57 protein-coding genes (1 of these 57 only partly in view) are annotated in these 55,476 nt (G+C 70.4%); 39 read left to right on the top strand and 18 right to left on the bottom strand.

Annotated features, from left to right (window positions below):
* The 5 genes from coaD to mutM form a co-directional block, all read left to right on the top strand.
* Positions 1-143, top strand: partial view of a pantetheine-phosphate adenylyltransferase gene (gene coaD, locus D8M34_RS01795; RefSeq protein WP_025103318.1) — the final stretch only. Its footprint begins 355 nt before the window's first position; only the last 143 of its 498 coding nucleotides appear in the window; its start codon lies beyond the left edge, outside the window; it ends in the stop codon at positions 141-143.
* 136 nt (positions 144-279) lie between these two features.
* Positions 280-774: a YceD family protein gene (locus tag D8M34_RS01790; protein ID WP_025103319.1), complete on the top strand. Its 495-nt coding sequence runs from the start codon at positions 280-282 to the stop codon at positions 772-774.
* Between the two features lie 2 nt (positions 775-776).
* A complete protein-coding gene (rpmF, locus tag D8M34_RS01785) occupies positions 777-986 on the top strand; it encodes a 50S ribosomal protein L32 (RefSeq protein WP_013586329.1) in 210 nt (69 codons plus the stop codon).
* Positions 987-996: 10 nt separating this feature from the next.
* Entirely contained in the window at positions 997-1,689 is a 693-nt protein-coding gene (gene rnc, locus D8M34_RS01780; protein ID WP_029989233.1) for a ribonuclease III, read from the top strand.
* Positions 1,682-2,545 carry a bifunctional DNA-formamidopyrimidine glycosylase/DNA-(apurinic or apyrimidinic site) lyase gene (mutM, locus tag D8M34_RS01775; protein WP_025103321.1) on the top strand — a complete coding sequence of 288 codons (864 nt, stop codon included), beginning with the start codon at positions 1,682-1,684 and terminating at the stop codon, positions 2,543-2,545. Before rnc ends, mutM begins: the two co-directional genes overlap by 8 nt.
* 51 nt (positions 2,546-2,596) lie before the next feature.
* On the opposite strand, the gene D8M34_RS01770 is transcribed toward mutM, so the two are convergent.
* The 4 genes from D8M34_RS01770 to D8M34_RS01755 all read right to left on the bottom strand — a co-directional run bounded on the left by D8M34_RS01770 (position 2,597) and on the right by D8M34_RS01755 (position 6,316).
* Positions 2,597-3,916, bottom strand: coding sequence for an FtsX-like permease family protein (locus tag D8M34_RS01770; protein ID WP_126892990.1), 1,320 nt, complete (start codon positions 3,914-3,916; stop codon positions 2,597-2,599).
* Complete coding sequence (locus D8M34_RS01765) at positions 3,913-4,608, bottom strand: ABC transporter ATP-binding protein (protein WP_025103323.1); 696 nt, start codon at positions 4,606-4,608, stop codon at positions 3,913-3,915. Before D8M34_RS01765 ends, D8M34_RS01770 begins: the two co-directional genes overlap by 4 nt.
* A 99-nt stretch (positions 4,609-4,707) precedes the next feature.
* A complete protein-coding gene (locus tag D8M34_RS01760) occupies positions 4,708-5,787 on the bottom strand; it encodes a GNAT family N-acetyltransferase (protein WP_126892989.1) in 1,080 nt (359 codons plus the stop codon).
* Between the two features lie 109 nt (positions 5,788-5,896).
* Positions 5,897-6,316: a hypothetical protein gene (locus D8M34_RS01755; protein ID WP_238695576.1), complete on the bottom strand. Its 420-nt coding sequence runs from the start codon at positions 6,314-6,316 to the stop codon at positions 5,897-5,899.
* Positions 6,317-6,703: 387 nt separating this feature from the next.
* Here D8M34_RS01755 and smc point away from each other — a divergent pair, with 387 nt between their 5' ends.
* Positions 6,704-10,249 (top strand): chromosome segregation protein SMC, encoded by a 3,546-nt coding sequence (gene smc / locus D8M34_RS01750; protein ID WP_085607010.1) that lies wholly within the window; start codon positions 6,704-6,706, stop codon positions 10,247-10,249.
* A gap of 112 nt (positions 10,250-10,361) precedes the next feature.
* On the opposite strand, the gene D8M34_RS01745 is transcribed toward smc, so the two are convergent.
* On the bottom strand, positions 10,362-11,039 hold the full coding sequence (locus D8M34_RS01745; protein WP_025103327.1) for an alpha/beta hydrolase: 678 nt from the start codon (positions 11,037-11,039) through the stop codon (positions 10,362-10,364).
* A 28-nt stretch (positions 11,040-11,067) separates the two neighbouring features.
* Here D8M34_RS01745 and ftsY point away from each other — a divergent pair, with 28 nt between their 5' ends.
* Positions 11,068-11,940 carry a signal recognition particle-docking protein FtsY gene (ftsY, locus tag D8M34_RS01740; protein WP_025103328.1) on the top strand — a complete coding sequence of 291 codons (873 nt, stop codon included), beginning with the start codon at positions 11,068-11,070 and terminating at the stop codon, positions 11,938-11,940.
* Between the two features lie 43 nt (positions 11,941-11,983).
* Positions 11,984-12,484, top strand: a complete 501-nt coding sequence (locus D8M34_RS01735) for a DUF2004 domain-containing protein (RefSeq protein ID WP_025103329.1) — start codon at positions 11,984-11,986, stop codon at positions 12,482-12,484.
* Positions 12,485-12,494: 10 nt separating this feature from the next.
* On the opposite strand, the gene lipA is transcribed toward D8M34_RS01735, so the two are convergent.
* Both lipA and lipB read right to left on the bottom strand, forming a co-directional pair.
* Entirely contained in the window at positions 12,495-13,484 is a 990-nt protein-coding gene (lipA, locus tag D8M34_RS01730; protein WP_025103330.1) for a lipoyl synthase, read from the bottom strand.
* A complete protein-coding gene (gene lipB / locus D8M34_RS01725) occupies positions 13,481-14,131 on the bottom strand; it encodes a lipoyl(octanoyl) transferase LipB (RefSeq protein ID WP_126892988.1) in 651 nt (216 codons plus the stop codon). Before lipB ends, lipA begins: the two co-directional genes overlap by 4 nt.
* Positions 14,132-14,218: 87 nt before the next feature.
* On the opposite strand from lipB, the gene D8M34_RS01720 reads away from it, so the two are divergent.
* A complete protein-coding gene (locus tag D8M34_RS01720; protein WP_126892987.1) occupies positions 14,219-14,806 on the top strand; it encodes a TetR/AcrR family transcriptional regulator in 588 nt (195 codons plus the stop codon).
* A 148-nt stretch (positions 14,807-14,954) separates the two neighbouring features.
* Positions 14,955-16,517, top strand: coding sequence for a signal recognition particle protein (gene ffh, locus D8M34_RS01715; protein ID WP_025103333.1), 1,563 nt, complete (start codon positions 14,955-14,957; stop codon positions 16,515-16,517).
* 12 nt (positions 16,518-16,529) lie between these two features.
* Here ffh and D8M34_RS01710 read toward each other — a convergent pair whose 3' ends face one another.
* On the bottom strand, positions 16,530-17,438 hold the full coding sequence (locus D8M34_RS01710) for an EamA family transporter (protein ID WP_126892986.1): 909 nt from the start codon (positions 17,436-17,438) through the stop codon (positions 16,530-16,532).
* 78 nt (positions 17,439-17,516) lie between these two features.
* On the opposite strand from D8M34_RS01710, the gene D8M34_RS01705 reads away from it, so the two are divergent.
* The gene (locus tag D8M34_RS01705; RefSeq protein WP_126892985.1) at positions 17,517-18,392 is read left to right on the top strand and encodes a LysR family transcriptional regulator; all 876 of its coding nucleotides are present in this window, start codon (positions 17,517-17,519) and stop codon (positions 18,390-18,392) included.
* Positions 18,393-18,553: 161 nt separating this feature from the next.
* On the opposite strand, the gene glpK is transcribed toward D8M34_RS01705, so the two are convergent.
* From glpK to D8M34_RS01690, 3 genes are all read right to left on the bottom strand, one after another.
* Positions 18,554-20,068: a glycerol kinase GlpK gene (gene glpK, locus D8M34_RS01700; protein WP_060922209.1), complete on the bottom strand. Its 1,515-nt coding sequence runs from the start codon at positions 20,066-20,068 to the stop codon at positions 18,554-18,556.
* Positions 20,069-20,104: 36 nt separating this feature from the next.
* Positions 20,105-20,860 (bottom strand): MIP/aquaporin family protein, encoded by a 756-nt coding sequence (locus D8M34_RS01695; protein ID WP_025103336.1) that lies wholly within the window; start codon positions 20,858-20,860, stop codon positions 20,105-20,107.
* 92 nt (positions 20,861-20,952) lie between these two features.
* The gene (locus tag D8M34_RS01690; RefSeq protein ID WP_126892984.1) at positions 20,953-22,662 is read right to left on the bottom strand and encodes a glycerol-3-phosphate dehydrogenase/oxidase; all 1,710 of its coding nucleotides are present in this window, start codon (positions 22,660-22,662) and stop codon (positions 20,953-20,955) included.
* 102 nt (positions 22,663-22,764) lie between these two features.
* On the opposite strand from D8M34_RS01690, the gene D8M34_RS01685 reads away from it, so the two are divergent.
* Complete coding sequence (locus D8M34_RS01685) at positions 22,765-23,736, top strand: sugar-binding transcriptional regulator (protein WP_025103338.1); 972 nt, start codon at positions 22,765-22,767, stop codon at positions 23,734-23,736.
* A 12-nt stretch (positions 23,737-23,748) separates the two neighbouring features.
* On the opposite strand, the gene D8M34_RS01680 is transcribed toward D8M34_RS01685, so the two are convergent.
* The gene (locus D8M34_RS01680) at positions 23,749-24,900 is read right to left on the bottom strand and encodes a glutamate--cysteine ligase (RefSeq protein ID WP_025103339.1); all 1,152 of its coding nucleotides are present in this window, start codon (positions 24,898-24,900) and stop codon (positions 23,749-23,751) included.
* A gap of 208 nt (positions 24,901-25,108) precedes the next feature.
* Here D8M34_RS01680 and rpsP point away from each other — a divergent pair, with 208 nt between their 5' ends.
* From rpsP to D8M34_RS01650, 6 genes are read left to right on the top strand one after another with little or no spacing between them, the layout of a single operon-like run.
* Positions 25,109-25,546 (top strand): 30S ribosomal protein S16, encoded by a 438-nt coding sequence (gene rpsP, locus D8M34_RS01675; protein WP_025103340.1) that lies wholly within the window; start codon positions 25,109-25,111, stop codon positions 25,544-25,546.
* Positions 25,547-25,552: 6 nt separating this feature from the next.
* On the top strand, positions 25,553-25,783 hold the full coding sequence (locus tag D8M34_RS01670) for an RNA-binding protein (protein WP_025103341.1): 231 nt from the start codon (positions 25,553-25,555) through the stop codon (positions 25,781-25,783).
* Position 25,784: 1 nt separating this feature from the next.
* A complete protein-coding gene (rimM, locus tag D8M34_RS01665) occupies positions 25,785-26,381 on the top strand; it encodes a ribosome maturation factor RimM (protein WP_126892983.1) in 597 nt (198 codons plus the stop codon).
* Positions 26,382-26,400: 19 nt separating this feature from the next.
* Positions 26,401-27,105, top strand: coding sequence for a tRNA (guanosine(37)-N1)-methyltransferase TrmD (gene trmD, locus D8M34_RS01660; protein ID WP_126892982.1), 705 nt, complete (start codon positions 26,401-26,403; stop codon positions 27,103-27,105).
* A gap of 40 nt (positions 27,106-27,145) precedes the next feature.
* Complete coding sequence (locus D8M34_RS01655; RefSeq protein WP_126892981.1) at positions 27,146-27,880, top strand: class I SAM-dependent methyltransferase; 735 nt, start codon at positions 27,146-27,148, stop codon at positions 27,878-27,880.
* Positions 27,877-28,359: a pyrimidine dimer DNA glycosylase/endonuclease V gene (locus D8M34_RS01650; RefSeq protein WP_085607026.1), complete on the top strand. Its 483-nt coding sequence runs from the start codon at positions 27,877-27,879 to the stop codon at positions 28,357-28,359. The genes D8M34_RS01655 and D8M34_RS01650 overlap by 4 nt, the downstream gene beginning before the upstream one ends.
* On the opposite strand, the gene map is transcribed toward D8M34_RS01650, so the two are convergent.
* Positions 28,322-29,104, bottom strand: coding sequence for a type I methionyl aminopeptidase (gene map / locus D8M34_RS01645; RefSeq protein WP_025103346.1), 783 nt, complete (start codon positions 29,102-29,104; stop codon positions 28,322-28,324). The two genes, D8M34_RS01650 and map, sit on opposite strands and share 38 nt — an antisense overlap.
* A 108-nt stretch (positions 29,105-29,212) precedes the next feature.
* On the opposite strand from map, the gene D8M34_RS01640 reads away from it, so the two are divergent.
* From D8M34_RS01640 to D8M34_RS01600, 9 genes are all read left to right on the top strand, one after another.
* Positions 29,213-29,701: an MFS transporter permease gene (locus D8M34_RS01640; RefSeq protein WP_126892980.1), complete on the top strand. Its 489-nt coding sequence runs from the start codon at positions 29,213-29,215 to the stop codon at positions 29,699-29,701.
* A 169-nt stretch (positions 29,702-29,870) separates the two neighbouring features.
* Positions 29,871-30,221 carry a 50S ribosomal protein L19 gene (gene rplS / locus D8M34_RS01635; protein ID WP_025103348.1) on the top strand — a complete coding sequence of 117 codons (351 nt, stop codon included), beginning with the start codon at positions 29,871-29,873 and terminating at the stop codon, positions 30,219-30,221.
* A gap of 119 nt (positions 30,222-30,340) precedes the next feature.
* Positions 30,341-31,066: a signal peptidase I gene (lepB, locus tag D8M34_RS01630; protein WP_025103349.1), complete on the top strand. Its 726-nt coding sequence runs from the start codon at positions 30,341-30,343 to the stop codon at positions 31,064-31,066.
* The gene (locus D8M34_RS01625; protein WP_085607030.1) at positions 31,063-31,722 is read left to right on the top strand and encodes a ribonuclease HII; all 660 of its coding nucleotides are present in this window, start codon (positions 31,063-31,065) and stop codon (positions 31,720-31,722) included. The genes lepB and D8M34_RS01625 overlap by 4 nt, the downstream gene beginning before the upstream one ends.
* A gap of 56 nt (positions 31,723-31,778) precedes the next feature.
* Positions 31,779-32,105 carry a DUF2469 family protein gene (locus tag D8M34_RS01620; RefSeq protein WP_017204525.1) on the top strand — a complete coding sequence of 109 codons (327 nt, stop codon included), beginning with the start codon at positions 31,779-31,781 and terminating at the stop codon, positions 32,103-32,105.
* 111 nt (positions 32,106-32,216) lie between these two features.
* Positions 32,217-32,579: a YraN family protein gene (locus D8M34_RS01615; protein WP_126892979.1), complete on the top strand. Its 363-nt coding sequence runs from the start codon at positions 32,217-32,219 to the stop codon at positions 32,577-32,579.
* On the top strand, positions 32,576-34,105 hold the full coding sequence (locus D8M34_RS01610; RefSeq protein ID WP_126892978.1) for a YifB family Mg chelatase-like AAA ATPase: 1,530 nt from the start codon (positions 32,576-32,578) through the stop codon (positions 34,103-34,105). Before D8M34_RS01615 ends, D8M34_RS01610 begins: the two co-directional genes overlap by 4 nt.
* On the top strand, positions 34,102-35,286 hold the full coding sequence (gene dprA / locus D8M34_RS01605) for a DNA-processing protein DprA (RefSeq protein WP_085607036.1): 1,185 nt from the start codon (positions 34,102-34,104) through the stop codon (positions 35,284-35,286). The genes D8M34_RS01610 and dprA overlap by 4 nt, the downstream gene beginning before the upstream one ends.
* Positions 35,287-35,378: 92 nt before the next feature.
* Entirely contained in the window at positions 35,379-36,281 is a 903-nt protein-coding gene (locus D8M34_RS01600; protein WP_126892977.1) for a tyrosine-type recombinase/integrase, read from the top strand.
* A 21-nt stretch (positions 36,282-36,302) separates the two neighbouring features.
* On the opposite strand, the gene D8M34_RS01595 is transcribed toward D8M34_RS01600, so the two are convergent.
* Positions 36,303-36,905, bottom strand: coding sequence for a murein hydrolase activator EnvC family protein (locus D8M34_RS01595; RefSeq protein WP_126892976.1), 603 nt, complete (start codon positions 36,903-36,905; stop codon positions 36,303-36,305).
* Between the two features lie 306 nt (positions 36,906-37,211).
* Here D8M34_RS01595 and rpsB point away from each other — a divergent pair, with 306 nt between their 5' ends.
* The 9 genes from rpsB (at position 37,212) to D8M34_RS01550 (ending at position 43,971) form a co-directional block, all read left to right on the top strand.
* Entirely contained in the window at positions 37,212-38,153 is a 942-nt protein-coding gene (gene rpsB, locus D8M34_RS01590) for a 30S ribosomal protein S2 (RefSeq protein WP_025103356.1), read from the top strand.
* A gap of 41 nt (positions 38,154-38,194) precedes the next feature.
* Entirely contained in the window at positions 38,195-39,022 is an 828-nt protein-coding gene (gene tsf / locus D8M34_RS01585) for a translation elongation factor Ts (RefSeq protein ID WP_025103357.1), read from the top strand.
* A 90-nt stretch (positions 39,023-39,112) separates the two neighbouring features.
* Positions 39,113-39,829 carry a UMP kinase gene (pyrH, locus tag D8M34_RS01580; RefSeq protein WP_025103358.1) on the top strand — a complete coding sequence of 239 codons (717 nt, stop codon included), beginning with the start codon at positions 39,113-39,115 and terminating at the stop codon, positions 39,827-39,829.
* Positions 39,830-39,896: 67 nt separating this feature from the next.
* Positions 39,897-40,451: a ribosome recycling factor gene (gene frr / locus D8M34_RS01575; protein ID WP_062766584.1), complete on the top strand. Its 555-nt coding sequence runs from the start codon at positions 39,897-39,899 to the stop codon at positions 40,449-40,451.
* Between the two features lie 5 nt (positions 40,452-40,456).
* Positions 40,457-41,602, top strand: a complete 1,146-nt coding sequence (locus D8M34_RS01570) for a phosphatidate cytidylyltransferase (protein WP_174235360.1) — start codon at positions 40,457-40,459, stop codon at positions 41,600-41,602.
* Positions 41,602-42,204 (top strand): DivIVA domain-containing protein, encoded by a 603-nt coding sequence (locus D8M34_RS01565; RefSeq protein WP_374459847.1) that lies wholly within the window; start codon positions 41,602-41,604, stop codon positions 42,202-42,204. The genes D8M34_RS01570 and D8M34_RS01565 overlap by 1 nt, the downstream gene beginning before the upstream one ends.
* 67 nt (positions 42,205-42,271) lie before the next feature.
* Positions 42,272-42,955, top strand: a complete 684-nt coding sequence (locus D8M34_RS01560) for an aggregation-promoting factor C-terminal-like domain-containing protein (protein ID WP_025103362.1) — start codon at positions 42,272-42,274, stop codon at positions 42,953-42,955.
* A 9-nt stretch (positions 42,956-42,964) separates the two neighbouring features.
* On the top strand, positions 42,965-43,252 hold the full coding sequence (locus D8M34_RS01555; RefSeq protein WP_025103363.1) for a hypothetical protein: 288 nt from the start codon (positions 42,965-42,967) through the stop codon (positions 43,250-43,252).
* Positions 43,253-43,254: 2 nt separating this feature from the next.
* A complete protein-coding gene (locus tag D8M34_RS01550; RefSeq protein WP_126893054.1) occupies positions 43,255-43,971 on the top strand; it encodes an alpha/beta hydrolase in 717 nt (238 codons plus the stop codon).
* Between the two features lie 18 nt (positions 43,972-43,989).
* Here the strand turns inward: D8M34_RS01550 and D8M34_RS01545 are convergent, their stop codons facing one another.
* On the bottom strand, positions 43,990-45,051 hold the full coding sequence (locus tag D8M34_RS01545) for an AI-2E family transporter (RefSeq protein WP_025103365.1): 1,062 nt from the start codon (positions 45,049-45,051) through the stop codon (positions 43,990-43,992).
* Between the two features lie 178 nt (positions 45,052-45,229).
* Here D8M34_RS01545 and D8M34_RS18735 point away from each other — a divergent pair, with 178 nt between their 5' ends.
* On the top strand, positions 45,230-47,176 hold the full coding sequence (locus tag D8M34_RS18735; RefSeq protein ID WP_153244976.1) for a glycosyl transferase: 1,947 nt from the start codon (positions 45,230-45,232) through the stop codon (positions 47,174-47,176).
* Positions 47,173-48,111, top strand: coding sequence for a tetratricopeptide repeat protein (locus tag D8M34_RS01535; RefSeq protein ID WP_025103367.1), 939 nt, complete (start codon positions 47,173-47,175; stop codon positions 48,109-48,111). Before D8M34_RS18735 ends, D8M34_RS01535 begins: the two co-directional genes overlap by 4 nt.
* Before the next feature lie 38 nt (positions 48,112-48,149).
* On the opposite strand, the gene glgB is transcribed toward D8M34_RS01535, so the two are convergent.
* From glgB to glgX, 3 genes are all read right to left on the bottom strand, one after another.
* On the bottom strand, positions 48,150-50,351 hold the full coding sequence (gene glgB, locus D8M34_RS01530) for a 1,4-alpha-glucan branching protein GlgB (RefSeq protein ID WP_126892975.1): 2,202 nt from the start codon (positions 50,349-50,351) through the stop codon (positions 48,150-48,152).
* Entirely contained in the window at positions 50,348-52,417 is a 2,070-nt protein-coding gene (locus D8M34_RS01525; RefSeq protein WP_126892974.1) for an alpha-1,4-glucan--maltose-1-phosphate maltosyltransferase, read from the bottom strand. The genes glgB and D8M34_RS01525 overlap by 4 nt, the downstream gene beginning before the upstream one ends.
* 64 nt (positions 52,418-52,481) lie before the next feature.
* The gene (gene glgX / locus D8M34_RS01520) at positions 52,482-54,554 is read right to left on the bottom strand and encodes a glycogen debranching protein GlgX (protein WP_126892973.1); all 2,073 of its coding nucleotides are present in this window, start codon (positions 54,552-54,554) and stop codon (positions 52,482-52,484) included.
* A 101-nt stretch (positions 54,555-54,655) separates the two neighbouring features.
* Between glgX and D8M34_RS01515 the strand changes: the two genes are divergently transcribed.
* On the top strand, positions 54,656-55,476 hold an 821-nt coding region (locus D8M34_RS01515), incomplete at its 3' end, for an aminotransferase class V-fold PLP-dependent enzyme (RefSeq protein WP_126892972.1).

Here is a 55,476-nt window from a genome sequence, read left to right as displayed (position 1 = left end):
CCGTCTTCCTGCTGCCCGACCCCGCGCATGCGATGGTCTCGAGCTCGCTGGTGCGTCAGGTCGCCGGTCTCGGGGGCGACGTCTCGCCGTTCGTCCCGCCGGCTGTCGCCTCGTTCCTGGACACCGGCGCGCGCGGGATCTGATCGGGGATCGCGGTCCCGTTCCCGGCGGTCTCCCGGCCCTCCTCACCGGTGACCCGGGTAGCATGGCGGGGTGCGTTCCCGACTCAACAGCCCTTTCGTCCTCCCCGTCCGTGACATCGTCCGGCGCCCGGGGGAGATGCGCGAGCACTCCTTCTCGGTGCCCCTGACGGAGCAGTGGGGGGAGGGCATCGTCTCCTTCGAGGCGGGCTCGGAACTCGATCTCGACGTGCGGCTGGAGTCCGTCCACGAGGGCATCCTCGTCACCGGAGAGGCGGAGGGCGAGTACGTCGGTGTGTGCGGTCGATGCCTCACCGACATCGCTCGGCCCGTCGAAGTCGAGTTCCAGGAGCTTTTCGCGTATCCTGGTGAGGAAGAAACTGACTTCGAGGTTCAAGACGACCACGTGGATCTTGAAACTCTCGTCAGGGATGCGGCCGTACTGGCCCTTCCTTTTCAGCCGGTGTGTCAGCCGGATTGCCTCGGGCTCGACCCGGTCACAGGCGAGAGGCTGACCGAGAGCACCGGAACGGAGCAGGCCGCTCCCATCGATCCTCGGTGGAGCGCGCTCCAGCAGATCACAGACCAGGACGGCACGGCAGAACGCGGTGCCGCCGAGAAAGAAGAGAGCTAGTCATGGCTGGTAACCCCCCGAAGCGCAAGGTCTCCCGTTCGAACACCCGCTCGCGCCGTGCGCAGTGGAAGGCCGAGGCCCCCGCGCTCGTCAAGACCATCGAGAACGGCAAGGTCGTCTACAGCCGTCCGCACCAGGCGAAGGTCGTCACCGACTCGCAGGGCACCGAGCTCTTCCTCGAGTACAAGGGCCGCAAGGTCGCCGACGTCTGAGTCGCGAACCGTGACGGAGGTCCCCGGGGGGACGAGGCCTCTCCCAGATAAGCTCCGCGTCGAGATCGACGCGGAGCTTCTGGAGTTGGCCCTCACCCACCGCTCCTACGCGTACGAGCACGGCGGCATCCCGCACAACGAGCGTCTCGAGTTCCTCGGCGACTCGGTGCTGGGTCAGGCCGTGACCGTCATGCTGTTCACGCGGCACCCCGAGCTCGACGAGGGGGAGCTGGCGAAGCGCCGGGCGAGCGTCGTGTCGACGGTCGCGCTGGCGGAGGTCGCTCGCGGCATCGATCTCGGCAGCCACCTGCTGCTCGGGCGCGGTGAGGAGCAGACCGGTGGGCGTGACAAAGACTCGATCCTCGCGGACACCATGGAGGCCGTCATCGGCGCCACCTATCTGTCCGCCGGGCCCGAGGCCGCGACGGCGCTCGTCCTGCGTCTGACCGAGCCGCTGCTCGCCGACCCCGAGCGGTACGGCGCGGCGATGGACCCGAAGACGAGCCTGCAGGAGCTCGCGGCCCGCCTCGGCGCCACGCCTCCGCAGTACTCGGTCGAGGCCAGCGGCCCCGACCACGACCGGCGCTTCACGGCGACCGTCGCCGTCGGCGACGTGCGGATGACGGGCGCCGGCAGCAGCAAGAAGACGGCGGAGATGGCCGCGGCCCTCAGCGCCTGGCGCACGCTCAGCGAGCGTGCCTGAGCTCCCCGAGGTCGAGGTCGTCCGCTCCGGCCTCGCCCCTGCCGCGGTCGACGCGGTCATCACAGGCGTCAGCGTCTTCGACGAACGCGCCCTCACCCGGCATACCGCCGGAGCTGCGGACTTCGTCCAGCGTCTGGAGGGTCGCCGCTTCACCGCGGCCGCGCGGAGGGGCAAGTTCCTCTGGCTCCCCGTGGACGATGGCGACTCCGCTCTGATCGCGCATCTGGGCATGAGCGGCCAGATGCTGCTCCGCGCGCCGGACGCGCCGACCGAGCGCCACGAGCGTGTCCGCCTCGGGATCGAGCATCCCCGACACGGCGAGCTCGCGATCGTGTTCGCGGATCAGCGGACGTTCGGCTCCCTCGCCGTCGACGCTCTCATCGCCGACGGCCCCTCCCGCATCCCGACACAGGTCGCGCACATCGCTCGCGACCCGCTCGACCCGTTCTTCGACGACCGGGTCTTCCGGGCCGCTCTCGCCCGGCGGCACAGCGCGATCAAGCGGGTGCTGCTGGACCAGGGCGTGGTGAGCGGCATCGGCAACATCTACGCCGACGAGTCGCTGTGGGCGGCCCGCATCCATCCGGAGACACCGGCCGACGCTCTGCCGACCCGAGCCGTGAATCGCCTGCTCGCGGAAGTGCGGTCGGTCCTGCAGAAGGCTCTCGCCGAGGGCGGCACGAGCTTCGACGCCCAGTACGTCAACGTCAACGGGCAGGCCGGTTACTTCGCGCACTCCCTGAACGCCTACGGTCGCGGAGGGAAGCCCTGTCCGCGCTGCGGCACGCCGATCACCCGTGCCGCGTTCATGAACCGCTCCTCGCACTTCTGCCCACGCTGCCAGCGGAGGCGCTGACCGGGGCCGAGTCGCGCGTGGCGGGCCGGATGCACCCGGCCCGCCACCGTCTCACGCCGGGGCGAACGCGCGATCCAGCAGCGGGCGGGTCGCCCAGGTGCTCGCCCACACGACGCCGATGCCGACGGCGACGACGGTCGCGATCGTCATCAGCGAGAGGGGCGCGACGATCAGCGCGATGCCCACCAGCGGGAACACGAGCACCGCAGCGCACAGCGCGGATCCGACCGCCGTGACCAGCAGTGGCGACATGATCGCGCGACGGCGCGCGCGGTCCACGGTCTCGACGGGCATGCCCAGGTGGTGCAGGCTCTCGTGCAGGTCGCTCTTGTCGAGCACGTCCGAGGCCTGATTCACGCCGACGGAGGCGGCCACCATGAGGAACGACCCGATGAGGGTGATGATGAGCCCGGTGCGGATGTCCTCCGCGAGCGCGATGCTGGAGGGATCGTCGCTCGCCCCGATCGTGTCGAGGAGCGCGACGCCGGTGCCCGCGAAGACGGCCATGAAGCTCGCCATCGCGATGCCGCCGACCTGACGCCAGGCTGCCTTCGGAGAGTCGAGAACGAGGCGAGCGGCGAGCAGCCGCTCCGGGCGCTCCGCCCGCCGGAGCTGGCGTCCCGCCGAGACCTTCAGCACCCACGGACCGAGCAGATTGAGGACGCTCAGCGCGAGGGCGAACATCGCGGCGAGCACAGCGATCGTCGCCACGACCCCGCCGATCATCGGGAAGACTTTGATGAGCACGAACGCGGTGGCGATGCCCGCGACCGCGATGACGGCGCGGATCCAGTGCACGCTCGTCAGCGCTGTGCGCGTGCGGACCCCGAGCGGCGAGATCACGACCCGACGCAGCCCCACCACGGCGCTTCCCGCGGCGAGCAGCAGGACGCCGCCCACGACGGCGGCGATCATCACCGGGGAGAGAACGACCGCAGCCAGCCCGAGAGGCTCGCCGCGGAACGGTATCAGACCGATGAGCGGGCTCAGGGCCAGGTGACCCCCGATACCGATGACGGCGCCGGCGGCAGCGACGAGGACGGATTCGACGACGGTTGCCGTCGTCACCCCGCCGGGCGTCACGCCGAGCAGACGAAGAGTCGAGAGGCGCTCGTCGCGGCGCCGTGCCGAGAGCCGGGCGGCGGCGCCGCCGAGCGAGGTCAGCGGCACGACAAGCAGGACGAGAGCGATGGCGGCGAGGCCCTGATAGAGAACAGCCTCGTCGTCGGTCCACGTCCAGAAGGCCTGGGCCCCGCCGACGACGGTGAGGACCAGGGTCGTGACCACCGCGAAGGCGACGATCGGGAGCGCGAGGACGCTGCGCTGTCCGGGAGCCGGGCGCAGGAGCAGGCCGAGGACGGAGAGATTCATGCGTTCACCGCCGAGCCGAGGATGCGGCCGTCCCGGACGGCGACGGTGCGCGTGCAGCGTGCGGCGACGTCGGCGTCGTGCGTGACGACGATGAGGGTGCGGCCCTGCCCGGTCGTGGACCAGAGGAGAGCGTCCATGACCTCGGCGGAGGTGTGCGAATCCAGAGCGCCGGTCGGCTCGTCGGCGAAGACGAGGTCCGCACCCGTCGCCTGGGCTCTGGCGATGGCCACGCGCTGCGCCTGTCCTCCGGAGAGCTCGCCGATGCGTCGTTCCTCCATACCGCCGAGACCCAGCGCCGCGAGCCACGACGCCGCGTGGGGGAGGGCGTCCTTCTTGGCGACGCCGTTGATCATCGAGGCGAGGGCGACGTTCTCCACCGCCGTCAGCTCGGGGATCAGCAGTCCCTGCTGGAAGACGAACCCGAAGCGCTCGCGACGCAGCCGGGAGCGCGCCGCCTCACCCAGCGCGGTCACGTCGATGGCCGTGCCCGTCGAGGGCTGGAAGACCACGCGGCCGCTGTCCGGTGCGGTGATTCCCGCCAGCACATGCAGGAGCGTCGTCTTCCCCGAGCCCGACGCGCCCATGATGGCGACGGACTCGCCACGGTGCACCGCGAGGTCGACACCGGCGAGGGCGTGGGTGACGCCGTAGGTCTTGACGAGGGCGTGGGCTTCGATCACGGGTGTGTTCATGTTCCCAGCCTCGCCGTGGGGCCGTGCCGGTGTCGTCGGCCCGGCGGATGAAGCTGAGCGGTGGCCGTCATCCGGGAGGATGACGACCACCGCTCGTCGTCAGATCTTCTTCTGCCACGCCCCTGCGTACGACACGGGCACGAAGCCGATCGCCTCGTTGATGTCGAGCATCGGCCGGTTCTCCTCCGCATTGAACGTCGAGACGACGGTCGACCCGGGGACGAGCTCCCGCCAGCGCAGGAGGTTGGCGCATTTGACGATCGTGCCGAGGCGGTGACCGCGGTGATCCTTCGCGACCAGCGTCCCGAACTGGTGGGTGGTCCCGGTCTTCTCCGCGCCGATCAGCAGCTCGTTGTACGCGACGAGCGTGCCGGACGGGACATGCTCCACCGCCACGACGGAGACGGTCTGACCAGCGCCCGTGAGACGCGCATCCCGGCGGATCACCCGCTCCGCGTCGTACACCTCGGCGACGAAATCCATATCGCCACTGGGCGCATCGGTCGACAGCCGGGCGAGGACAGCGGCATACCCGTCGCGGAGCTCCGGCGGGGTGGGCAGCTCCCACTCGACCACGCGGTAGTCCGGCCCCGCGGCCGCGAGGGCCGCATCCAACGCGCGGCGCAGGGGCTCCGGATCGGCGCGCAGATCGAGTTCGCTGTTGCGCTCGACCTGCTCCAGGGTGAAGCCGTGGGCCTCGACGACATCGCTCAGCGGTGTCGCCGGGATCCGTCCCCAGCCGGTCCGGGGCTGGAGCATGCGATCGGCCTCCTCGGGCCGGTGCAGGGTCCAGATCTGCAGGACGCTCCGGCCGCGCTCCCTGGCCTCGGCCTCGGCGCGGTCGAGCAGCGCGTCCTCGACACCGCGTCCGGCGTGGGCGGCCGGGACGAGGAGATCGAGCTCGGCGGCGCGCGCGTCCTCCTCCTGCGGGAAGGACACCGTCACCATACCGATGATCTCGTCCCCCTCCCTGGCGACGAATCCGAGGTCCAGCGCATCGGAGTCGTCCTGCCAGTTGGGCAGCATCTGCGCGGCGTCCGGGGCGAGCTCGGGGAGACCGACCTGCTCGTCGCAGATCTGTCGGTTCAGGGTGCCGTACGCGCGGAAGTCCGCGGCGTTCGCATCGTCGAGGGTGGCCGGGACGATCAGCGGCGTGATCGTCAGTGCGGCGGTCGTCATGTCAGGTCCTTCGTGTCGGAGGGAGGAGGAGGTGCCGGGTGTCCCGGCGCCCGTCCGCGGGTAAACGGACGGACGCCGGGTCGGCGTCGATGCGGTCGTCATCGCCCGGTCAGCGCATCCCGCGCTGCATGTCGTACATGAGGAGGGCGTGCGACTCCGCGGCCGAACGGTGACGCTGCTCTCCGACGAGGAACAGGTCGCCGGGATCGACGGTCCACGACCGGCGCGGACGACGGGGCCGCTGCGCCCGCTGGAACAGCCAGAGGCCGATCCGGAGCGAGAGGCGGTCCGCGATGCCGAGCTCGCGGAGCTCGTGGTCGCGGGGGATCTGGAGGACCTCGCGGTCCTCGGTATCGGGCGGATGGGTGGTGCTGCGTGACAGCGTGATGTTCACGATGGTTCCTTCGAAAGGGATGGATGGGGTGCGGAAGCACCACGTCAGGACCGAGTCGTCGGCCGCGGCGGGTGCGGACGAGAGCAGCGCCTGCGGGGCCGCGGAATGCGGAGGCCGGAGGCGGCGGGGATCCATGATCCGAGGGGATCAGAGGGTGGGACGCGATAGAACAGGCGGGAGAAGACCCGGATCGGGCCTGCGTTCCCAGGCTGCGGTTCTAGCCGAGCGAGCCGTGACGGACGCCGGCGGTCACCGATGCCGCGTGGCGCGGCGCAAAGTGCGCGGGCGCGGCGAGGCCAAAGACCTCTGCGGTGTGCTGAGTGATCATCATCGGTAACCTCCTTTCGTGTGGCGATCCGGAGGCCACCGTAGCGAAACTCTCAGGAGATCGTCAAGCATTTCGTGGTGGCACCGGCGTGTCGCGGTGCAGGCGGGGTCCGCGACGACCGCGCGGGATACCGGCCGTTCCGCGGGATTCCGGTAGCGTAGCGGCGTGAATCTCCCCGGACGAGCGGTCGCCCCATGCACCTGAAGAGCCTGACGCTCAAGGGGTTCAAGTCGTTCGCGCAGCCCACGACCTTCGTGTTCGAGCCCGGCGTCACGTGCATCGTCGGACCGAACGGCTCCGGCAAGTCCAATGTCGTCGACGCCCTCGCGTGGGTGATGGGGGAGCAGGGGGCGAAGACGCTCCGCGGCGGGAAGATGGAAGACGTCATCTTCGCCGGCACCTCGACCCGTGGTCCCCTCGGGCGCGCCGAGGTGCAGCTCACGATCGACAATGCCGACGGCGCGCTGCCGATCGAATACGCCGAGGTCACCATCAGCCGCACGCTCTTCCGCAACGGCTCCAGCGAGTACGCCATCAACGGCGAGAGCTGCCGTCTGCTCGATGTGCAGGAGCTGCTCAGCGACTCCGGCCTGGGTAGGGAGATGCACGTCATCGTGGGTCAGGGTCGGCTCGACACCGTGCTCCAGGCCTCGCCGGAGGATCGACGCGGCTTCATCGAGGAGGCGGCCGGCATCCTCAAGCACCGTCGTCGCAAGGAGAAGACGCTGCGCAAGCTCGACGCGATGGAGGCCAACCTCACGCGTCTGAGCGACCTCGCCGGGGAGATCCGCCGACAGCTCAAGCCTCTCGGGCGCCAGGCGGAGATCGCGCGCGAGGCGCAGACCATCGCCGCCGTCGTGCGCGATGCCAAGGCCCGCCTGTTCGCCGACGACGTCGTGGCGCTGCGCACAGCCCTCGCGGACCACACCCGGACCGAGCAGGAGCGGCACACCGAGCGTCTCGTGCTGTCCGACCAGGCCGAGACGGTGCGCGCCGGGATCGCTCGGCTGGAGAAGAACCAGAACTCGATCGCGGTCGACGAGGCACGCAGCGTCGCGTTCGGACTCGAACAGGTGCAGGAGCGGATGCGCGGGCTGTACACGCTCGCCAACCAGCGCCTCGCGCTCCTCGGGTCCGAGGAGGACGACGCGGCCGTGACCGCGGTGACCGTCACGCAGGCGACCATCGACGAGGCGAAGGAGGACATCGAGACGATCTCCTCCGGCCTCGGCGACGCCCAGGACGCCGCGGCCGCCGCCAGCCGCGAGGTCGTGAACGCCCGTGCCGAGCTGGACACTCTCGACGTCGACATCGCGGAGCAGAGCGCGCTCGTCTCCGAGTACGACATGCGGCTCTCCTCGCTCCGCGGGAATGCCGATGCGGCCGCGTCCGCATTGGCCGCCGTCCGTGGTGCGGTGCTCCGTCAGGAGAACGCCCTCGAAGCAGCGCACGCCCGGCGGCGCGAGGCTGAAGAGGCCCTGGAGGCGATCGACGACGCGGAAGCTCCCGAGGGCACGGCCGTCGAGTATGCCGCCGCTTACGAGAGCGCTCAGCGTGCGGCGACGGCGGCGGAGGCGGAACGGGAGAGCCTTCGCGAGCGCCTGCACGCCGCGGAGCGCGAGGTCGACGCCCTCACGGCGAAGGCCGCCGCGTTGAGCAGTGCGCTGTCGCTCTCGGGAGGTGCTGCCGAGATCGTCGCGGAGGGTGGCCCCGGAATCCGCGGTCTCGTCGGCGATGCCGTGCAGGTGCGGGCGGGATACGAAGCCGCGATCGCGGCCGTGCTCGGTCCGCTGGCCGAGGGTGTGCTGGTCGGTTCCGCGGAGGACGCGTTCATCCTGGCGGCGGAGGCCGCGGAGCGCCGCCGTGGGGTGGTCGACTTCGTGGTCGCCGAGGCCCCGAGGGAGCGGGCGCCGCACCCGGCCGTCGACGGCGTGATCGCCGCGACCGAGACGGTGACCGCGCCGGACGGCGTCCTCGGGATCCTGGCGCACGTGCTCATCGCCGACGACCTCGATGCGGCGCGGGCCGCACGGCGCGCCCTGGACGCGGCAGGTGACATCGCGACCACGATCGTGACGACCGGGGGCGACGTCATCACCGCCCAGACGCTGCGGACCGGCTCCGGAGGGGAGCGCTCTCGCCTCGAACTCGCGGCCGAGCGCGATGCCGCGACCGAGCGGCTCACCGAGATCCAGATCGTCGTCGACTCCCTGCGCGAGGCGCGCATCGACGCCGACGAGGCCGTGGAGGAGACGCGGCGGCAAGCGAAGGACGCGCTGCGCGCGCTCCGCGAGCACGACGCCGCCCTCGCGACGCACGCGGAGCAGGTCAACAAGGTGACCGTGCGCCATGAGGCCGCTGTCGCCGAATGCGACCGTCTCGAGACCGGCCTCGCCCAGGCGCAGGCCGCCGTGGCGGACGCGGAGGCGAAGGCGGAGACCGCGAAGGCGGAGCTCGACGCTGCCGTCGCGGCGCCGCGTCCGGTGCTCGACGCGTCGGCGCGGGATGGACTGCTCGAGGCGCTGGAGCGCGCCCGCGAGGGCGAGGTCCGCGCCCGCCTGGAGGTCGAGACCCTGCGTGAGCGTGTCCGTGCCGCGCAGTCCCGGGTGACCGCGTTGGAGCGGCAGCGCGAGCAGGAGCGGGACGCCGCCGCGGAGGCCGCCCGCCGCGCTGTCATCCGCCGGGCGCAGCGCGAGGCGGCGTCCGGAGTCGTGGACGAGCTGCCGCGCATCCTCGACTCCCTCGACCGCTCGGTCACCGAGGCCCGTGTCGCGCTGGCGGAGGCGGAAGCCGCGCGGTCGGCGCAGAACGAGGAACTGGTCGCTCTGCGCGCCCAGGAGTCGTCGCTGCGGGAGCGTCTGGCCGGGCTCACGGAGAGCGTGCACGGCCTGGAGCTGCAGATCCACGAGAAGAAGCTCCACCTGAACAGCCTCTTGGAGCGCGTGTCCTCGGAGCTCTCGCTGGACGAGGACGTGCTCGTCGCCGAGTACGGTCCTGATCAGCTCGTACCGCGGGATCCCGGGGCGGAGCCGGCCGACGGCGAACTGCTCGACGACACCGCGATCCCGTTCGACCGGCGCATCCAGCAGCGGCGCCTCGCGGACGCGGAGCGGAAGCTCGCCCAGCTCGGGCGGGTCAACCCGCTCGCGCTGGAGGAGTTCGCCGCCCTGGAGCAGCGCCACGCTTTCCTCACCACGCAGCTCGCGGACCTGACGCAGACCCGGCAGGACCTCTTGACGATCATCGCCGACCTCGACGAGCGCATGCAGACGATCTTCGCCAGCGCGTTCGAGGACACCAAGGAGGCGTTCGGTCAGGTCTTCCCGCTGCTGTTCCCCGGCGGCACGGGCAGCATCTCGCTGACCGATCCGGAGAACATGCTGACGACGGGGATCGAGGTCTCGGTCCGTCCCGTCGGGAAGAAGATCGAGCGGCTGTCGCTGCTGTCCGGCGGCGAGCGGTCGTTGGCCGCGGTGGCGCTCCTGGTGGCGATCTTCAAGGCGCGCCCCAGCCCGTTCTACATCCTCGACGAGGTCGAGGCCGCCCTGGACGACGCGAACCTCGGCCGGCTCCTCACGGTGTTCGAGCAGCTGCGCGAGAGCTCCCAGCTCCTCGTCATCACGCACCAGAAGCGGACGATGGAGATCGCCGACGCGCTCTACGGCGTGTCGATGCGTCAGGACGGGGTCTCCGCGGTGGTCGGGCAGCGCGTCGGCGACCGCGCCGCCGCCGCCGTCTGACTCACCCCGGGCACGACTGCGGAGATCGTGGCCCCCACCTGGCGTGTCGACGGTCGGATCCGGCGTGTCGCCCGCGGTCTCCGAAGCTGTGCTCGGACGGACCCGGGGCGGGTCACATCGTGAGGGACTGTTCGAATGCGGTCACGGCGGCGGGGAACCCGGGGTGGTCCTGGGGGCGGTGAGCGAAACCGGAGAGGACGATGTGCTCGGCCCCGATATCGACGAGCCGTCGGGCGATGAGCTCGTACTCCTCGTTCCAGCCGCCGGTGACCACGAGGGTCGGCACCCCGGCGAGAGAATGCTCCCGGATGCCGTGTCCCCAAGGGAGATTCGCGGTTGCCCAGTGCTCCGCGACCGCGCGTTCGTCCGGCCAGGACTCGCGGTCCAGCGGGCCGCTGAACATGAGCGGGCGCAGGATCGACCAGAAGCCGTAGAGGTCGTCCTCGGCCGCGCGTGATCGCGCCTCCGTGACCACGGCGATATGCCGCTCGATCGGTGCGTCACCGCGAGCGATGTCGTACAGGGCGGGCTCGACGAGGACGAGGCCCGACACCCGCAGACCGTCGGCGAGGGCGCGGACGGCGGTCACCGCGCCGATGGAGTGGGCGAACAGGAGCGGCGTCCGGTCACGTTCTTCCTCGACGAGAGCGCCCGCCTGCGCTTCGACGGACGACTCCGGCGGGAAGCTGAGGAAGGTCCCCGACTCCGGACCCTGCGAGGGCCATGCGGCGGTGCCGAGCCTCCCGGCGCCATGGAGGAACACCCGGTGCGGGAGCGGCGCGCGGTGCATCCCTGGATGCTACCCGTAGGCTGGACGCATGGCAGAGAAGTCCTGGTCTCTCGGTCGCGCGCTGCGCGGCATGTTCGTGAAGCCCACCATCGACGAGACGACGTGGGAAGACCTGGAGACGGCGCTGATCACGGCGGACTTCGGCCCCGACATCAGCGAGCGCATCGTCGAAGAGCTGCGCGACAAGGTCGCGAAGTACCGCACCACCGACCCCAAGGACCTCCAGCGCATGCTGCGGGAGACCCTGGAGGAGCACTTCGCGAAGTTCGACACCACGCTCAAGCTCACCGAGCGCCCGGCCGTGGTCCTCGTCGTCGGGGTGAACGGCGTGGGCAAGACGACCACGATCGGGAAGTTCACGAAGTTCCTCCGCGGGTACCAGCGGAGCGTGGTCGTCGGCGCCGCCGACACCTTCCGTGCCGCCGCCGTCGACCAGCTCGCCACCTGGGCCCAGCGCGGGGGAGCGGCGATCGTCCGCCCGCAGCAGGAAGGCCAGGACCCGGCTTCCGTCGCCTTCCAGACCGTCGAGTACGCGAAGCGCGAGGGGATGGAGATCGCGATCATCGACACGGCGGGACGTCTGCACACCAAGGGCGGACTCATGGACGAACTGGGCAAGATCCGCCGTGTCGTGGAGAAGCAGGCTCCCATCAGCGAGGTGCTTCTGGTCCTCGATGCGACGACGGGGCAGAACGGCGTCATGCAGGCGGAGACCTTCCTGCAGCACGCCGGCGTCACAGGTCTCGTGCTCACCAAGCTCGACGGCTCGGCCAAGGGCGGCTTCGTGCTCGCGGTGCAGGAGCGCACGGGCATCCCGGTGAAGCTCCTCGGCCAGGGCGAGGGCATCGACGATCTGACCGGTTTCACGCCGCACGTCTTCGTGCAGGCGCTGGTCGGCTGACACAGGGCTTCCGCCCCGAGCACCAGGCTGGTTTCATAGCGTTATGGCGATCGAACACGACTACTTCGGACTGCTGTCGTCGGGCCCCGACGGCTCGATCTTCTGGTCGGAGACGGTCGAGCTCGGCGACCAGAGCGTCACGGTGGACCTGACGGCCCCGGACCAGGACGACGTCTCCGCCGACGCCCTCGACATCGCCGCCGGGCTCATCGCCGGCCTGGAGAACGTGGACGCGACCGCACGGCGCGGGATGCTCGCCGAGGTGGACGACCGCACGAGCGAGGTGACCGAGTACATCCTGCAGCAGCAGGAGGCGTTCGGCGACGACCTCCCCGACGTCCTCATCGACGTGTCCGGGGACGCGGCCGTGGACATTATCCGATCGCTGCGCCTGATGAGCATGACGATCCTCGCGGACGAGCACGGCGGCTCCGAGCCGTTCGCGGTGCTGGAGTACGCGCTCGACGACAGCGCCACCGACGACGTGCTGCTCGTGAACCTGGGCTCCGACGGCAGCGTGCAGTCGGTCATGAGCGCCGACTGACCGCCGCTGGTCAGACCGCCTGCGCGAAGCCGAGGTCGGCGCTCTCCGCGATGTGCGCGAGGTGCGCGGGGATCTCCCGTCCCTTCGAGGTCATCGACTGCGCCCAGAGCCGTCCGGCCCGGTACGAGGAGCGCACCAGCGGCCCGGCGAGCACACCGAGGAAGCCGATCCGCTCCGCCTCCTCCTTGAACTCGACGAACTCGGCCGGCTTCACCCACCGCGACACCGGGAGATGACGCGGCGTCGGGCGGAGGTACTGGGTGATGGTGATGATGTCGCAGCCGGCGTCGTGGAGGTCCTGCAGCGCCTGGACGACCTCCTCCGGCTCCTCGCCCATGCCGAGGATGAGGTTCGACTTCGTGATGAGTCCGGCGTCGCGGGCCTGCGTGAGCACGTTCAGCGACCGCTCGTAGCGGAACGCGGGGCGGATGCGCTTGAAGATGCGAGGCACCGTCTCCACGTTGTGCGCGAAGACCTCGGGGCGTGCGTCGAAGATCTGGCCGAGGAACGCCGGGTCGGCGTTGTGCTCGTTGGCCAGCAGTTCCACGCCGGTGTTCGGGTTCAGCTCGTGGATCTTGCGCACCGTCTCGGCGTTCAGCCAGGCACCGGTGTCGGGGAGGTCGTCGCGGGCCACGCTCGTGACGGTCGCGTAGCGGAGGTTCATCCGCTGCACGCTCTCGGCGACGCGTCGCGGCTCGTCGGTGTCGTAGTCGGCGGGCTTGCCGGTGTCGATCTGGCAGAAGTCGCAGCGACGCGTGCACTGCGACCCCCCGATGAGGAACGTCGCCTCGCGGTCCTCCCAGCACTCGTAGATGTTCGGGCAGCCGGCCTCCTGGCACACCGTGTGCAGATCCTCGCTCTTCACGAGCGAATGTAGCGCCGAGTACTCCGGCCCCATCTTGGCTTTCGTCTTGATCCACTCGGGCTTGCGCTCGATCGGGGTCTCGGCGTTGCGGATCTCGAGGCGGAGGAGCTTGCGCCCCTCGGGTGCGGCGGTCATGCCGGGACTCCTGTCAGGTCGGGTGCGTGCGCGGTGCGGAAGGCGTCCTGCACGGCGTCGACGAGGTCGAGCGGGCCGACCACGCGGCCGGACACCTCGCTCACCGTGGTCACGCCGGCGTCGGTGATGCCGCAGGGGATGATGTCGCGGAAGGGGGCGAGACTGTTGTCGCAGTTGATGGCGAAGCCGTGCATGGTCACGCCCTGCTGCACCCGCACGCCGATCGCGGCTACCTTGTCCTCCGAGAGCGGTCGGCGCACCCACACACCGCTGCGCCCCTCGACCTGGTGCCCGTCGACCCCGAACGGACGCAGCACCTCGATGAGGATCCGCTCCAGACGCCGGACGTGTGCGACCACGTCCATCGGCTCCGGCAGCCGGAAGATCGGATAGCCGACGAGCTGCCCCGGCCCGTGCCAGGTGATCCTCCCGCCGCGGTCGACGTCGATGACCGGGGTCCCGTCCTGGGGGCGCTCGTGGTCCTCCGTGCGCTTGCCCGCGGTGTAGACGGCCGCGTGCTCGAGCAGGATGAGCGTGTCAGGGCGGGCACCGGACACGACGTCCGCGTGCACGCGGCGCTGCAGGGCCCAGCCGTCAGGATAGGGGACAGGGGTCGGCATGAAGCCGGGGGTGAGGATGTCGAGCATGCGTCGTCGCTTCCCTCTAATACATGGATTGCGTCCAACAATACATCCTCGTCCGGGGTGCGGCGCGGCGCGCGGTACCGTGAAGTCATGAACCGGACTGGTCGCGCCGGCCGCCCGAAGGCCTCCTCGCGCGAGACCCTCGCCGAGGCCGCCTGCGAGCTCTTCCTGGAGCGCGGGTACGAGGCCACGTCCATCGCGGACATCACGCAGCGGGCGGGGGTCAGCCGGTCGAGCTTCTTCAACTACTTCACGTCTAAGAGCGACGTGCTGTGGTCGGGTATCGATGAGCGCATCGGCGTCGCCACCACCGCGCTGGACGACCTCGGCCGCGAGGCCACGGGGGAGCGGGTGCGGCTGATCCTCCACGGCATCGTGCAGGACTTCGCGCCGGATCCTCTGGCGCTGGCCCTGCGGAACGCGGCGGCCATGGCCCTCGAGGAGGAGCTGGTGCGGGAGACGGGCGTCCGTCTGGCCCGCCTCTCCGCCGCCGTCTCCCGGGCGGCGTGCGCGGCCGGGATCGACGTCATGCGCGCCGACGTGCTCGGGGCCGCGCAGGCGGCCGCTGTCATGTCGGCGCTCCGGGTGTGGGCGGAGGAGGGCGCCGGCCGCGGCACTCCGGAGTCCGTGCTGCACGAGGCCCTCGCCCGCGTGCACGATCTCCCCTGGCGGGACTGACCGCGGTCGCGAGACCCCGGTTTCGCGCCGAGGCCCCGGCGTGCTCACGCATGCCGGGCGGGGTCTCGACAGCGAGGCGGGGTTTCGGCGAGCCGCCTCCGTGCCGCGCTGAGCGTGGAGGCTCCGCTCGCGTAGAATCGTAGGCACCATGGCTACCTTTGGCACGCTCTCCGATCGGCTCACCGACACCTTCCGCAACCTGCGCACGAAGGGAAAGCTCACCGCCGCCGACGTCGACGGCACGGTGCGCGAGATCCGTCGCGCTCTGCTCGATGCCGACGTCGCGCTCGCGGTCGTCAAGGACTTCACCGCCAAGGTGCGCGAGCGCGCTCTCGGCGACGAGGTCAACAAGGCGCTGAACCCCGCGCAGCAGGTGGTGCAGATCGTCAACGAGGAACTCGTCCAGATCCTCGGCGGTGAGCAGCGGCGCCTGCAGTTCGCCAAGACGGCGCCGACCGTGATCATGCTCGCCGGCCTCCAGGGCTCGGGAAAGACGACGTTCGCCGGCAAGCTCGCCAAGCAGCTCGAGAGCGAGGGCCACACGCCGCTCCTCGTGGCGGCCGATCTCCAGCGTCCGAACGCCGTGAACCAGCTCCAGGTGGTCGCAGAGCAGGCCGGAGCCACCGTGTACGCGCCCGAGCCCGGCAACGGCGTCGGCGATCCCGTGAAGGTTTCGCGCGACGGTGTCGAGCACGCCCGCCGGCAGCAGCACGACGTGGTCATCATCGACACCGCCGGCCGCCTCGGTGTCGACGCCGAGCTCATGAAGCAGGCCGCCGACATCCGCAAGGCGGTCAACCCGGACGAGGTGCTCTTCGTCATCGACGCGATGATCGGTCAGGACGCCGTCAACACCGCCAAGGCCTTCCAGGAGGGCGTGGACTTCACCGGCGTCGTGCTCTCCAAGCTCGACGGCGACGCGCGAGGCGGAGCGGCGCTGTCGGTCGCCTCGGTCACGGGTCGCCCGATCATCTTCGCCTCCACGGGCGAGCGGCTGGAAGACCTCGAGCCGTTCCACCCCGACCGGATGGCGAGCCGCATCCTCGACCTCGGCGACATCCTCACCCTCATCGAGCAGGCCCAGCAGGCCTTCGACGAGGAGGAGGCACGCAAGGTCGCGGAGAAGCTCGCGAACGAGGCCTTCACCCTGGAGGACTTCCTCGAGCAGCTCCAGCAGATGAAGAAGATGGGCTCGATGAAGAAGATGCTCGGGATGCTCCCGGGCATGGGCCAGATGAAGCAGCAGCTCGAGGACTTCGACGAGCGCGAGATCGACCGCACCGAAGCCATCATCCGGTCCATGACGCCGGTCGAGCGTCGCAACCCCAAGATCCTCAACGGCTCGCGCCGTCTGCGCATCGCGCGCGGTTCCGGCATGACCGTCACGGACGTCAATCAGCTTGTCCAGCGCTTCGAGCAGGCCGCGAAGATGATGAAGACGGTCGCCCGTGGCGGCACGCCGAACATCCCCGGCATGGGCCCGGTGCCCGGCATGGGCAAGCCCGGCGCCTCGTCGAAGCGCGGCAAGAAGGGCAAGGGTGGCGGCGGCAACCGCTCCCGCTCCGGCAACCCCGCGAAGCGCGCGGCGGAGAACGCCGGCCTCGCGGCCTCGTCGGCACCGACCGGCTCGGGCTTCGGCCTCGGCGGGGGAGGCGCGGCCCCCTCGGAGGCGGACCTCGCTGAGATCCAGAAGCTGTTCGGCAAGGGCTGAGCGGCCGGGACCTCAGCGCACGGCGACCGGCGCGGCCGAAGGATCGACCGTGGTCGCGGGCGTGCCTCGCGGCCGTGCCGCGAACTGCCCGCCGACGAGGGCGGCGAGCGTGATCACGATGCCCGCCACCTGGACCGGGGTGAAGCTCTCGCCGACCACGAGCACGCCGAGCAGCGTCGCGACGATCGGTGAGAGCAGCGCGAGGAGCCCGGGCACGATCACGGGCAGGCGCTGGATCCCGCGGAACCACAGTGTGTACGCGACGATCCCTCCCGCCGTCGCGAGCCAGAGATAGCCGAGGAGCGCATCGGCGTCGAGGGCAGGAGGCGGGCCCTCGACCGCGAAGGTGAGGGGGAGCAGCAGCAGTCCTCCCGCGGTGAGCTGCCAGCCCGCGTAGGCCACGGGACCGACACCGGCGGGGCGTCCCCAGCGCTTGGTGAGGATCATCCCGAGGCCGGTCGCGGTCACCCCGCCGAGAGCCGCGACGAGGCCCCAGAGGTCCAGCGCGGCGGCAGGGCCGAGGACGACGAGGGCGACCCCCGCCGCTCCGGCGACGGCGGCTGCCGCGGAGACCGGTCGGACACGTTCCCCGAGCACGAGCGCCCCGAGTCCCAGGACGATGAGCGGCTGCGCACCGGCGACGGCGGCGGCGACCCCACCGGGCAGGCGCTCGGCCGCGAGGAACAGCAGCGGGAAGAACGCGCCGATGTTGAGGGCGCCGAGCACGAGGACCTTGCCCCACCAGGCGCCGTGCGGCAGACGCCGGGCCAGCAGCACCGCGAGGAGACCCGCAGGAAGCGAGCGGAGGAGGCCGGCGAGGAGCGGATGCCCGGCGGGGAGCAGCTCCGTCGTCACCAGGTAGGTCGTACCCCACGCCGCGGGCGCGAGGGCCGTGACGAGGGTGAGCGTGAGGCGGTTCATGCTCCCAGCCTGCGCGCCGCATTCAGATGAGTCCAACGCATTGTTGTCACGCTATCCATGACGAGCGATCATGGAGCTATGGAACTCCAGCAGCTGCGATATGTCGTCGCCGTGGCGGACACCGGCTCGTTCACCCGCGCGGCGGAGCGCTGTCACGTCACGCAGTCGGCGCTCAGCCATCAGGTCGCCGCACTCGAACGCGAGCTGGGCGTGCGGCTGTTCGCGCGCACCAGTCGCAGCGTCCGTGCGACCGAGTCCGGAGAGGCGTTCCTCCGCTCCGCGCGTCCCGCGGTGCGCGCCGCGGATCAGGCGCGGGAGGATGCCGCGGCCGCTGCGGGCGAAGTCGTCGGAACGCTCCGGCTCGGGATCATCCCCACGGTGACCGCCGTCGACGTCCCCGCGCTCCTCGTGGCCTATCGCACCGCGCATCCGGCCGCCCGCGTGGAGCTCCGCGAGGGGAACAGTGACGGCCTCATGGCCGCGATCCGTCAGGGCGCCCTCGATGTCGCCTTCCTCGGACTTCGGGAGGGCGTGGAGCCCCAGGGTGTGGCGTCCCGACCCCTGTCCCACGAGCCGCTGGTAGCGGTGCTGCCTCGCGGGCACCACCTTGCCGCGAAGCGGAGGGTGCGCCTGAGCGACCTCGCGGACTCCGCTTTCGCCGACTTCCCCGCCGGAACCTCGGGACGCGCGCAGAGTGACGCGGCATTCCTGTCCGCGCGGCTCGAGCGGGACGTGGCCTTCGAATCCGACACGGCTGCGAGTCTGATCGGCCTGGTCGCTGCGGGCCTCGCCGTCACGCTGCTCGCGCCCGGGGTGGTGCGGGGCTATCGAGACGTCGTCGACACGGTGGCCATCCAGGACGGCCCCGTTCGTGTCGAGCACCTGGCCTGGGACGCCGCCGCACCGCGCAGCGCCGCCCGCGCCTTCCTCGACATCGTCGCCACGGCCTCCTGAGCCGATGTTCCGGCTGCACGACCCGCGAACGGATGCACGACGGAATCCCCGGAACGGGCGGGCCACCGTATCCGGATCGTGCAGGCGACTCCGCAGAACGTTGAGCCGGAGACGACGAGGCGGGCCCGGGAAGAACCCGGACCCGCCTCATCGTGTGGTGATCAGCGCACGTCGTCGTCGACCCAGTCCATCGACTTGGTGACGGCCTTGCGCCACAGGCGCAGCTGGCGGTCGCGCTCGGCCTCGTCGAGCGAGGGCTCCCAGCGGCGGTCCTCCTGCCAGTTGGCGGACAGGTCGTCGAGGCCGCTCCAGAAGCCGACCGCGAGGCCCGCGGCGTAGGCCGCACCGAGCGCGGTGGTCTCCGCCACGACCGGACGCACGACCGGGACGCCGAGGATGTCGGCCTGGAACTGCATGAGCGCGTCGTTGGCGACCATGCCGCCGTCGACCTTGAGCTCGCTGAGATCCACTCCGGCGTCCGCGTTGACCGCGTCGAGCACGTCGCGGGTCTGGAAGGCCACAGCCTCCAGCGCAGCGCGCGCGATGTGGTTCTTGTTCGCGTAGCGGGTGAGGCCGACGATCGCGCCACGGGCGTCCGGACGCCAGTACGGTGCGAACAGACCCGAGAACGCCGGGACGATGTACACGCCGCCGTTGTCCTCGACCTTCTCGGCCAGCTCCTCGACCTCAGGGGCGGAGGAGATGATGCCGAGCTGGTCGCGCAGCCACTGGATGAGCGAGCCGGTGACCGCGATCGATCCCTCCAGCGCGTAGTGCGTGGGCTGGTCGCCGAGCTTGTAGCCGACGGTGGTGAGCAGGCCGTTCTTCGAGCGGACGATCTCCTCGCCCGTGTTGAAGATGAGGAAGCAGCCCGTGCCGTAGGTGTTCTTGCTCTCGCCCTTCTGGAACGCGGCCTGCCCGAACGTCGCCGCCTGCTGGTCGCCCAGGATGCCGGCGATCGGCGTCTCGCGCAGCAGCGACGAGCTCTCGGCGGCACCGTAGACCTCGGAGGAGGAGCGGATCTCCGGCATCATCGAGCGCGGTACACCGAACGCCTCGAGGATGTCGTCGCGCCATTCCAGCGTCTCGAGGTCCATGAACATCGTGCGCGAGGCGTTCGTCACGTCGGTCGCGTGCACGCCGCCGTCGATGCCGCCGGTCAGGTTCCACAGGACCCAGGTGTCGGTCGTGCCGAAGAGCAGGTCTCCAGCCTCGGCCTTCTCGCGGGCCCCCTCGACGTTCTCCAGGATCCAGGTGATCTTGGTGCCGGAGAAGTAGGTCGCCAGCGGGAGGCCGACGATCGACTTGAACCGGTCGACGCCCTCGTCGCCCGCGAGGCGGTTGACGATCTCCTGCGTGCGGGTGTCCTGCCAGACGATGGCGTTGTAGACCGGCTTGCCCGTGGTCTTGTCCCACACGACGGCCGTCTCGCGCTGGTTCGTGATGCCCACGGCGGCGATGTCGTGGCGGGTCAGATCGGCGCGCCCGAGGGCCAGACCGATCACCTCCTGGACGTTGCGCCAGATCTCGGCGGCGTCGTGCTCCACCCAGCCGGCCTTGGGAAGGATCTGCTCGTGCTCCTTCTGGCCGGTGGCGACGATGCTGCCCTTCTTGTCGAAGATGATCGCGCGGCTCGACGTCGTTCCCTGGTCGATCGCGATGATGTAGTCAGCCATGTGTTCTCCTTTGAATTCCCGAGCGGTTGAGGGGGATCAGCCGGCGAGGCTGAGCAGGCCGGGGGCGGCGAGGGCGGCGATGACACCACCGATGAGCGGACCGACGACGGGAACCCACGAGTAGGACCAGTCGCTGGAACCCTTGCCCTGGATCGGGAGGATCGCGTGGGCGATGCGCGGACCGAGGTCACGCGCCGGGTTGATCGCGTAGCCGGTGGGACCACCGAGCGATGCACCGATCGCGACCACCAGCAGGGCCACCGGGAGAGCCGTGAGCGGGCCGAGGCCACCGGGCGTGCCGACCTCGATGTCGCCGTAGTCCGCGAACGCGAAGATGACGAAGACGAGGACGAAGGTGCCGATGATCTCGGTGACGAGGTTCCAGCCGTAGGAGCGGATGGCGGGGCCGGTGGAGAAGACGCCGAGCTTGTTGGCGGCCTCCGGCTCCTCGTCGAAGTGCTGCTTGTAGGCGAGCCAGACGACGATCGCGCCGATGATCGCGCCGAGGAGCTCCGCGGCGGTCGCGGTGAGGAACATCGCGAAGGTGATCTTGCCGGCGACCAGCAGGCCGATGCCGACGGCCGGGTTCAGGATGGCACCGGAGTACGCCGAGACGAGCACACCCGCGAACACCGCGAGACCCCATCCCCAGTTGACCATCAGGAAGCCGCCGCCGAAGCCCTTGTTCTTCGCCAGGGCGACGTTCGCGACCACACCGCAACCGAGCAGGACCAGCATCGCGGTGCCGACGAGCTCGGAGAGGAAGTAGAGACCGAGATTGACGTCAGTCATGTCTTCGTTGACCTTTCTTGCGGGTCGGGGCCCCTCTGCCCCGACCCCTTATGGGGTAGCACCGCGAGGAGGGCGCGGTGGTCGGAGCCCCGTCAGCCGCGGGCGCGGGACGGGATGTGGAGTCCGTGTCGCTCGTTCAGCAGCACACGCGTCTGCTCCACCTCGGCGTCGTGACGCTCGCGGTCCCATCCGAGGAGGGGAGCCAGGGCGTCGGCGATCTCGTCGAGCACCTCTGCCCGCGCGCCGCCGGTGAAGGCGATGCTGGTGCGGCGGAGGATGACGTCCTCGAGACGGGTGACCATCTCCTCGTTCACCATCCACTCCAGCTCGCGCGTCGACAGGTCGCCGCCGGCGAGGGGCGCGTCGTCCCCCTGCTCGACGAAGGCCCACACGGCCGCTGCCCGGGTGCCGTAGCGCGCGAGGAGCTGCTCGGCGCGAGCGCCGGCGCCGGGAAGGTTCTCCTGGATCCAGATCCGCTTCGCCTTCTCGGTGCGCGGGAACTCGCGTCCGCCGCCGATCGCGCGACCCGCCGTGGACACGGTGCGCGCGCGGCCGAGGAGGCCGAGCACCGTGTCGGAGAGGGACTCGCCCAGGGCGCGGAACGTGGTCCACTTGCCGCCGACCAGGCTCACCAGCGGGACGGCGCCCTGGCGGTCGACCTCGACGCGGTAGTCGCGCGAGACGAAGCCGGGAGCGGTGTCCTCGTGGCGGGGGAGCGGGCGGATGCCGGAGAAGTTGTAGACGATCTGCTCACGCGTCACCGCGATGGACGGGAACACGTGGTGGACGAGGTCGAAGAAGTAGTCGATCTCCTCCTCGGTGCACACCGGCACCTCGCGCGGGTCGGCATCGATGTCGGTGGTGCCGACGAGGACGCGGCCCTTGAGCGGGTAGATCAGCACGATGCGGCCGTCGGAGTGCTCGAAGAAGATCTCACGACCCCGCGTCGCCGCCAGCAGCTCGGGGTTGTCGAGCACGATGTGCGATCCCTTGGTGCCGCCCATGAAGTGCGTGTCGGTGCCGAGGGCGTCGTTCGTGAGGTCGGTCCAGGGGCCGGAGGCGTTCACGACGACATCGGCGGTCACGGTGAACTCGATGCCGCTCTCGCGGTCCCGGAGCGTGATCTGCTCGCCGTCGCGGCCGATCGCCTCGACGTAGTTCAGCGCCACGGCACCGGGGTGCGCGGCGCGGCCGTCCTGCAGCACATCGAGCGCGAGGCGCTCGGGGTCGTGCATCGACGCGTCGTAGTACGTGGCCGTGTACTTGATCTTCGGATCCATCGACGGCAGCTCGGCGAGGGACTTCTTGCGGCCGAGGAAGCGGTGCCGGGGCACGGTGCCGCCGTCGCGGGAGAACGTGTCGTAGATCGTGAGGCCGACCTTGATGAGGAAGGCGCCGCGCTCCTTCGGCTTCCCGCTCTTGTGCGTGAGGAAGCGGAGCGGAGCGGAGAGGATCCCGGAGAACGTGGAGTAGATCGGGATCGTCGTCTGCAGCGGCTTGACGTAGTGCGGAGCGATCTTGAGCAGACCGTTGCGCTCCTCCACCGACTCGCGCACGAGGCGGAACTCGCCGTTCTCCAGGTAGCGGATGCCGCCGTGGATCATGTGGCTCGACGCCGCGGAGGCACCGGAGGCGAAGTCACCGCGCTCGACGAGGACGACGTCGACGCCCTGCAGGGCCAGGTCGCGGAACGTGGAGATGCCGTTGATGCCGCCGCCGATGACGAGGACACTGGTGCGCCCGGATTCGCGGAGCGCGCGGACCGCGTCCCGCTCCGGGGACGTGTGGGTGGAATCGATCATCGTCGACCCTCTCTTCCTTGCTTGCCACCAGCATCGACCTCCGTGACGCCGCGCGCAAGCTCGCTGCACATATGTGCAAGGATCGAGGGAGAGGAGGTCATCATGGCGGGATCCGGAGCGCCATCGCGCGACGGCAAGCTGGTCGCCGCGCTCACCGCTGCGCAGCTCTACTACATGCAGGACAAGACCATGGAGGTCATCGCGCAGGAGCTCGGCACCTCGCGATCGTCCGTGTCGCGGCTGCTCAGCTTCGCGCGGGAGAGCGGCCTCGTCGACATCCGCATCAATTCGCCGCTGGAGCGCCTCGGGATGCTCGAGCAGCGCATCAGGGACCGGCACCGGGTGGTGGCGCACGTGGTGCCGATGGCCGAGATCGTCAGCGAGGTCGAACGTCTGGAGCGCGTCGCTCTGACCGCGGGACGACTCCTGTCGCAGTTCGTGGACTCGAACATGATCGTCGGCGTCGCGTGGGGATCGACGATCAGCGCGGTCAGCCGCGGTCTCACCCAGAAGGAGACGCACAACACGACGTTCGTGCAGCTCAACGGCGCCGGGAACACCCAGACGAGCGGTGTGGAGTACTCCAGCGACATCCTGCAGCGCTTCGGGAGCGCGTTCGGGGCGCAGGTGCAGCAGTTCCCGGTCCCCGCGTTCTTCGACGACCCCGCCACTCGCGAGGCGATGTGGCGCGAGCGCAGCACCCGGCGCGTCCTCGACCTGCAGGCGAAGATGGACATCGCCGTGTTCAGCCTCGGGTCCCCGGCCGCGGAGGTGCCCAGCCGGGTGTACGTCGGCGGCTACCTCGGTCGGGAGGACTACCGCAGTCTGCGCGAGGACCACGCGATCGGCGACGTGGCGACGGTCTTCTTCCGCGCCGACGGCTCCTGGCGCGACATCCGGCTCAATGCGCGGGCGACGGGGCCGGGCCTCGATCGGCTGCGGCGCGTGCCGAGGCGGGTCTGCGTCGTCTCCGGCGTGCCCAAGCTCGCGAGCCTGCGCGCGGCTATCGCGGCCGAGCTCATCACCGACGTGGTCCTGGACGAGGGGCTCGCGCGCCGGCTCGTCGAGGACTGAGGGGCGTTCGCGTCACTCGCCTTCGATCGAGGACTGCGGTCCGGTCCGGAACTCCCGGATGAGGTGCTGGACCACGGCGCGGAGGTCGCCGTCCGTGGCGTCGGCGACCGCGAGCTGACGGGCGTAGCTCGCTCCGCCGTCGAGGATCGTCGCGATGCTGCCGAACTCGCGCACGCACCCGAGCTCGACGGCGACCGGGGCCAGTTCCTCGATCTTCTCGGTCAGGTGCTCGCGCACGGGGCGCTGCGTGCCGATCGTGTCGACGATGACCCGGGCGTCCAGGCCGTATCGGGCCGCGCGCCACTTGTTCTCGCGGTGGAACCACGCGGGGAGGTCGGGCAGGGCGGCCCCTTCATCCAGGAGCCGGGAGAAGTGCTCGACGAGGACCTGCACGAGCGCGGCCACCGCGGCCATCTCGGAGAGCGTGGATAGGCCGTCGCACGCGCGGACCTCGATCGTGCCCCAGCGCGGGGCGGGACGGATGTCCCAGCGCACTTCCGTGGCATCGGCCATGACACCGGTGCGGACCATGTCGTCCAGGTAGCGCTCGAACTCCGACCAGTCGCGCAGCGGCCAGGGAAGGCCCGCCGTGGGCAGCTGCTGGAAGACGAGAGCGCGATTGGAGGCGTACCCCGTGCGTTCCCCGGCCCAGAACGGGCTGGACGCCGACAGCGCCTGCAGGTGGGGGAGGTAGGCCGACAGTGCGTTGATGATGGGGAAGACCTTGCGCTGCTCGTCGACGCCCACGTGCACGTGGATGCCCCAGATCATCATGTTGCGCCCCCACCACTGGGTGCGCTCGATGAGGGTGTGGTACCGGGTCTTGTCGGTCACCGACTGGTCGTACCACTGGGCGAACGGGTGGCTTCCGGCGGAGAGCAGCTCGATCCCTGCCGGATCGGTGGCCGACCGCACGGCCGCGATCGCGTTCGCGATGTCGTCGACGGCGTGGGCCACGGAGTCGCCGATCCCGCTGGTCACCTCGATGGTGTTGGTGAGGAGCTCGCCGGTGACGGTGTGGCGTTCGTCCTCGCTCTCCGCCTCCAGCGCGGCGAGGAGCTCCGGCGCGCGACCGACGAGATCACCGGTCTCGGGATCGGCGAGCATGATCTCCCACTCGAGACCGACGGTGGAGCGGGCCGAAGCGGCGAAGTCGAGCTGCACGGGGACAGTCTGACACGGGGCTGGGCCTGCTCCGCAACGCCGTGTCGCCGGGTTTCGCACCCGGCGCACGCATCTGGCAGAATAGAGGGTCGGACGACGTGCTCGACCCTCTATCCAGCGCTCGTCCTCCTCATTTGAGCTTCCGCCGGGTGTGCACCCCACGCTCCAGGCGACCGGTTCGTTTCCTTCCACACCATTCAGGAGAATCGTGGCTGTCAAGATTCGTCTCAAGCGCATGGGCAAGATCCGCGCGCCGTACTACCGCATCGTCGTCGCCGACTCGCGCACCAAGCGCGACGGTCGCGTGATCGAGGAGATCGGCAAGTACCACCCCACCGAGGAGCCCTCGTTCATCGAGGTCGACTCCGAGCGTGCGCAGTACTGGCTCTCCGTCGGCGCGCAGCCGACCGAGCAGGTCACCGCCATCCTCAAGATCACCGGCGACTGGGGCACCTTCAAGGGCGACAAGGACGCGAAGTCCACCCTCAAGGTCGCCGGCGAGAAGGCCGCGTTCGAGGCCGACGCCTCGAAGAAGTCGGTCATCAAGCCCAAGGCGGAGAAGAAGGAGGAGGCCCCCGCTGCGGAGGCCCCCGCCGCTGACGCCGACGCGGAGGCCGCTGAGGCTCCCGCCGCCGACGCCGAGTAATCCATCGTGCTCGCCGCCGCGCTCGAACACATCGTCAAGGGGATCGTCGATCACCCCGAAGATGTGCGCATCCACGAATCCTCGTCGCCCCGTGGCGACCTGCTCGAGGTGCGTGTGCACCCCGACGACCGTGGACGCGTGATCGGGCGCGGCGGCCGCACGGCCAAGGCCCTGCGCACTCTCGTGAGCGCCCTCGCCGACGGGCGCCGCGTCCGCGTCGACGTCGCGGACGACTGACGTGGTGTCGCAGGACCGCATCCAGGGCCGTAACCAGCTGCGCGTCGGACGCCTGGTCAAGGCTCACGGGCTCAAGGGCGCCCTGAAGCTCGAGCTCTACACCGACAACCCGGAGCGGCGATTCGTCCCCGGGGCCGCGTTCACGTTGCAGGTGCCCGAGGCATCTCCGTGGCATGGCAAGGAGATCGTCGTCCGCGAATACCGCGTGATGAACGGCAACCCCGTCGTCTTCTTCGAGGACGTGGACGATCGCAACGCGGCCGAGAGCCTCGTCCGCGCCATCCTCTGGATGGACCAGGACGAGGACGAGACCGAGGACAACGCCTGGTTCGACCATCAGCTCGTCGGTCTGGACGTGGTCCGCGACGAGACCGTCGTCGGCCGCGTGGTCCGCGTCGAGCACCTGCCGGCGCAGGACCTCCTGATCGTGAAGCCGTCGACCGGCGGCACGGACGAGGTGATGGTCCCTTTCGTCGAGGCCATCGTCCCCACCGTCGACGTGGCGGCCGGCCGCGTCATCGTGACCCCGCCGGCCGGGCTCTTCGAGGAGCTTCCCGAGTCGGAGGACGGGACCGCCGCCTCCGACGGCGCCGAGTGACCGCTGATACGGTTCCCCCGTGCGCATCGACGTCGTCTCCATCTTCCCCTCGTACTTCGACGGACTGACGCTTTCCCTGCTCGGCAAGGCGCGAGGCTCAGGTCTGCTCGACCTGCAGGTGCACGATCTGCGCGACTGGACGCACGACCGGCATCGCACCGTCGACGACACCCCGTACGGCGGGGGAGCCGGCATGGTCATGAAGCCGGAGCCCTGGGGCCTCGCCCTCGATGAGCTCACGGCGGACGCCACCCCCGCGCCGACCATCATCTTCCCGTCGCCGGCCGGGGAGGTCTTCACCCAGGCGACCGCGCGGGAGCTCGCGGGACGCGAGCACCTCGTGTTCGGCTGCGGGCGCTACGAGGGCATCGACGAGCGCGTCTTCGAGTACGCCGCTGAGCGTGGCGAGGTGCGGCTGCTGAGCCTCGGCGACTACGTGCTCAACGGCGGCGAGGTGGCGACGATGGCGATGATCGAGGCCATCGGTCGGCTGATCCCGGGTGTCGTCGGCAATCCGGAGAGCCTGGTGGAGGAGTCGCACGAGGACGGCCTCCTCGAGTACCCGTCCTACACGAAGCCGTCGGTCTGGCGGGAGCGCGCCGTCCCCGACGTGCTCCTCAGCGGCAACCACGGCGCGATCGCGGCATGGCGGCGTGAGCAGCAGCTCGTCCGCACCCGCCTGCGACGCCCCGATCTGCTGCCGGACGCGCCGACCGACGGCTGACCCTGCCATCCGTCGCGACGAGTGCTGTTAGCGTCGAGGCATGGTGGATGTGACACGCGCGCGATCGTTCGAGAGCATCGGCGAGGAGTACGACCGCTACCGGCCGGGGTTCCCGGAGCGCGCGGCCGACATCATCGTTCCGGACCGCGTGGCGACGGCGCTCGACCTCGGCGCCGGCACCGGGAAGTTCACGGGCCTGCTCGTCGCGCGGGCGACGCAGGTGATCGCGATCGAGCCGTCCGCGCCGATGCTCGCCGTGCTCGCGCGCACGCTCCCGACGGTCGACGCGCGGCCGGGGACCGCGGAGAGCATCCCCGTTCCGGACGGCTCCGTCGATGCCGTCAGCGTCGCGCAGGCGTTCCACTGGTTCGATCGGGACGCGGCGGCGGCTGAGATCGCCCGCACGCTCGTCCCTCACGGAACGCTCGGGCTGCTGTGGAATCGCGCCGACCCCGCCTGTGCCTGGGATCTCGCGTGCCACCGGGTGGCGCATCCCGCGGTCGGCGCGGACGACGACACCTCCGCGTCGGCGACAGACCTTCCCGGTTTCGTCCTGGAGATCCACGAGGAGGTGCGCTGGACCGAGCGGATCACCCGCGAGGACTACCTCCGACGGTGGGGCACGGTGAGCAGCTTCCTCGTGGCGGACGAGGCACAGCGCACGGCGATGGTGGCGGCCCTGGAAGCGGTGCTGGACGGCACGGATGAGACGCGGGGGAAGGCGGAGTTCGATCTGCCGCACCTCACCGACGTGTTCCGTTACCGCCGCGCATGAGGATCTGGTCGCTGCATCCGGAGTACCTCGACCGTCAGGGGCTCGTCGCCTGCTGGCGGGAGACCCTCCTCGCTCAGGCGGTGCTCGCCGACGCCACGAAGGGGTATCAGCGACACCCGCAGCTCGAGCGCTTCCGGGCGACGGCCGATCCCGTGGCCACGGTGGGTGCGTACCTGGTGGGCGTCGCCGATGAGGCGGACGAGCGCGGCTACCGTTTCGACCGCACGCGTATCCGGCGCGCGGAGTCGGCGGTGCCGTCGATCCCGGTCACCACGGGTCAGCTGGCAAGCGAGTGGGCGCATCTGCGGGCGAAGCTCGCCGAGCGCAGCCCGGACGTGCTCCGTCGGCACGGGTCTGTGGAGCTACCGAAGGCGCACCCGCTGTTCGTCGTCGTGCCCGGGCCGGTCGCGCCCTGGGAGCGCGCCGACCCCGCGACCGGAGTCAGTCGACGCCGAGGAACGAGCGATCCGTCAGGATGATCGGTCCGTCCTCGGTGATGGCGATGGTGTGCTCGGAGTGCGCGCCGCGGGAGCCGTCCGCGCTCCGCAGCGTCCAGCCGTCGGGGTCGGTGATCAGCTCGTCCGTCGTCGCGAGGAACCAGGGCTCCAGGGCGAGCACGAGGCCGGCGCGGAGCGGGAAACCGCGTCCTGCGCGGCCGTCGTTCGCCACATGAGGGTCGCCGTGCATCGTGCGGCCGACGCCATGGCCCCCGAAGTCGGTGTTGATGGAGTAGCCCTCGCCGTGCGCGACGTCGGCGATCGCGGCGGAGATGTCGCCGATGCGCTTGCCGACCACCGAGGTCTCGATCGCGGCGGCCAGCGCGCGTTCCGTGGTGTCGATGAGACGGAGGTCCTCGTCCCGCGGCGTACCCACGACGAAGGAGACCGCGGAGTCGGCGACCCAGCCGTCGACCGAGACGGCGAAGTCCAGGGTGACGAGGTCGCCGTCCCGGAGCGCGTAGTCATACGGGAGGCCGTGCAGCACGGCGTCGTTCACCGAGGTGCAGATGACCTTGCCGAAGGGGCTCGCCCCGAAGGACGGGTGGTAGTCGATGTAGCAGGACTCGGCGCCGGCCTTGCGGATCATGTCATGGGCCCGGCGGTCGATCGCCAGGAGGTTGGTGCCGACCTTCGTCTCGTCGCGCAGGGTCGCCAGCGTCTCGGCGACGAACCGGCCTGCCGCGCGCATCTCATCGATCTCGGCAGGGGTGCGCAGTTCGATCATCAGTGTCCTCTCGTCGTCTCCATTCTCCCTGATCGGACGGGTGCCCGGCGCCTGCCGCTCTCAGCGAACACCCGTGACGCGCAGGCGCGGTCGCCGTAGCATCGGAGCATGTGGATCCGACAGGCCTTCTTCCGCTGGCTGCTGCCGTCGGCGTTCCTCCTGCCGCTGTGGCTGCTCATCGGCTGGGCCGTCTTCCAGGGCGGCTGGTCGATCCTCTGGGTGCTGCTCATCGCGATGCCCTCGGTGTTCCTGGGACAGCTCCTGCTCACGCTGCTGACGCGCTCCCGCCCGTCGGTCCGCGCCGAGCGCGCCGTCTCGTGGTGGGACGTCGCCGGGTTCGGTCTCTGGCACGCGCTCACGATCGCGGTCGGCTTCTTCATCGACGGGGCCTTCGGCTGGCTCCTCGCGGCCGCCATCGTCGCGGGCATCGCCCTGGTCTGGCTGCAGCTGTGGCAGCTCTGGAACGAGGCGCGGGGGAGTGGGACGCGCATCCGCGAGACCATCTCCTGGTCGACGATGACGCCGCCGCGCACCGACAGCCCGCAGACGAGCGTGCACGAGGTGATCGTGGTGCGGGAGACCGACGACAGGCTCTGACCCGCCGTTTTGGCCGGACCTGTCATCCGTGGCAGAATGGTTCTTTGTGCCGTGACCGGCTCTGCCCCAGGGGAGCCCGCGGACGCGTCAGCGCCGTTCGGCACACTCCCATTCTTGTTCCTTCCTAATCCGTGCATCCGACCTGAGGCGAGTGCAGAGAGAGACGATCATGCAGATCCTCGACGCCGTCGACGCGGCTTCGCTCCGTTCCGACATCCCCGAGTTCTTCCCCGGTGACACCGTCAAGGTGCACGTCAACATCACCGAGGGCAACCGCTCCCGTATCCAGGTCTTCCAGGGCGTCGTCATCGGCCGCCAGGGTGACAGCGTCCGCGAGACCTTCACCGTCCGGAAGATCAGCTTCCAGGTGGGTGTCGAGCGTACCTTCCCCGTGCACTCCCCGGTGATCGACCACATCGAGGTCGTCACCCGCGGTGACGTGCGTCGCGCCAAGCTCTACTACCTGCGCGAGCTCCGCGGCAAGAAGGCGAAGATCAAGGAGAAGCGCGTCAACAACTGACGCGAAGCTTCTTCACAGCACCCCGGGACACGATGTCCCGGGGTGCTTTCGTTCTGTCCCCGGTGTGCGAACCTTGTTACTGCCGTGCGCTCACGGTGCACTCTTCGAGAAGGAACCAGATGACTGACTCTCCGTCCGCACGCCCGACACGACGGCGGCGCGGGTTCCTGGTCTTCCTCCGAGACGTGCTGGTCATCGTCGTCATCGCCGCGCTGGTGTCCTTCGTCATCAAGACGTTCGTCGTGCGCTCGTTCTACATCCCCTCGGCCTCCATGGAGCGGACGCTGCTGATCGACGACCGCATCCTCGTCGACGAGCTCACGCCGCGGTGGACCGGCTACGAGCGCGGCGACATCGTCGTCTTCAAGGATCCGGGCGGGTGGCTCGACCCGATGCCGCAGGCGCCGGCACAGCCGCCGCTGGTCAAGGCCGTCGATTGGGTTCTCACCTTCGTGGGCATCTCGGCGACCGACACCCAGGACCACCTCGTCAAGCGCGTGATCGGGGTCGAGGGCGACCACGTGGTGTGCTGCAACGCGCTGGGGCAGATCACGATCAACGGCGCCCCGATCGACGAGCTGAGCTACCTGAACCTCCCCGAGGGGGACACCGCGGCCTCCAACGAGCCGTTCGACGTCGTCGTGCCGGAGGACTCCGTATGGCTCCTCGGCGACAACCGGGACCGCTCCCGCGACGCCCGCGCACACCAGGAGCTGCCCAGCGGCGGTTTCGTCCCCGTCTCCAACATCGTGGGCAAGGCGTTCCTGACGACCTGGCCGCTCGACCGATTCGGACCGATCGACGGCCACCACGACATCTTCACGGGAGTGCCGGACCCCGAATGACCGTCATCACGCCTCGACTGACCCTGGAGCGGAAGCTCCTGGGGGAGTGCGACCTCATCATCGCTCTCGATGAGGTCGGTCGCGGCGCACTGGCGGGACCGGTGGCCGTCGGAGCAGCCGTGATGGACGCCACAGGCGCCCGCCGTCGGGTTCCGGAGGGCCTGCGCGACTCGAAGCTGGTCCCCGAGCGCCGGCGACCCGACGTCGCCGCCCGGGCGGCCTCCTGGGTGCAGGCCTCGGCCGTTGGCTGGGCGACCGCGGCGGAGGTCGACGAGGTCGGGATCATGCGGGCGCTGGGGCTCGCCGCCTCGCGGGCCGTGGAGGGGGTGGTGGCGCTGGGCGCGACGGTCGAGAACGCCCTGGTTCTCCTCGACGGCAACCACGACTACGTCTCGCGAGTGCATCCCGTGCCCCTGCGTGTGCGGCCCGTCATCAAGGCGGATCGCGACTGCGCCTCGGTGTCCGCGGCGTCGGTGATCGCGAAGGTCGCGAGAGACGGTCACATGGCGGAGCTGCACGAGGGTCACCGTGACTACCAGTGGGATCGCAACAAGGGGTACGCGAGCCCGGAGCACCGGGAGGCCATCCGCTCGTTCGGGCTCTCCCCGTTCCACCGGTCGTCGTGGGCGATCGCCGACGCGCCGACGCTGTTCTGAGAGGCCGCGCCCGGGATGCCGCGACCGGCGCCGGACGACCATAGGATGGACTCATCATGGATGAGGAAGCCTTCGACGACTACGACCGCGAGCTGGAGCTCGCGCTGTTCCGCGAGTACCGCGACGTCGTCTCTCAGTTCCAGTACGTCGTGGAGACCGAGCGTCGCTTCTACCTGGCCAACGAGGTCAACGTCGTGCGGCGGGACACCGAGCACGACTTCTACTTCGAGATCTCCATGAGCGACGTGTGGGTGTGGGACATCTACCGGGCCGACCGCTTCGTGAAGGCCGTCCGGGTGCTCACGTTCAAGGACGTGAACGTCGAGGAGCTCCAGCGTCGCGAGTTCGAACTGCCGCAGGAGCTCTCCCTCGACGGAGAGTGACGCGGCGCGCCGTTCCTGCACAGCGGTGACATTCTTCGCCGTTTCCACAGCCTCTGGACTGGTCGCGCGGGACCACGGCGGTGACGGGGTGCTGACGTCCATCCTTTCGGGATGGCAGCGAAAGACGACCTCGGACGAGCCGGGGAGCAGCAGGCAGCGGACTATCTGACGAAGCGCGGGTATCGGATCGTCGACCGCAACTGGCGGTGTCCCCAGGGCGAACTGGATCTCGTGGCGATCGTCGGGGCTCACCTGTCCGTCATCGAGGTCAAGACGCGGCGGTCGACGGCGTTCGGGCACCCGTTCGACGCCATCGATGACCGGAAGCGTCGGCGGCTGTGGCGGCTCGCTCATGCGTGGCGGGCGGAGCATCTCGATCTGGCGCGCGGACGGGTCCTCCGGGTGGAAGCGATAGGTATCACCGGTGCGTCCCCGGGGACAGCCACCGTCGAGCACCTCGAGGACATCGCATGAGCACCGCACGCACGTGGTCCGTGGCGCTCACGGGAGCGGACGGGCACGTGGTGGAGGTCGAGGCCGACCTCTCCCCGCAGACGCCGGAGTTCCGCATCATCGGGCTCCCGGACAAATCCCTCGGGGAGGCGGTGCAGCGCGTGCACAACGCCTGCGTGAACTCCAGCCTCCCGCTTCCGCGGCGGCGCCTGACGGTGAACCTCTCACCGGCGAGTCTGCCCAAGCACGGGGCCGCCTTTGACCTCGCGATCGCGGTGGCCTGCCTGGCCGCGAGCGATGTGATCGCTCGGCGCGCCGTCCGGCAGACCGTGCACCTGGGGGAGCTCGGGCTGGACGGGCGGCTGCGTCCCGTGCCGGGCGTGCTTCCCGCCGTCTTCGCCGCCGCGCGCGCGGGGTTCGAGCGTGTGATCGTGCCCCACGGCAACGCGACCGAGGCGGGTCTCGTCGCCGGCGTGGAGGTGCGCGCCGCCGCCTCGCTCGCGGAGGTCGCCGCCTGGCACGGCGCGGACGTGGACGTGCCCGACGTCGAGCCGGTCCCGGGGCCACAACCGCCGGAGGACGACCCCGATGAGCGCGATCTGAGCGATGTCCTCGGACAGGAGGAAGCCGTCGAGGCGCTCATCGTCGCGGCCGCCGGTGGCCACAACATGCTCCTGAGCGGTCCGCCGGGAGCAGGGAAGACGATGCTCGCAGGGCGCCTGCCCGGGATCATGCCGCCGCTGACCGAGCAGGAGGCCATCGAGGTGGCCTCGGTGCGCTCCCTCTGCGGTGAGGCCGTGACCGGGCTCGACCATCAGCCCCCGCTGGTCGCGCCGCACCACAGCGCCTCTGTGGCGGCGATGGTGGGAGGCGGATCGCGGACGGCGCGACCCGGAGCGGTGGCCCGTGCGCACCGGGGCGTCCTCTTCCTCGACGAGGCGGCGGAGTTCCCGCGGGTGGCCCTGGACGCGCTCCGTCAGCCGCTCGAGACCGGCTTCGTGGACGTGCATCGGTCCGGCTTCGTGGTGCGGTTCCCGGCGCGTTTCCAGCTGCTTCTGGCGATGAACCCGTGTCCCTGCGGCAACCGGGGCGTGCGTGATGGCGACTGCATCTGTCCGCCGCAGGCGCTGCGGCGTTACGCCACTCGGCTCTCCGGTCCGTTGCGCGACCGGCTCGACATCGATCTCCCGGTCACGCGCGTCGCGGCGTCGCGCTCGCTGGCGGGGGAGCGGTCGGGTGTCACGACCGTCGAGGCGCGGAACCGCGTCGGAGCGGCGCGCGCACGGGCCGAGCGGCGTTGGCGCGGTACGCCGTGGCGTCGGAACGCGGAGATCCCCGGCACCGTGCTTCGCCACGGCGGCTACCGTCTCCCGTCGGACGTGCGGGCGGGGCTCGATCGGGCGTTGGAACGCGGCGCGTTGACGCTCCGCGGCTACGACCGCGTCCTCCGGGTCGCCTGGACCATGGCCGATCTCTCCGGGCGGGACAGTCCCGGTTCGGACGAGGTCGGGCGGGCGCTCCTCCTGCGGACGGGGGCGGCACGATGATCGACGGACTCCTCTCCCAGAAGGATGCGCTCGACGCCGCGCGGGGCGTGCGCGGGACAGAGGAGGTGACGGAGGCGCTGGCGCGGGTCGCGTGGTCCGTCATCGCCGACCCGGGGGACGCCGTCGCCGCGACCCTCGTGCGCGAGTTCGGACCGGCCGACGGGCTGCGCTTCGCGTTGGACGGGGCAGGGCGGTCCTGGCCGGTGGTCCGCGCCCTCGGCGCCCGGCGGGCTCTCGACGAGGCGCGCGCACGGTGGCGGCAGCGCGCCGACCCGGTGGCTGTGGTCGCGGCCCTCCGCGGCGCGCAGAAAGCTGGTGCGCGGCTGCTGCTCCCCGGAGACCCCGACTGGCCGACGGCTGTCGACGATCTCGATGCGGAGGCGCCGATGGTGCTGTGGGTGCGCGGGCGCAGCGACCTCCTGACGAGCGCCGCGCGTGTCGCCATTGTTGGTGCCAGAGCGGCCACCGCTTATGGCGAGCGGGTCGCCGCCGACATGGCCGGAGATCTGGCCCTGGGCGACACGGCTGTCGTGTCCGGCGGAGCTTATGGCATCGACGGAGCGGCACACCGCGCCGCGTTGACCGTCGGCGGGGGAACGATCGCGGTCCTCGCCGGGGGAGTCGACCGCCCGTACCCCGCAGGTCACCGTAACCTCCTGGCCCGGATCGCGGTCGACGGGGTCGTCGTCAGCGAGGTGCCGTGTGGCACGGCGCCGACGCGGTGGCGCTTCCTCGCGCGCAATCGACTGATCGCGGCCCTGGGGCAGGCCACGGTGGTCGTCGAGGCGGGCTGGCGCAGCGGCTCCCTCAATACGGCGGGGCATGCGGCGACGCTGGGCAGGCCGCTCGGCGCGGTACCCGGTCCGGTGACGTCTGCGTCCTCGGCCGGCTGTCACCGGCTGCTGCGCGAATACGACGCGGTGTGCGTCACCTCCGCGGCGGAGGTCGCCGAGATGCTCCCTGTCGGTGCCCGGTCGCCCCGGGGACGTGAAGCGACGGACGAGGGGCGGGTGGGGCTCCTCCGCGCGCTGAGCACGCGGACCGCTCGGACGGAGGCGGAGCTCGCGCAGCGCGCGGGTCTCACCGTCGAGCGGACGAGGGCCCTGCTCGGTCTGCTCGACCTCGACGGGCTCGCTCGCCGCGACGGGGACGGCTGGCGCGGAAGGGGCGCGGCGCCCTAGGGGTACGCGCTGACGGGGTGCGGAGCGCTCGTCGTCGGTCGCGCCCGGCGGGGCGCGTCGCTCTGAAGGCGGGGGAGCGGCAGGCTGGGGATATGGACTTCGCGGTCGCCGTCGAGGCGTTCGCCGACCACCTCGAGAAGGTACGTCGGCTCTCTCCGGCGACCGTGAAGGCGTACCGCTCCGATCTGCGAGACCTCGGGGCGAGCGTCGGGGGCGGCCCGGTCGACCGGATCGACCTGGAGATGCTGCGCGAATGGCTCTGGCAGGCGACCCAGCGTGGTGACGCCCGGGCGACGCTGGCCCGACGCGCAGCCACCGCGCGGGCGTTCTTCGGCTGGGCGCGCGAGCAGGACATCGTCCCCCTCGACCCCAGCCTGCGGCTCGTGGCGCCGAAGCGCGCGAAGACGCTGCCGACGGTGGCATCGAAGGACGCGATGACGGAGCTGTTGGAGCGACACCGGCAGGCGGCGTCCTCGAGCGATCCCACCGCCCTCCGCGACCATGCGGTGCTGGAGCTCCTCTACGGCGCCGCGGTCCGCGTCTCCGAGCTCTGCGGCCTCGACATCGACGACCTGGATCTCGATCGGGGCACGGCCCTCGTGCGGGGCAAGGGCGACAAGGAGCGCGTCGTCCCGTTCGGCGCGCCGGCGCGGGATGCGCTCACCGCCTACCTGCGCCGCGCTCGACCGGCTCTGCTCGCGCGGTCCGGCGCCGCGTCGCCCGCCGTCTTCCTCGGCAGTCGCGGGGGACGTATCGGTCCGCGGACGGTCTACGAGGTGGTCGCCCGTGCGCTCGCGCCCGTCGTCGGCGCCGAGACCGTCGGTCCGCACGCCCTCCGCCATACGGCGGCGACCCACCTGCTGGACGGTGGTGCGGATCTCCGCGCGGTGCAGGAGATCCTGGGGCACGCGAGCCTGGGCACCACCCAGATCTACACGCATGTCTCGGCGGAGCGGCTGACGGCGACGTATCGTCTGGCGCACCCTCGGGCCTGAGCGCGAAGCCCGCGCGTCGGGTCATCCGTCGCAGCAGGGCAGGAGGCGCGCCCGCAGGAGACCGCCGAACAGCACCATCGGGTTGAGGTACTCGCCGTCGCGTCGTACCCCGATGTGCAGCGCGTCCGGGGGAGTGTGACCGCCCGTGGCGACACGGCCGATGTCCTGGCCCCGGCGGACCGGGTCTCCCGCGCGCAGGGGCGACTCCACCGGCTCGAACGTGCTCACGAGACCGTCGGCGTGTCGGATCGTGAGCAGCGGGCGATCGACGACGACGCCCTGGTACGCGACCACCCCCTCCGCCGGGGCGAGGACGGCGTCGCCCGCGCTCGCGACGATATCCATACCGCGGTGCCCGGGACCGTAGGCGTGCGCCGGCGCGCGGTAGGCGACGCTCACGCGCCGAGTCCCCTCGACGGGCCACCGCCAGGGAACGTCGGAGACGAACTCGTCGGGCACGGGCGTGAGGCTGTGCGGTGCCGACAACGCTCGCGCGGCGGGAGGAGACGGGAACGGAGCACCGCCGCACAGGAGCACGACAGCGGCGAGCACGGTGGCGATCAGCACCCGGAGCAGCGAGGGGTGCGGGAAAGAGCGAGGGCGAGGAGTGGATGGAGGAGTCATCACGCGAGTGTGCGTGGCCGGTGCGGGCCGGTGGAGCGGGTTCTCTCCGCCGGGGCCGGAGGCAGGGGAGAAGACCAGGAATTGCGCTGCTGGGGAGGACGAGCTGTGGGCGCATGATCCTGTATGCTGGACGAGCACCTCGATCTCGGGGTGACTACGCGTGCCCAGAGCGACTCCGTCGTGGCATCCACTCCCGCAGGTCCCGTCTCCGAACGGGTGGGCGTGAGCCGGGCACCAGGATGTCCGACCGTCCGGTCGGCATGACAACCTCAACGGCGCGTCCCGCGCCAGAATCAGGAGACGACCATGGCTGTGGTCACCATCCGTCAGCTGCTCGACAGCGGCGTGCACTTCGGACACCAGACCCGTCGGTGGAACCCGAAGGTGAAGCGCTTCATCCTCACGGAGCGCAGCGGCATCCACATCATCGACCTCCAGCAGTCGCTCGGCTACATCGACAAGGCGTACGACTTCGTCAAGGAGACCGTGGCGCACGGCGGCACGATCCTCTTCGTCGGCACCAAGAAGCAGGCGCAGGAGATCCTCGCGGAGCAGGCCACGCGCGTCGGCCAGCCCTACGTGAACCAGCGCTGGCTCGGCGGCCTCCTCACCAACTTCTCCACCATCGCGAAGCGTCTCGCCCGCATGAAGGAGCTCGAGGAGCTCGACTACGAGAACCCCTCCGCCTCCGGCTTTACGAAGAAGGAGCTGCTGCTCAAGAAGCGCGAGCTGGACAAGCTGCACAAGTCGCTGGGCGGTATCCGCAACCTCACCAAGACGCCGTCCGCCCTCTGGGTCGTCGACGCCAAGCGTGAGCACCTCGCCATCGACGAGGCCAAGAAGCTCGGCATCCCGGTGATCGGCATCCTCGACACCAACGCCGACCCGGACGACTTCCAGTACCCGATCCCCGGCAACGACGACGCCATCCGTTCGGTGTCGCTGCTGACGCGCATCATCGCCGACGCCGCCGCCGAGGGCCTGCAGCAGAAGCACAACCCGGAGTCGGGCGACGCCGAGCCGCTGGCCGAGTGGGAGAAGGAGCTTCTCGAGGCTCCAGTGCAGGAGTCCGCTGACGCCGCCGAGGTCGTGACCGCGGATGACGAGGCCGCCGTCGTCGAGACCCCGGCCGCCGACGCCACCGCCGCCGACGAGGCCGGTGCCCAGGCGCACGACGAGGCGATCGCCGCCGCTTCCGGTGAGGAGACCGCCGAGGTCGCCGCCGCCGAGGCCGCTGACGCCAAGTAATCCCTCGTACACCCACACAACGAAGCAAGGAGCCACCACACATGGCCAACTTCACCATCGCCGACCTCAAGGCGCTGCGTGAGCAGCTCGGCACGGGAATGGTCGACACCAAGAAGGCGCTCGAGGAGGCTGACGGCGACGTCGAGAAGGCCACCGAGATCCTGCGCCTGAAGGGTGCGAAGGGCAACGCCAAGCGCGCCGACCGTTCGACCAGCGAGGGCCTCGTCGTCGCTCGCGAGCAGGACGGCGCCGTGACGCTCGTCGAGCTCGCCTGCGAGACCGACTTCGTCGCGAAGAACGAGCGCTTCATCGCGCTGGCCGACAAGGTCGCCGACGCCGTCGCCGCCGTGAAGGCCGACTCGGTCGAGGCCGCCCTGGCCGCTCCGGCGGGCGACAAGACCGTCGAGCAGCTCATCTCGGAAGAGGCCGCCATCATCGGCGAGAAGGTCGAGCTCCGTCGCGTGCGCACCGTCACCGGTGACAGCGTCGAGGTCTACCTGCACCGCACGAGCAAGGACCTGCCGCCGCAGATCGGCGTCGTCGTCGCCTACACGGGTGACGACGCCGCGACCGCGCGCAGCATCGCCCAGCACATCTCGTTCGCCAACCCGTCGTACCTGTCCCGCGAGGACGTCCCGGCGGACGCGGTCGAGAAGGAGCGCGAGATCGTCACCGAGATCTCCCGCAACGAGGGCAAGCCCGAGGCCGCCCTGCCGAAGATCGTCGAGGGCCGTGTCGCCGCGTTCATCAAGCAGGTCGCCCTGCTCGAGCAGGACTACGCGAAGGACAACAAGCTCTCCGTCGCCCAGGTGGCGAAGGACGCCGGTATCACCGTGACGGACTTCGCGCGCTTCAAGGTCGGCGCGTAGCACTGTCGAAGGGGTTCGGATCACTCGATCCGAACCCCTTCTTCATGCCTACCAGGCACTATCTTGAATCGGGACGAGAGGACATCCCCCATGACTGAACGCACCGGACGCCGCCGCGTCCTCCTGAAGCTCTCCGGAGAGGCGTTCGGCGCCGGTCAGCTCGGCGTGAACCCTGACGTGGTCAGCCAGATGGCGCGGGAGATCGCCGCCGCGGTCGACCGCGTCGAGGTGGCCGTCGTCGTCGGCGGGGGCAACTTCTTCCGCGGCGCGGAGCTCAGCCAGCGGGGAATGGACCGCGGACGAGCGGACTACATGGGCATGCTCGGCACCGTCATGAACGCGCTCGCGCTGCAGGACTTCCTGGAGCAGGCGGGCGCCGCCACCCGCGTGCAGTCCGCGATCTCGATGACCCAGGTCGCCGAGCCCTACATCCCGCGTCGCGCAGAGCGCCACATGGAGAAGGGCCGCGTCGTGATCTTCGGCGCCGGCGCAGGCCTGCCGTACTTCTCCACCGACACCGTGGCCGCACAGCGCGCCCTGGAGATCGGCGCACAGGAGGTGCTCGTCGCCAAGAACGGCGTCGACGCCATCTACACCGCCGACCCGAACAAGCACGCCGACGCGGAGCGCATCGAGCGCGTGACCTACCGCGACGCGCTGCAGCAGGGACTCAAGGTCGTCGACTCCACGGCGTTCAGCCTGTGCATGGACAACAACATGGACATGCGCGTCTTCGGGATGGAGCCGGCGGGCAACGTGACCCGCGCGCTCCTGGGCGAGCCCATCGGCACGCTCGTCACGGCCTGAGCGCCTGCACGGGACGGGAGCCCGCTCCCGATAGAATTTCCAGAACACCCCGACGATAGGAGCCACCGTGATCGCGGACGTCCTCGCTGAAACCACCACCCGCATGTCCCGGGCCGTCGAGGCTGCCAAGGAGGACTTCTCCACGGTGCGCACGGGTCGTGCGAACCCCCAGCTCTTCCAGAAGGTGCTGGTCGACTACTACGGCACGCCGACGCCGCTGGCGCAGCTCGCCTCCCTCGCCAACCAGGAAGCGCGCACGCTCATCATCACGCCGTACGACAAGTCGGCGCTCAAGGCGATCGAGCAGGCGATCCGCGACATGCCGAACCTCGGGGCGAACCCCACGAACGACGGCAACCTCGTGCGGGTCACGATGCCCGAGCTCACCGCCGAGCGGCGCAAGGAGTACGTGAAGCTCGTGAAGTCGAAGGCCGAGGACGCCAAGGTCCACGTCCGCGGCATCCGCCGGAAGGCGAAGGACGAGCTGGACGCTCTGAAGAGCGAGCTCGGCGAGGACGAGATCGCCCGCGGCGAGAAGGAGCTGGACGCGCTGACCCGTCAGCACGTCGACCTCATCGACGACGCGCTCAAGCGCAAAGAGGCCGAACTCCTCGAGGTGTAGCTCGTATGTCCGATGAATCGCGCGGCGCCGAGGAGGGCACTCCGGTGACCCGCCGGGAGGCACAGCCGGACCGGGTCTCCGATGGGGGTGCCCCGCTCGGCGATGCGTCGTTCCCGGGATTCGACGCCGGGAGCGTGCCGCCGCGTCCACCTCTCCCCGTCACGCCTCCCGCTCCTTCCGTCACGGCGGAGCGGCTGGACACCGCGGATCACAACGCGATCCGCGAGCAGTGGCGCCAGGCGCGGGATGAGTTCGGGACGCACGTGTCGCACGCCCGCGACCAGCTCGATCAGGCCAACGAACGCATCAAACAGCGCACCGGCCGCGACCTCGTGCTCGCGATCGTGATCGGGCTCGCTTTCGGCGCCGCCCTCCTCGGATCGCTGCTGTTCATCAAGGCGCTGTTCGTCCCGTTCGCGCTGGCCGCCGCCCTCCTCGGCGTCTACGAGCTGTCCCGGGCGCTGCGGGCGGCCGGGCGCCGCGTGGATGTGATCCCGCAGCTGGTCGCGGCCACCTTCCTGGTGCTGTCCGCGTACTTCGCCGAGCCGTGGCTGAGCTGGGTCATGCTGTTCGTCGCCGTGGCCTTCGTCATCGTGTGGCGGCTGCTCGCCCAGATGGTCGCGAAGGACGGTCGCACCTACGGTGACGTGCTCACCGACGCCGTGATCGGCGGTTTCATCCAGGTGTACGTGCCGTTCCTCGCCGGCGTGGCCCTCATCCTGCTCGAGCAGGAGGGCGGCCAGTGGTGGGTGCTGAGCTTCATCGCGATCGCGGTGGCGGCCGACACCGGGGCGTACGCCGCGGGTCTGGCGTTCGGCCGGCATCCGATGGCGCCCCGGATCAGCCCGAAGAAGACCTGGGAGGGCTTCGGCGGCGCCGTGGTCGCCTCCTTGGCGGCGGGCGTGCTCCTGGCCCTGTTCCTCCTCGATCTGCCCTGGTGGGGCGGCGTGATCTTCGGGGCGGCGATCCTGCTGTCCGCGACGCTCGGCGACCTCGGCGAGTCCATGCTGAAGCGCGACCTGGGCATCAAGGACATGAGCTCCTGGCTCCCCGGCCACGGCGGTCTCCTGGATCGCCTGGACAGCATCCTGCTGTCGACCATCCCCGCCCTGTGCATGTACTTCCTCCTCTCTCCCTGGTTGGTGCTCTGATGAACGACAGCGGTGCTGTGATCAACGACGACGGGGTCGACACCTCTGCGCGCAGCATGGCGAAGCCTGCGTTCGCGCTCACGAGCGGTCGCACCAAGGGCTACCACCGTGCGGCCGTCGACACCTTCCTCGCCTCGGCGCGTCAGGCCTTCGAGGGCGGAGGAGACGATCTCACCGCCGAGGACGTGCGCACCGCCTCGTTCCCCCTCGTGAAGGAGGGGTATGCGGTGGCGGAGGTCGATGCCGCGCTCGGCCGGGTCGAGGATGCTTTCGCGGCCCGAGAGCGCGAGCGCGCCGTGCGCGCCCGCGGAGCGGGAGCCTGGGTGGAACAGGCCAGGGCCGATGCACAGGTGATCCTCGACCATCTCGCGCGTCCGCGGCGTCATCGGTTCGCCCGCACCGGAATCCTCACCTTCGGGTACCGCGTCGACGAGGTCGATCACGTCACCTCCCGCATCGTCCGGTACCTCCGCGACGGCGACGCGCTGACCGCCGAACAGCTGCGGTCCGCGGCGTTCCGCATGCAGCGCGGCGGCTACCGCGAGGAGCAGGTCGATGCGCTGCTCGACGCCACGATCGACGTCATCCTGGCGGTCCGCTGAGCCTGCCTGATGGCCTGTTCAGGCAGGTATGCGTAGACTGTCCACCATCGTGAACTCCCGAAACGACATGATTCCCGAACGAAGCGACGCCGCGCTGGTACCCGCAGCGACGGCAACGTCCGCCTCCCGAGGCACGCGACGCTGGTCGCGTCGCCGGGGTGTCGCCGGTGTCTTCAGCTCTCTCGCGGTCGTCGGATTCGCCGCCGCGATGGTCGCTCCGACCGGCGTCGCCCTCGCGCAGCCGGTCGCCACGGAAGCTCCGGACTCCGTGTACGCGGCGGCTCTCGCGGACACGCAGAACCTCACCGTCACCGTGGAAGGCGCAGCGATCACCCCCGTCGAGCGCGGGTCCTTCGAGGTGTACGTCAAGCCGAAGCCCAAGCCCAAGCCGAAGCCGGCGGCTCCCGCGAGCACGCCGTCGTCCGGTTCGCAGGGCGGGTCCTCCGGCGGGGGTCTCCCGCCGTACAGCGGCGGCGGTGCGCCGGCGGAGTGGATGGCCGCGGCCGGCATCGCTCAGGGCGACTGGCAGTACGTCGACTACATCGTGTCGCGGGAGAGCGGGTGGAACCCGAACGCCACCAACTCCTCCTCCGGTGCCTGCGGGCTCGTCCAGGCTCTGCCCTGCAGCAAGGTGCCCGGCAACGGCTACAACCCGGTGGACAACCTCCGCTGGGCCACCGGCTACGCCACCGGTCGGTACGGCAGCTGGGCCGGCGCGTACAACTTCTGGGTCACCAACCACTGGTGGTGAGCCGGCACCATGCCCCGCTCACGTCGTCGTCCTTCCGCGCGCCCTGAGGGCGAGGATTCGTTCGATCGCCTCCTCGCCGGGTGGAAGCGCACCGAGGTGCGTCGTGGCGTGGAGTGGACGGTCCAGCCGGTCTCCGCCGTCCAGGCGCAGAAAGCCTACGTCTGCCCAGGCTGCGGCCGGTCCGTCGACCCCGGGACCGCGCATCTCGTCGCCTGGCGGGCGGATGGCATCCTCGGCGAGGCGGCGGCGCTGGCCGACCGCAGACACTGGCACACCCCCTGTTGGAGGATCGCATGACCATGGAGATCCGCGGACCGCTCGAGCTCCCCGCGACGCGTGAGGACATCGAGCTGCACACCGCAGACGGGCTCACGCTGGTGGGCGAGCTGGCGGTGCCCGAGACGGCCGCCCCGGTGGCCACGCTGGTGACGCTGCATCCGCTGCCGACGGCGGGCGGCTTCATGGACTCGCACATCATCCGCAAGGCGTCCGCACGCCTGCCTGCCCTGGCCGATCTCGCCGTCCTGCGGTTCAACACGCGCGGCACGACGTCGCCGCGCGGCACGAGCGAGGGCGCGTTCGACGGTGGGGCTGCGGAGCAGTTCGACGTCGCCGCCGCCATGGACTTCGTGCGTGACCGCGGACTGCCTCGCCCCTGGATCGTCGGCTGGTCGTTCGGAACGGAGCTCGCGCTGAAGTACGGCGCCGACCACGACATCGAGGGCATCATCCTGCTCTCGCCGCCACTGCACCGCGCGACGGCGGAGGAGGTCGCCGCTTGGGGGACGACCGACCACCGCGTCGTCATCCTCGTCCCCGAGCTGGACGACTACCTGCGCCCCGCCGAGGCCCGGGAGCGGTTCGCGAGCATCCCGCACGCGCAGCTGATCGCCGTCGACGGCGGGAAGCACCTGTGGGTGGGGGAGACGCAGACGAGGCGCGTGCTCACCGAGATCGTCGCCGCGGTCAACCCGTCGGCCCTGCCGCTGCCGACGCACTGGCCCGTCGAGGGCTGACGCGGAGCGACGGTCCGGTCACCGCTCGTTCATGCGGGGGATCAGCACCTGCCGGTAGATGATGAGGATGCTGGCCGCCACGGGGATCGCGATGAGCGCGCCGAGCAAACCGAGCAGGCTTCCTCCGGCGAGGGCGGCCACGACCACCACGGCGCCGGGCACCGACACGGCGCGGCTCATGATCCGCGGCGAGATCACGTACGCCTCGATCTGCATGTAGATGAGGTAGTAGATCGCCGCGGCGAGAGCCGTGCCGGGGGAGCCGAGACCGGGGATCAGGCAGACGAGGACGATGATCGTCGAACCCGTCAACGTGCCGACGAGGGGGATGAGCGAGAAGAAGAAGGCGACGACGGCGAGGACGGCGGGGAACGGCGCGTCGATGATCGTGAGGTAGATGGCGCTGAGGATGCCGTTGATGACTCCCTGGCTGACCTGCCCCATGACGTAGTAGCCCACGGAGTCGGTGATCTGCTCGGAGAGGTCGATGAAGCGGTCCCGCTTGGACGCCGGCACGAGCTGGTACACCGCGCGCTTGAGCGAGGGGGTGGAGGCCGTGAGGTAGATGGTCAGGATGAGCACGATGAAGGCGCCGAACACCCCGCTCAGCACGGCCCCGCTGGCGACGAGCACGCCTTGACCGATCGATCCGCCGATCTCGGCGAGGTTTGTCGCCAGCCAGTCCTCGACGTAGGCGAACACGTCGTCGACGCGGAGGTTGGGGAAGGTCTCCTGGATCCACGTGCGCAGGTCCTCGATGGCGGTTCCCCGCTGCACGATCGCCGTGATCTGCGCGATGAGCTGGGAGATCTGGTCGACCAGCACCGGGAGGACGATCAGCACGATCCCGCTGAAGACCGCCAGCACGGCGACGATCGTGACCAGGACCGCGAGCCAGCGGGGCAGGCGCCGTCGCTCGAGGAACGTGACGAGCGGATCGAGCCCGAGGCTGAGGAAGAGAGCGGTGCCGATGTAGAGCAGCACCGTGGACAGCGTCTGCACGCTGCTGATCAGCACGATGCCGAGGCCCACGCCGAGTGTCGCCACGAGGGCGGTGCGGAACGGGTTGTGGATCTTCATGCAGACTCCTCGGAACGGCTGCAGCAAGGCTACCCATGACCGGCCACGACGCGTCGCCGACGTGCCGCAGCGTCGCCAGGGGAGGGGCCTCGTGGTCAACACACAGGTGACTTCGCTAGTCTGAAATGTCGAGTGTGGCGTCACGGGCGGGAAGCCGTGGTGCGTGAGGAGACTATTCGTGCGTTTCGTATGGGCCGTCGTGGCCTTCGTGCTGGCTGCCGTGCTGATCGGTGCGGGGATCGCCCAACGCACCGTCTTCGTCGGTCCTTCGTCCCAGGAGGCCCGCGTCGACATCGAGGAGCCCGCTCCGTACGTGCTGATGGACGGCGATGTGCTCCGGATGAACCCGGGCGCGCAGAAGGTGCTGATCCGCGGCGAGGGCGAGATCTTCGCGAGCTACGGCCGTACGGCCGACATGGAGGCGTGGCTCTCTGACGCGGAGTACAACCACGTCTCGGTCGGCGACGACGACGAGCTCCTCGTCGAGCACGTCGCGGCCCCGGACCCGGAGGAGTCGGACGAGACCCCCGCGCCGGAGGACTCCGAGACCCCCGCGCCGGAGGACGAGGAGTCCGCCGAGCCCGCCGGCCGCAATCCGGCCGGGTCGGACCTGTGGCTCGACTCCTTCAGCGAGAAGAACTTCCTCTCCACCGACACCATGCAGCTCCCCGAGGGGACGAGCGTGCTGATCGCCTACGACGGCACCGAGGACGCGCCGGACGACATCGTCGTCTCCTGGCCGCTGGACACGCGGACCCCGCTCGCCGGTCCGCTCATGGTCGCGGGCGGAGTCGTGCTGCTGGTGGGGCTCGTGCTCTACGTGCTCGCGATCCGCCACCAGCGCCGTGGCCGCGGCCCGCGCCGGAAGGGGCCGGGGCCGCTGCCCACGACCCAGCCGATCGACGTGGCGGCGCTCCCGCCGTCCGAGCGGGAGGCGCTGGAGGCCGCGGACGGCACGGAGCCGAAGACTCCGGCGCGGAAGGACGACGCGGAGGACGCGGAGGTCGTCGACGAGAAGCCCACGGAGGGGAAGAACGCCATGCAGAGTGTGCGCCCGCGCCGTCGTCGGCGTCTGCTCGTCGTGCCCGCGCTCGGTCTGACCGCGGTGCTGGCCGCCGGCTGCAGCGCCGAGTCCTGGCCGGAGTTCGGGGATGCCTCTGCGTCGCCGTCGCCGAGCCCCACCGTCATCGCGCCCGACAACCAGAAACCCCCGGCGGTCACCGAGACGCAGGCCGACCGCATCCTCGGGGAGATCTCCGAGACGCTGGTGAAGGCCGACGAGGAGAAGGACCTCGATCTCGCGGCGACCCGCCTGGACGGGACCGCTTTGGCGACCCGCACCACCGACTACGCCCTGCGGGAGAAGCTGCCCGACCGCCCCGCACCGGCGGCGATCCCGACCGACGACGTCGAGGTCGTGCTTCCGGAGGCGACCGACCGCTGGCCGCGCACCGTCCTCATGCTCTCGAAGAGCACCGGCGACGACACCGTGCCGCCCGTGGTCCTCACCATGACGCAGGCGGACCCCTGGTCCAACTACAAGGTGACGAACATGGCCGAGATGTCCGCCGACGCGGCCTTCCCCGAGGTGGCGGCGAGCTGGCTCGGCACCTCCCTCGTCCCCGCGGACTCCGCGTTCCTGTCGGTGCCCCCGGACGAGGTCGCCGCCGCCTTCGCGGACGTCGTCGACAACGGGGAGAAGAGCGAGTCGTACGGGCAGTTCGACGAGCTGGCACTCAACCTCGCGAAGTCGATCACCGACAGCCGCCAGAGCCTGGTGCAGGGGCTGGCCGACGCCGGTGCCGCGGAGACCTCGACGGCGGCCTTCGACATGACGCCGACGGAGGAGGACCCGGTCTCCCTGACGACCCTGGACAGCGGTGCCATCGTCGCCGTCTCCGTGCTGGACGTCGAGACGATCACTCCCACCTCGTCCGATGTGGTGATCCGCTTCGGCGACAACGAGGAGGCCAAGGCCCTCACCGGTGCCAACGAGTCCGCCAAGGGCGCCGAGACGACCTATGCATTCCAGCTGTTCTTCGCCGTCCCCTCGCAGGGATCGAGCGACCCGATCCGGCTCCTGGCGTCGCGCCAGGACCTCGTGTCCGTGAAGGTGATCAAGTGAGCGAGATCTCTCCCGCCGCCCTGCGCGGTGCCGTCGACCTGTCCAGCCTGCGCCATCGCCCCTCCGCCCCGGCAGGCGGCTCGGCGACCGCTCCCGCCGGATCTCCGGTCACGGATGTCGTCGTCGACGCGACCGATGAGAACTTCGGCCAGGTGCTCGAGCTCTCCCGCACGGTGCCGGTCGTCGTCGACCTCTGGGCCGAGTGGTGCGGGCCGTGCAAGCAGCTGAGCCCGATCATCGAGAAGGTCACCCGTGAGCTGGGCGGACGCGTCCTCCTCGCCAAGGTCGACGTCGACGCCAACCCGCAGCTCGCGCAGAGCTTCCGCGCGCAGTCGATCCCGATGGTCGTCGCCCTCATCGCCGGTCAGCCGGTCCCCATGTTCACGGGCGCGGTTCCGGAGCAGCAGGTCCGCGAGGTGTTCGCGCAGCTGCTGCAGGTGGCGGCGCAGAACGGGGTGTCCGGGTCGCTGCCCGTCGGAGAGGGCGAGGCGGCCGAGGCCGCCGCCCCGGCCGAGCCCGAGCTGCCGCCGCTGCACGCGGAGGCCTTCGCCGCGATCGAGCGCGGGGACTACCGTGCCGCCATCACCGCCTACGAGAAGGCCCTCGCCGAGAACCCGCGCGACGAGGACGCCATCGCCGGTCTCGGTCAGGTCCGCCTGCTCGACCGCGTGCAGGGGCTCGACCTCCAGGCCGCGCGCGCAGCAGCCGCCGCCGCACCGCAGGATGTGCAGGCGCAGTTCGACGTCGCCGATCTGGACCTCGCCGGTGGACACGTCGACGACGCGTTCGGCCGTCTGCTCGACCTGTTCGCGCAGCTGCCGTCGGATCAGCGGACGCCTGTGCGCGAGCGCCTCGTCGAGCTCTTCGGTCTCATCGGAGCCGGAGACCCGCGCGTGATCGCGGCCCGCAACCGGCTCTCCTCGCTGCTCTTCTGAGCGGTCTGCGCGGGGGAACGCCCCCGCGCAGACCCCCGTCAGCCGTTGTTCACGGTGGGGACGTGGGGCTCCGGCTGATAGCGGAGCCACAGCGTCGATAGGGCCGGCAGCGTGATCGAGGCCGTCGCCGCGCCCCCGTCTCCGGATTCGGCGACCACCATCCCGAGGTTGCCGGAACCGCGTCCGCCGTAGACGTCGGCATCGGAGTTCAGGATCTCCTGCCAGACGCCGGGGCGCGGCAATCCCAGGCGGTACCCGGTGCGCTCCACGCCGGCGAAGTTGCTGACCACGACCAGACGGCCGCCGTGCGCGTCCCGCCGTTCGAAGGCGATCACGGACGGATCCCAGCTCGGTGCCCCGAGCCGCGTGAACCCCGAGCCGTCGCTGTCGCGCTCCCAGAGCGGTGCCTGCGCCCGGTACACCCCGTTCATCGCGGCGACGAAGTCCTGGAGCTGGGCGTGCGAAGGCTGGTCGCGGAGCCACCAGTCCAGCTCGCGCCCCTCCGACCACTCGGCGAGCTGTCCGAACTCCTGACCCATGAACAGCAGCTTCTTGCCCGGATGCCCCCACATGTACGCGAGGTAGGCGCGGACGTTCGCGAGCTTGTGCCAGTGGTCGCCGGGCATCTTCGACAGCAGGCTGCCCTTGCCGTGCACGACCTCGTCGTGACTGATCGGCAGCACGTAGTTCTCGCCGAACGCGTAGACGAACGAGAAGGTCATCTCGCCCTCGTGGTGCGCCCGGTACATCGGGTCTCTGCCGATGTACTGCAGCGAGTCGTTCATCCACCCCATGTTCCACTTGAATCCGAACCCGAGGCCGGCGTGGTCCGTCGGCGCGGTGACACCGGGGAAGCTCGTGGACTCCTCGGCGATCATGAGGATCCCGGGGTGCAGGCGGTAGGCGGTGGCGTTGACCTCCTGGAGGAAGCGGATCGCCTCCAGGTTCTCGCGTCCGCCGTGGATGTTCGGCTCCCACTCACCCTCGCGACGCGAGTAGTCGAGGTAGAGCATCGAGGCGACGGCGTCGACGCGCAGACCGTCGACGTGGAACTCCTCGAGCCAGTACAGCGCGTTCGCGACGAGGAAGCCGCGGACCTCGGGACGACCGTAGTCGAAGATGAGCGTGCCCCAGTCCTGGTGCTCTCCGCGCCGGGGGTCGGGGTGCTCGTACAGGGGCTGACCGTCGAAGCGGGCCAGCGCGAAGTCGTCCTTGGGGAAGTGTCCCGGCACCCAGTCCATGATCACGCCGATGCCGGCCTGGTGCAGGCGGTCGATGAGGTAGCGCAGGTCGTCGGGGGAGCCGTACCGGCTCGTCGGCGCGTAGTAGCCGCTGACCTGGTATCCCCAGGATCCGCCGAACGGATGCTCGGCGAGCGGCATGAACTCGACGTGCGTGAACCCCGTCTCCTGTACGTGCGCGATCAGTGGATCCGCCATGTCGCGGTAGCCCAGGCCGCCGCGCCAGGAGCCGACGTGCACCTCATACACCGCCAGCGGCTGCGCGACGGCATGCGTGGCGGCACGACGGGTCATCCACGCGCCGTCCTCCCAGACGTAGGACGACGCCGTCACGACGGAGGCGGTCTCCGGCGGCACCTGCGCCGCCAACGCCATCGGGTCGGCCTTGAGGATCCAGCTGCCGCTCCGCGTCCGGATCTCGAACTTGTAGCGGGTGCCGACGGGGAGGTCGGGGATGAAGAGCTCCCAGACGCCGCTCGCGCCGAGCGAGCGCATGGCGTGACTCTCACCGTTCCAGCCGTTGTGATCGCCCACCACACGGACGGCCGTGGCATCGGGCGCCCAGACGGCGAAGGACACGCCCTGCTCGTCGCCCTGCGTGCGGGGATGGGCTCCCAGCGCTTCCCACAGCCGCTCGTGCCGGCCTTCGGTGATCAGATGAAGGTCCAGGTCGCCGAGGGTCGGCGCGTGACGGTACGGGTCGCCCGCGACGCTCTCCTCCTCGCCGCGGTAGCGCGTCGCGAGGCGGTAGGGGAGCGGCGGTCCCGGATGCGTGCCCTCCCACACCCCGTGCGCGACGTGGGTGAGCGTCAGGCGGCTGCCGTCGTCGAAGACGGCCTCCACCGTCTCGGCGAGCGGACGGCGAGCCCGGATCACGGTGACAGTGCGATCCGCCGCATCCTTCGCGGGGTGGGCGCCGAGCACGGCGTGCGGCGCGTGGTGCCGCCCTTCCGCCACGGCCTCCCAGTCGGCGTTCGCGGTGTCGTCGATGCCGCTCATGCGCGCTCCCTCACCTTCAGGATGTGGACCGGCTCGGCGAAGGCGTCGAGCCGGACGTAGTTGTGATCGGTCCAGGTCCAGACGCTGCCCGTGAGCAGGTCCTCCACCTCGTAGCTCTCACCCAGGGGGACGCCCCAGCGTGTGGTGTCGAGATGGACGGTGGTCTCGCGCACCGAGTGCGGGTCGACGTTCGCGACGACGATGAGCGTGTCCGGCCGCCCGGTTCCGGTGAAGGCGGCGTCGAGATGCTTGCTGAACACGAGGATGGCGTCATCGTCGCTCCAGTGCAGCTCGAGGTTGCGCAGCTGCCGCAGGGCCGGATGCGCCGCGCGGATCTCGTTCAGCCGCCGCAGGAGCGGAGCCAGCGATTCCCCGCGTTCCTCGGCCCCCGCCCAGTCGCGGAACTTGTACTCGTACTTCTCGTTGTCGATGTTCTCCTCGGAACCCGGGCGGGCCACGTTCTCGATGAGTTCGTATCCCGCATACACGCCGTACACGGGGCCCGCGGTGGCAGCGATGCAGGCGCGGATCCGGTAGGCCGCGCGTCCGCCGAACTGGAGGTATTCGGTGAGGATGTCGTGCGTGTTGACGAAGAGGTTCGGGCGCATGTAGTCGGCCGTCTCGTGGGAGATCGTCGTGAGGAACTCCTCCAGCTCCGCCTTGGTGTTGCGCCACGTGAAGTAGCTGTAGCTCTGTTGGAAGCCCACCGCGGCGAGCGCGCGCATCACCGCCGGTCGGGTGAACGCCTCGGCCAGGAAGATCACGTCGGGATCCGTCTCGTTCACCGTCGCGATCAGCCACTCCCAGAACTGCAGCGGCTTGGTGTGCGGGTTGTCCACGCGGAAGATCCGAACCCCCTCCGCCACCCAGTGCCGGACGATCCGGAGCATCTCGGCGGCGATCCCCTCCGGGTCGTTGTCGAAGTTCAGCGGGTAGATGTCCTGGTACTTCTTCGGCGGGTTCTCGGCGTACGCGATCGTGCCGTCGGGGAGGGTGGTGAACCACTCCGGGTGGTCGCGCACCCAGGGGTGGTCGGGAGAGGCCTGCAGCGCGAGGTCGAGGGCGACCTCCAGTCCCTCCTTCCGCGCGGCCCGCACGAAGGCGCGGAAGTCCTGCGGGGTGCCGAGGTCAGGGTGGATCGCATCGTGCCCGCCCTCCGCCGCTCCGATGGCGTACGGCGAGCCCGGGTCCCCGGCCTCGGCGACGAGGGTGTTGTTGCGACCCTTGCGGTTGGTCGTGCCGATGGGATGCACGGGGACGAGGTAGATCACGTCGAAGCCCATCCTGGCGACCTCGGGCAGGCGCTTCGCTGCAGTACGGAACGTGCCGCTGCGGACCGTTCCGTCCTTGAGGCGGCGGGCTCCCTCCGACCGCGGGAAGAACTCGTACCAGGCGCCGACTCCGGCGCGGGTGCGCTCCACGCGGAGGAGCTGCTCCGCGGAGGCGGAACGGAGCGTCGTGACGGGGCGATCGCGGAAGATCGCCGCGAGGTCGGGGTCCACGGCCCGTTCGGCGGCGACGACGGGGTCGCCGGCCCGGAGTTCCTCCGCCCAGGTCCTGAGGCGCGTGCGCTGCGCTGCGGGGCGGTCCTTCTCGGCAGCCGCCCGCTGCAGGAGCTCGGCTCCGAGGGCGGCCATCACGGGGACGTCCACCCCGGCGGCGATCTTCACGTGCGCGGCGTGCGCCCAGGTGGCGAAGTCGTCGGAGAACGCCTCGAAGCGATACCGCCAGAGACCCTCCGCATCGAGGGCGATCTCCGCCTCCCAGCGATCGGTGCCGTCGGCGAGCGCCGTGAGCCGGTGCAGGCTCTCTTCGCCGGCCGGTGAGGTCAGTCGCACGTGCACGCCGATGAGGTCGTGCCCTTCGCGGAACGCCACGACGCGGAAGGGGACGACCTCGCCCGCGAACGCCTTGGCGGGGAAGCCTCCCGGAACCACCGGCGTGCCGTCCAGCAGCGGGATCCGGGTGGTCCGAAGAGCTCCGGGCTGGTCGGCGTCGACGGCGCGCGTCGGGATCTGAACGGGGCTCCGCAGAGCCGTGGGTCGGGTTCCAGCACGAGCAGTCACATGCCGAATCTACCGCTCGGCCCTGTCGGAACCTACCGCTCGACCCCGGCGCCGAACCGTGCTATCACACCACCCGGAACAGGCGCATGGATGTGCCGGGGATCGGCAGCACGTCACCCGGAGCGTACGTCTCCTCGGCCTCCGACGGGCGCTCGTCGGCGCTCGACCAGAGGGAGACGAATCGGCTGGCACCCTCGATCTCCTCCGGGAGCCGCACGTCGATCGGCGCCTCCGTCCCGTGCACGATCAGGAGGATGCGGTTGGCGGGTTCCTTGTCCGGTGTGGAGGCGGCGACGTACTGCAGCGTGCGATTGCCGGGATCGGTCCACTGCCCCGGTTCCATGGTCGCGCCGTCCTGGTCGTACCAGTCCATGACCGAGGCGTTCGGGATGTGCTCGCCGAGGCGCGCATACCGACTCGGCCGCAGCGCCGGATTCTCCTCGCGCAACCGGGCGAGGCGCGCGACGTGGGCCCGGAGGTCGTCCTGCCAGGGCTCGAACTCCCAGGACAGCCAGGACAGCGGCGAGTCCTGCGCGTAGGCGTTGTTGTTGCCGCGCTGGGACCGCCCCACCTCGTCCCCGGCGGTGAGCATCGGGATGCCGGCCGAGAGGAGGAGGGTGCCGAGCAGGTTGCGCATGGCCTTGCGCCGGGCGGTGAGGATCGCGGGATCGTCGGTCGGTCCCTCGACGCCGTGGTTGAACGAGCGGTTCAGGTCGGCGCCGTCGCGATTGTGCTCGCCGTTGGCCTCGTTGTGCTTGACGTCGTACGACACGAGGTCGTGCAGCGTGAACCCGTCGTGCGCCGTGACGAAGTTGATGCTCGCGAGGGGTCCGCGGTCCTCGCTGAAGGTGTTGGACGATCCGGCGAGCCGGGTGGCGAAGCCGCCGATGCCGACCGGCGCCGAGGCTCGTCGTGCGTAGTCGATGTCGCTCAGCCAGAAGTTGCGCACGCGGTCGCGGTACCGGTCGTTCCACTCGTGCCACCCCGCAGGGAAGTTGCCCGTCTGCCAGCCGCCCAGTCCGACGTCCCAGGGCTCCGCGATGAGCTTGGTGTCCGCGAGGACGGGGTCGGCGGCGATCGCCTGCAGCAGCGGATGATCCGGAGTGTAGGCGTGAGCGCCGTCGCGCGCGATCGCCGTCGCCAGGTCGAAGCGGAAGCCGTCGATCTGCATCTCCTCGGCCCAGTACCGGAGCGAGTCCAGCACCAGTCGTGCGCCCGCGTCGGTGGCCGTGTTGAGCGTGTTGCCGCATCCCGTGGTGTCGATGTAGACGCCCGCGTCGTCCTGTCGGTAGTACCGCGCGTTGTCGATACCGCGGAGACTGGAGCGCGGCCCGCCGATGCCCTCCTCCGACGTGTGGTTGTACACGACGTCGAGGATCACCTCGAGGCCGGCCTCGTGCAGCAGACGCACCATACCCTTGAACTCGGCGATGATCGCCTCGGGGCCCCGTTTCCTGGCGTCTTCCGTCGCGTAGGCGGCGTGAGGCGTGAAGAAGTTCAGGGTGTTGTACCCCCAGTAGTTCGTCAGCCCCCGCTCCAGCAGCCGCGGCTCCGGGACGAAGGCGTGGACGGGGAGCAGCTCCACCGACGTCACCCCGAGCGTGCGGAGGTACGCGATCATGGCCGGATGCGCGAGGCCCGCGTAGGTGCCGTGCAGCGCGGGCGGGATGTCGGGGTGCCGCTTGGTCAGTCCCTTCAGGTGGCCCTCGTAGATCAGCGTCCGGTCGACGGGGATCCGCGGCTTCGTGGAGCCGCCCCAGTCGAAGCCGTCCTCGATGACCACGGCTCGCCATTCCTGGTAGCCGTGTCCCTGGGCGAGGCCTCGCGCATACGGGTCGAGGAGCAGCGTCTCCGGGTTGAACGTGTTGCCGGGCCCGTGCGGACCCTCGACGCGGAGCGCGTAGCGGACTCCGGGCTGCAGCAACGGCGTCGTGACCTCCCAGACGCCTCCGGGCCGCCGTTCGAGCGGAGCCTGGTCGACGACCCAGTCGAGGTCCGTCGCGTCGAAGACGACGAGCTCGACGGCGGAGGCGTTCTGCGACCAGACCCGCAGTGTGCCGACACCGTCGTGCAGCCGGACGCCGAGGTTGTCGAGGATCGCCCCACCGGGCACGACGGAGTCGGGGGACGAAGACATGGATACACCCTAAACGTGTTGCATTTCAGTCTCATGACAGGACGCACCCGGTCTCACGCGCAGACGGACCGCTCGGGGCGCGGATCGGGGAGAATCGAAGCATGCGGCACTATCTCGACCACGCGGCGACGACCCCGTTGCGCCCGGAGGCCAGGGACGCGTGGCTGGAGGCGTCGGTCATCATCGGCAACGCGTCGTCGACGCATGGAGCGGGGCAGGACGCGCGCCGGGTGCTGGAGGAGTCACGGGAGCGGATCGCCGCGGTCCTCGGGTCCGATCCCATCGAGGTGGTGCTGACCTCCGGTGGGACGGAATCCATCAACCTCGCCCTCCAGGGACTGTGGCACTCGCGTCGTCCGGAGACGACCGCTGTCGTGGTGCCGGACGGCGAGCATCACGCGACGATGGACACGGTCGCAGCCCTGGTGGCCGACGGTGCCGCGGTGCGGGCCGTGCCTGTGTCGGCCCACGCGCGCATCGACGAGGACCGCTTCGCCGCGGCCCTGCCGGGGGCCGCGCTCGCGACCGCGCTCGTCGCGAACAACGAGACCGGGACGATCAACGGTGCGCCCGCGCTGGCGGCGGCCACGGCCGACGCCGGTGTACCCCTGCACCTCGACGCCGTCGCCGCTCTCGGGCATCTGCCGCTGTCCTTCCGGGACCTCCGCGGCCGCGCGGACGACGGCGTGGGCCTCGTGGCGCTCAGCGTCGCCGGACACAAGGTCGGCGCACCGGTCGGCGTCGGCGCGCTGGTGGTGGCCCGGTCCGCCCGGCTGAGATCGGAAGAGCGGCGTGTGGGGAAAGAGGGTAGGACAGGGTGTAGCTCCCGGGGGCAGCCGAATCCGTACAACAAAAACGAAATGAGCCACGCTGCAACCCGGCCTCTACTCCACTACCCTCAACAGCAGCCCTTGCGCCCTCG

Origin of the sequence: Microbacterium sp. HSID17254 (assembly GCF_003989315.1) — a bacterium.
Classification (GTDB): Bacteria; Actinomycetota; Actinomycetes; order Actinomycetales; family Microbacteriaceae; genus Microbacterium.
The sequence above is the reverse complement of the archived record's forward strand: the minus strand, read 5'-3'. Positions and strand labels throughout refer to the sequence as shown.

What these genes read in the sequence shown, in the direction of transcription:
- ftsY (WP_025103328.1), top strand. Translation starts at nt 11,068, where the DNA reads ATGGCAGAGAAGTCCTGGTCTCTCGGTCGCGCGCTGCGCGGCATGTTC.
- D8M34_RS01625 (WP_085607030.1), top strand. Translation starts at nt 31,063, where the DNA reads ATGACCGTCATCACGCCTCGACTGACCCTGGAGCGGAAGCTCCTGGGG.
- smc (WP_085607010.1), top strand. Translation starts at nt 6,704, where the DNA reads ATGCACCTGAAGAGCCTGACGCTCAAGGGGTTCAAGTCGTTCGCGCAG.
- D8M34_RS01705 (WP_126892985.1), top strand. Translation starts at nt 17,517, where the DNA reads ATGGAACTCCAGCAGCTGCGATATGTCGTCGCCGTGGCGGACACCGGC.
- glgB (WP_126892975.1), bottom strand. Translation starts at nt 50,351, where the DNA reads ATGAGCGGCATCGACGACACCGCGAACGCCGACTGGGAGGCCGTGGCG.
- glpK (WP_060922209.1), bottom strand. Translation starts at nt 20,068, where the DNA reads ATGGCTGACTACATCATCGCGATCGACCAGGGAACGACGTCGAGCCGC.
- D8M34_RS01770 (WP_126892990.1), bottom strand. Translation starts at nt 3,916, where the DNA reads ATGAATCTCTCCGTCCTCGGCCTGCTCCTGCGCCCGGCTCCCGGACAG.
- lipA (WP_025103330.1), bottom strand. Translation starts at nt 13,484, where the DNA reads ATGACCGCCGCACCCGAGGGGCGCAAGCTCCTCCGCCTCGAGATCCGC.
- D8M34_RS01555 (WP_025103363.1), top strand. Translation starts at nt 42,965, where the DNA reads ATGCCCCGCTCACGTCGTCGTCCTTCCGCGCGCCCTGAGGGCGAGGAT.
- rpmF (WP_013586329.1), top strand. Translation starts at nt 777, where the DNA reads ATGGCTGGTAACCCCCCGAAGCGCAAGGTCTCCCGTTCGAACACCCGC.
- glgX (WP_126892973.1), bottom strand. Translation starts at nt 54,554, where the DNA reads ATGTCTTCGTCCCCCGACTCCGTCGTGCCCGGTGGGGCGATCCTCGAC.
- D8M34_RS01620 (WP_017204525.1), top strand. Translation starts at nt 31,779, where the DNA reads ATGGATGAGGAAGCCTTCGACGACTACGACCGCGAGCTGGAGCTCGCG.
- D8M34_RS01695 (WP_025103336.1), bottom strand. Translation starts at nt 20,860, where the DNA reads ATGACTGACGTCAATCTCGGTCTCTACTTCCTCTCCGAGCTCGTCGGC.
- D8M34_RS01615 (WP_126892979.1), top strand. Translation starts at nt 32,217, where the DNA reads ATGGCAGCGAAAGACGACCTCGGACGAGCCGGGGAGCAGCAGGCAGCG.
- D8M34_RS01560 (WP_025103362.1), top strand. Translation starts at nt 42,272, where the DNA reads ATGATTCCCGAACGAAGCGACGCCGCGCTGGTACCCGCAGCGACGGCA.
- ffh (WP_025103333.1), top strand. Translation starts at nt 14,955, where the DNA reads ATGGCTACCTTTGGCACGCTCTCCGATCGGCTCACCGACACCTTCCGC.
- D8M34_RS01550 (WP_126893054.1), top strand. Translation starts at nt 43,255, where the DNA reads ATGGAGATCCGCGGACCGCTCGAGCTCCCCGCGACGCGTGAGGACATC.
- lepB (WP_025103349.1), top strand. Translation starts at nt 30,341, where the DNA reads ATGACTGACTCTCCGTCCGCACGCCCGACACGACGGCGGCGCGGGTTC.
- lipB (WP_126892988.1), bottom strand. Translation starts at nt 14,131, where the DNA reads ATGCTCGACATCCTCACCCCCGGCTTCATGCCGACCCCTGTCCCCTAT.
- D8M34_RS01600 (WP_126892977.1), top strand. Translation starts at nt 35,379, where the DNA reads ATGGACTTCGCGGTCGCCGTCGAGGCGTTCGCCGACCACCTCGAGAAG.
- D8M34_RS01595 (WP_126892976.1), bottom strand. Translation starts at nt 36,905, where the DNA reads ATGACTCCTCCATCCACTCCTCGCCCTCGCTCTTTCCCGCACCCCTCG.
- D8M34_RS01570 (WP_174235360.1), top strand. Translation starts at nt 40,457, where the DNA reads ATGTCCGATGAATCGCGCGGCGCCGAGGAGGGCACTCCGGTGACCCGC.
- D8M34_RS01735 (WP_025103329.1), top strand. Translation starts at nt 11,984, where the DNA reads ATGGCGATCGAACACGACTACTTCGGACTGCTGTCGTCGGGCCCCGAC.
- D8M34_RS01745 (WP_025103327.1), bottom strand. Translation starts at nt 11,039, where the DNA reads ATGCACCGCGCGCCGCTCCCGCACCGGGTGTTCCTCCATGGCGCCGGG.
- rpsB (WP_025103356.1), top strand. Translation starts at nt 37,212, where the DNA reads ATGGCTGTGGTCACCATCCGTCAGCTGCTCGACAGCGGCGTGCACTTC.
- D8M34_RS01755 (WP_238695576.1), bottom strand. Translation starts at nt 6,316, where the DNA reads ATGGATCCCCGCCGCCTCCGGCCTCCGCATTCCGCGGCCCCGCAGGCG.
- D8M34_RS01790 (WP_025103319.1), top strand. Translation starts at nt 280, where the DNA reads ATGCGCGAGCACTCCTTCTCGGTGCCCCTGACGGAGCAGTGGGGGGAG.
- D8M34_RS01765 (WP_025103323.1), bottom strand. Translation starts at nt 4,608, where the DNA reads ATGAACACACCCGTGATCGAAGCCCACGCCCTCGTCAAGACCTACGGC.
- D8M34_RS01760 (WP_126892989.1), bottom strand. Translation starts at nt 5,787, where the DNA reads ATGACGACCGCCGCACTGACGATCACGCCGCTGATCGTCCCGGCCACC.
- pyrH (WP_025103358.1), top strand. Translation starts at nt 39,113, where the DNA reads ATGACTGAACGCACCGGACGCCGCCGCGTCCTCCTGAAGCTCTCCGGA.
- map (WP_025103346.1), bottom strand. Translation starts at nt 29,104, where the DNA reads ATGATCGAACTGCGCACCCCTGCCGAGATCGATGAGATGCGCGCGGCA.
- D8M34_RS01720 (WP_126892987.1), top strand. Translation starts at nt 14,219, where the DNA reads ATGAACCGGACTGGTCGCGCCGGCCGCCCGAAGGCCTCCTCGCGCGAG.
- dprA (WP_085607036.1), top strand. Translation starts at nt 34,102, where the DNA reads ATGATCGACGGACTCCTCTCCCAGAAGGATGCGCTCGACGCCGCGCGG.
- D8M34_RS01710 (WP_126892986.1), bottom strand. Translation starts at nt 17,438, where the DNA reads ATGAACCGCCTCACGCTCACCCTCGTCACGGCCCTCGCGCCCGCGGCG.
- D8M34_RS01610 (WP_126892978.1), top strand. Translation starts at nt 32,576, where the DNA reads ATGAGCACCGCACGCACGTGGTCCGTGGCGCTCACGGGAGCGGACGGG.
- D8M34_RS01640 (WP_126892980.1), top strand. Translation starts at nt 29,213, where the DNA reads ATGTGGATCCGACAGGCCTTCTTCCGCTGGCTGCTGCCGTCGGCGTTC.
- rplS (WP_025103348.1), top strand. Translation starts at nt 29,871, where the DNA reads ATGCAGATCCTCGACGCCGTCGACGCGGCTTCGCTCCGTTCCGACATC.
- D8M34_RS01690 (WP_126892984.1), bottom strand. Translation starts at nt 22,662, where the DNA reads ATGATCGATTCCACCCACACGTCCCCGGAGCGGGACGCGGTCCGCGCG.
- D8M34_RS01565 (WP_374459847.1), top strand. Translation starts at nt 41,602, where the DNA reads ATGAACGACAGCGGTGCTGTGATCAACGACGACGGGGTCGACACCTCT.
- D8M34_RS01650 (WP_085607026.1), top strand. Translation starts at nt 27,877, where the DNA reads ATGAGGATCTGGTCGCTGCATCCGGAGTACCTCGACCGTCAGGGGCTC.
- D8M34_RS01545 (WP_025103365.1), bottom strand. Translation starts at nt 45,051, where the DNA reads ATGAAGATCCACAACCCGTTCCGCACCGCCCTCGTGGCGACACTCGGC.
- D8M34_RS01685 (WP_025103338.1), top strand. Translation starts at nt 22,765, where the DNA reads ATGGCGGGATCCGGAGCGCCATCGCGCGACGGCAAGCTGGTCGCCGCG.
- tsf (WP_025103357.1), top strand. Translation starts at nt 38,195, where the DNA reads ATGGCCAACTTCACCATCGCCGACCTCAAGGCGCTGCGTGAGCAGCTC.
- D8M34_RS01655 (WP_126892981.1), top strand. Translation starts at nt 27,146, where the DNA reads ATGGTGGATGTGACACGCGCGCGATCGTTCGAGAGCATCGGCGAGGAG.